This window comes from Lacinutrix sp. MEBiC02404 (assembly GCF_053601575.1).
This window is the reverse complement of record NZ_JBSHNV010000206.1, coordinates 288,358-346,028: the sequence shown is the minus strand read 5'-3', so window position 1 is coordinate 346,028 and position 57,671 is coordinate 288,358. Positions and strand designations below refer to the sequence as shown.

The 57,671-nt window shown below is 32.1% G+C and carries 57 protein-coding genes and 1 other RNA gene (2 of these 58 only partly in view); 34 read left to right on the top strand and 24 right to left on the bottom strand.

Translation table 11 applies throughout. The annotated features are described in order from the left end of the window. Window positions 1-408: the 3' portion of a porin family protein gene (locus ACVCXO_RS13830; protein WP_452230176.1), read on the top strand. The gene continues 120 nt to the left of window position 1, outside the view; only the last 408 of its 528 coding nucleotides appear in the window; its start codon lies off the left edge, out of view; its stop codon occupies window positions 406-408. 55 nt (window positions 409-463) lie between these two features. Here ACVCXO_RS13830 and miaE read toward each other — a convergent pair whose 3' ends face one another. The 8 genes from miaE to ACVCXO_RS13790 form a co-directional block, all read right to left on the bottom strand. Continuing rightward, window positions 464-1,045 carry a tRNA isopentenyl-2-thiomethyl-A-37 hydroxylase MiaE gene (miaE, locus tag ACVCXO_RS13825; protein ID WP_452230175.1) on the bottom strand — a complete coding sequence of 194 codons (582 nt, stop codon included), beginning with the start codon at window positions 1,043-1,045 and terminating at the stop codon, window positions 464-466. Between the two features lie 220 nt (window positions 1,046-1,265). Continuing rightward, on the bottom strand, window positions 1,266-1,946 hold the full coding sequence (locus ACVCXO_RS13820) for an ABC transporter ATP-binding protein (protein WP_452230174.1): 681 nt from the start codon (window positions 1,944-1,946) through the stop codon (window positions 1,266-1,268). Beyond that, window positions 1,939-2,532 (bottom strand): hypothetical protein, encoded by a 594-nt coding sequence (locus ACVCXO_RS13815; protein WP_452230173.1) that lies wholly within the window; start codon window positions 2,530-2,532, stop codon window positions 1,939-1,941. The genes ACVCXO_RS13820 and ACVCXO_RS13815 overlap by 8 nt, the downstream gene beginning before the upstream one ends. Before the next feature lie 948 nt (window positions 2,533-3,480). Next, entirely contained in the window at window positions 3,481-5,892 is a 2,412-nt protein-coding gene (locus ACVCXO_RS13810; RefSeq protein ID WP_452230172.1) for a TonB-dependent receptor, read from the bottom strand. A gap of 85 nt (window positions 5,893-5,977) precedes the next feature. Continuing rightward, window positions 5,978-6,508 (bottom strand): hypothetical protein, encoded by a 531-nt coding sequence (locus ACVCXO_RS13805; protein ID WP_452230171.1) that lies wholly within the window; start codon window positions 6,506-6,508, stop codon window positions 5,978-5,980. A gap of 271 nt (window positions 6,509-6,779) precedes the next feature. Then, window positions 6,780-7,334 carry a hypothetical protein gene (locus ACVCXO_RS13800; protein WP_452230170.1) on the bottom strand — a complete coding sequence of 185 codons (555 nt, stop codon included), beginning with the start codon at window positions 7,332-7,334 and terminating at the stop codon, window positions 6,780-6,782. Continuing rightward, entirely contained in the window at window positions 7,327-9,054 is a 1,728-nt protein-coding gene (dnaX, locus tag ACVCXO_RS13795; RefSeq protein ID WP_452230169.1) for a DNA polymerase III subunit gamma/tau, read from the bottom strand. The genes ACVCXO_RS13800 and dnaX overlap by 8 nt, the downstream gene beginning before the upstream one ends. 459 nt (window positions 9,055-9,513) lie before the next feature. Next, window positions 9,514-9,933 carry a winged helix-turn-helix transcriptional regulator gene (locus ACVCXO_RS13790; protein WP_452230168.1) on the bottom strand — a complete coding sequence of 140 codons (420 nt, stop codon included), beginning with the start codon at window positions 9,931-9,933 and terminating at the stop codon, window positions 9,514-9,516. A gap of 76 nt (window positions 9,934-10,009) precedes the next feature. Between ACVCXO_RS13790 and ACVCXO_RS13785 the strand changes: the two genes are divergently transcribed. The 18 genes from ACVCXO_RS13785 (at window position 10,010) to rnpB (ending at window position 23,413) form a co-directional block, all read left to right on the top strand. Then, window positions 10,010-10,708 (top strand): hypothetical protein, encoded by a 699-nt coding sequence (locus ACVCXO_RS13785; RefSeq protein ID WP_452230167.1) that lies wholly within the window; start codon window positions 10,010-10,012, stop codon window positions 10,706-10,708. A gap of 143 nt (window positions 10,709-10,851) precedes the next feature. Continuing rightward, complete coding sequence (ribB, locus tag ACVCXO_RS13780; RefSeq protein ID WP_452230166.1) at window positions 10,852-11,514, top strand: 3,4-dihydroxy-2-butanone-4-phosphate synthase; 663 nt, start codon at window positions 10,852-10,854, stop codon at window positions 11,512-11,514. Continuing rightward, complete coding sequence (locus ACVCXO_RS13775) at window positions 11,515-12,096, top strand: Crp/Fnr family transcriptional regulator (protein WP_452230165.1); 582 nt, start codon at window positions 11,515-11,517, stop codon at window positions 12,094-12,096. Between the two features lie 12 nt (window positions 12,097-12,108). Further along, a complete protein-coding gene (locus ACVCXO_RS13770; RefSeq protein WP_452230164.1) occupies window positions 12,109-12,852 on the top strand; it encodes a hypothetical protein in 744 nt (247 codons plus the stop codon). Between the two features lie 58 nt (window positions 12,853-12,910). After that, window positions 12,911-13,600, top strand: coding sequence for a metallophosphoesterase family protein (locus ACVCXO_RS13765; protein WP_452230163.1), 690 nt, complete (start codon window positions 12,911-12,913; stop codon window positions 13,598-13,600). Window positions 13,601-13,864: 264 nt separating this feature from the next. Continuing rightward, the gene (locus ACVCXO_RS13760) at window positions 13,865-14,002 is read left to right on the top strand and encodes a hypothetical protein (protein WP_452230162.1); all 138 of its coding nucleotides are present in this window, start codon (window positions 13,865-13,867) and stop codon (window positions 14,000-14,002) included. Continuing rightward, window positions 13,963-14,142 (top strand): antibiotic biosynthesis monooxygenase family protein, encoded by a 180-nt coding sequence (locus tag ACVCXO_RS13755; protein WP_452230187.1) that lies wholly within the window; start codon window positions 13,963-13,965, stop codon window positions 14,140-14,142. The genes ACVCXO_RS13760 and ACVCXO_RS13755 overlap by 40 nt, the downstream gene beginning before the upstream one ends. A gap of 25 nt (window positions 14,143-14,167) precedes the next feature. Further along, the gene (locus tag ACVCXO_RS13750) at window positions 14,168-14,662 is read left to right on the top strand and encodes a PPC domain-containing DNA-binding protein (protein ID WP_452230161.1); all 495 of its coding nucleotides are present in this window, start codon (window positions 14,168-14,170) and stop codon (window positions 14,660-14,662) included. A gap of 146 nt (window positions 14,663-14,808) precedes the next feature. After that, complete coding sequence (locus ACVCXO_RS13745) at window positions 14,809-16,044, top strand: ATP-binding cassette domain-containing protein (protein ID WP_452230160.1); 1,236 nt, start codon at window positions 14,809-14,811, stop codon at window positions 16,042-16,044. Between the two features lie 388 nt (window positions 16,045-16,432). Continuing rightward, window positions 16,433-17,005, top strand: coding sequence for a Crp/Fnr family transcriptional regulator (locus tag ACVCXO_RS13740; protein WP_452230159.1), 573 nt, complete (start codon window positions 16,433-16,435; stop codon window positions 17,003-17,005). Window positions 17,006-17,095: 90 nt separating this feature from the next. Further along, on the top strand, window positions 17,096-18,244 hold the full coding sequence (locus tag ACVCXO_RS13735; protein ID WP_452230158.1) for a hypothetical protein: 1,149 nt from the start codon (window positions 17,096-17,098) through the stop codon (window positions 18,242-18,244). Between the two features lie 126 nt (window positions 18,245-18,370). Continuing rightward, entirely contained in the window at window positions 18,371-19,348 is a 978-nt protein-coding gene (locus ACVCXO_RS13730; RefSeq protein ID WP_452230157.1) for a hypothetical protein, read from the top strand. A gap of 323 nt (window positions 19,349-19,671) precedes the next feature. Next, window positions 19,672-20,139 carry a hypothetical protein gene (locus ACVCXO_RS13725; protein ID WP_452230156.1) on the top strand — a complete coding sequence of 156 codons (468 nt, stop codon included), beginning with the start codon at window positions 19,672-19,674 and terminating at the stop codon, window positions 20,137-20,139. A gap of 91 nt (window positions 20,140-20,230) precedes the next feature. Then, the gene (locus ACVCXO_RS13720; protein ID WP_452230155.1) at window positions 20,231-21,100 is read left to right on the top strand and encodes a LytR/AlgR family response regulator transcription factor; all 870 of its coding nucleotides are present in this window, start codon (window positions 20,231-20,233) and stop codon (window positions 21,098-21,100) included. A gap of 91 nt (window positions 21,101-21,191) precedes the next feature. After that, window positions 21,192-21,854, top strand: a complete 663-nt coding sequence (locus ACVCXO_RS13715) for a CPBP family intramembrane glutamic endopeptidase (RefSeq protein WP_452230154.1) — start codon at window positions 21,192-21,194, stop codon at window positions 21,852-21,854. A gap of 109 nt (window positions 21,855-21,963) precedes the next feature. Then, on the top strand, window positions 21,964-22,230 hold the full coding sequence (locus ACVCXO_RS13710) for a DUF4386 family protein (RefSeq protein ID WP_452230153.1): 267 nt from the start codon (window positions 21,964-21,966) through the stop codon (window positions 22,228-22,230). 434 nt (window positions 22,231-22,664) lie between these two features. Next, window positions 22,665-23,009 (top strand): hypothetical protein, encoded by a 345-nt coding sequence (locus tag ACVCXO_RS13705; protein ID WP_452230152.1) that lies wholly within the window; start codon window positions 22,665-22,667, stop codon window positions 23,007-23,009. 88 nt (window positions 23,010-23,097) lie between these two features. Further along, an RNA gene (rnpB, locus tag ACVCXO_RS13700) (RNase P RNA component class A) lies at window positions 23,098-23,413 on the top strand. Window positions 23,414-23,753: 340 nt separating this feature from the next. Here the strand turns inward: rnpB and rsmD are convergent. Genes rsmD through ACVCXO_RS13685 form a run of 3 tightly spaced genes read right to left on the bottom strand, consistent with a single transcriptional unit; the run spans window position 23,754 to window position 25,829 of the window. Then, on the bottom strand, window positions 23,754-24,302 hold the full coding sequence (gene rsmD, locus ACVCXO_RS13695) for a 16S rRNA (guanine(966)-N(2))-methyltransferase RsmD (RefSeq protein WP_452230151.1): 549 nt from the start codon (window positions 24,300-24,302) through the stop codon (window positions 23,754-23,756). Then, window positions 24,293-25,117 (bottom strand): DUF3822 family protein, encoded by an 825-nt coding sequence (locus tag ACVCXO_RS13690; protein ID WP_452230150.1) that lies wholly within the window; start codon window positions 25,115-25,117, stop codon window positions 24,293-24,295. Before ACVCXO_RS13690 ends, rsmD begins: the two co-directional genes overlap by 10 nt. Continuing rightward, a complete protein-coding gene (locus ACVCXO_RS13685) occupies window positions 25,101-25,829 on the bottom strand; it encodes a hypothetical protein (protein WP_452230149.1) in 729 nt (242 codons plus the stop codon). The genes ACVCXO_RS13690 and ACVCXO_RS13685 overlap by 17 nt, the downstream gene beginning before the upstream one ends. Window positions 25,830-25,954: 125 nt before the next feature. On the opposite strand from ACVCXO_RS13685, the gene ACVCXO_RS13680 reads away from it, so the two are divergent. The 12 genes from ACVCXO_RS13680 to ACVCXO_RS13625 all read left to right on the top strand — a co-directional run bounded on the left by ACVCXO_RS13680 (window position 25,955) and on the right by ACVCXO_RS13625 (window position 38,669). Next, window positions 25,955-27,406 carry an ATP-dependent DNA helicase gene (locus tag ACVCXO_RS13680; RefSeq protein WP_452230148.1) on the top strand — a complete coding sequence of 484 codons (1,452 nt, stop codon included), beginning with the start codon at window positions 25,955-25,957 and terminating at the stop codon, window positions 27,404-27,406. Window positions 27,407-27,552: 146 nt separating this feature from the next. Then, window positions 27,553-28,119 carry a DUF4126 domain-containing protein gene (locus ACVCXO_RS13675; protein WP_452230147.1) on the top strand — a complete coding sequence of 189 codons (567 nt, stop codon included), beginning with the start codon at window positions 27,553-27,555 and terminating at the stop codon, window positions 28,117-28,119. Window positions 28,120-28,164: 45 nt separating this feature from the next. Further along, window positions 28,165-28,893 (top strand): 3-deoxy-manno-octulosonate cytidylyltransferase, encoded by a 729-nt coding sequence (gene kdsB, locus ACVCXO_RS13670; protein ID WP_452230146.1) that lies wholly within the window; start codon window positions 28,165-28,167, stop codon window positions 28,891-28,893. 70 nt (window positions 28,894-28,963) lie between these two features. After that, the gene (locus tag ACVCXO_RS13665) at window positions 28,964-29,665 is read left to right on the top strand and encodes an HAD family hydrolase (protein ID WP_452230145.1); all 702 of its coding nucleotides are present in this window, start codon (window positions 28,964-28,966) and stop codon (window positions 29,663-29,665) included. 4 nt (window positions 29,666-29,669) lie between these two features. Continuing rightward, the gene (locus tag ACVCXO_RS13660) at window positions 29,670-30,287 is read left to right on the top strand and encodes a CatA-like O-acetyltransferase (protein WP_452230144.1); all 618 of its coding nucleotides are present in this window, start codon (window positions 29,670-29,672) and stop codon (window positions 30,285-30,287) included. Between the two features lie 46 nt (window positions 30,288-30,333). Further along, on the top strand, window positions 30,334-31,416 hold the full coding sequence (locus ACVCXO_RS13655) for an iron-containing alcohol dehydrogenase family protein (RefSeq protein WP_452230143.1): 1,083 nt from the start codon (window positions 30,334-30,336) through the stop codon (window positions 31,414-31,416). A gap of 45 nt (window positions 31,417-31,461) precedes the next feature. Continuing rightward, entirely contained in the window at window positions 31,462-31,968 is a 507-nt protein-coding gene (locus tag ACVCXO_RS13650) for a 1-acyl-sn-glycerol-3-phosphate acyltransferase (RefSeq protein ID WP_452230142.1), read from the top strand. Between the two features lie 908 nt (window positions 31,969-32,876). Beyond that, window positions 32,877-35,936, top strand: a complete 3,060-nt coding sequence (locus ACVCXO_RS13645) for a phage tail protein (protein WP_452230141.1) — start codon at window positions 32,877-32,879, stop codon at window positions 35,934-35,936. Beyond that, window positions 35,917-36,861 carry a C25 family cysteine peptidase gene (locus ACVCXO_RS13640; protein WP_452230140.1) on the top strand — a complete coding sequence of 315 codons (945 nt, stop codon included), beginning with the start codon at window positions 35,917-35,919 and terminating at the stop codon, window positions 36,859-36,861. The genes ACVCXO_RS13645 and ACVCXO_RS13640 overlap by 20 nt, the downstream gene beginning before the upstream one ends. Next, a complete protein-coding gene (locus ACVCXO_RS13635; protein WP_452230139.1) occupies window positions 36,858-37,094 on the top strand; it encodes an acyl carrier protein in 237 nt (78 codons plus the stop codon). The genes ACVCXO_RS13640 and ACVCXO_RS13635 overlap by 4 nt, the downstream gene beginning before the upstream one ends. Next, complete coding sequence (locus tag ACVCXO_RS13630) at window positions 37,081-38,229, top strand: beta-ketoacyl-[acyl-carrier-protein] synthase family protein (protein ID WP_452230138.1); 1,149 nt, start codon at window positions 37,081-37,083, stop codon at window positions 38,227-38,229. The genes ACVCXO_RS13635 and ACVCXO_RS13630 overlap by 14 nt, the downstream gene beginning before the upstream one ends. Further along, on the top strand, window positions 38,220-38,669 hold the full coding sequence (locus ACVCXO_RS13625; RefSeq protein WP_452230137.1) for a hypothetical protein: 450 nt from the start codon (window positions 38,220-38,222) through the stop codon (window positions 38,667-38,669). The genes ACVCXO_RS13630 and ACVCXO_RS13625 overlap by 10 nt, the downstream gene beginning before the upstream one ends. A 121-nt stretch (window positions 38,670-38,790) precedes the next feature. Here the strand turns inward: ACVCXO_RS13625 and ACVCXO_RS13620 are convergent, their stop codons facing one another. The 9 genes from ACVCXO_RS13620 to ACVCXO_RS13580 all read right to left on the bottom strand — a co-directional run bounded on the left by ACVCXO_RS13620 (window position 38,791) and on the right by ACVCXO_RS13580 (window position 47,733). Further along, the gene (locus ACVCXO_RS13620; protein ID WP_452230136.1) at window positions 38,791-40,284 is read right to left on the bottom strand and encodes a carboxypeptidase-like regulatory domain-containing protein; all 1,494 of its coding nucleotides are present in this window, start codon (window positions 40,282-40,284) and stop codon (window positions 38,791-38,793) included. Between the two features lie 102 nt (window positions 40,285-40,386). Next, window positions 40,387-41,109, bottom strand: a complete 723-nt coding sequence (locus tag ACVCXO_RS13615; RefSeq protein ID WP_203459004.1) for a YebC/PmpR family DNA-binding transcriptional regulator — start codon at window positions 41,107-41,109, stop codon at window positions 40,387-40,389. Window positions 41,110-41,409: 300 nt separating this feature from the next. Beyond that, entirely contained in the window at window positions 41,410-41,706 is a 297-nt protein-coding gene (locus ACVCXO_RS13610; RefSeq protein WP_452230135.1) for a 4a-hydroxytetrahydrobiopterin dehydratase, read from the bottom strand. A gap of 20 nt (window positions 41,707-41,726) precedes the next feature. Further along, window positions 41,727-42,554, bottom strand: coding sequence for a sugar nucleotide-binding protein (locus ACVCXO_RS13605; protein ID WP_452230134.1), 828 nt, complete (start codon window positions 42,552-42,554; stop codon window positions 41,727-41,729). Between the two features lie 15 nt (window positions 42,555-42,569). Beyond that, window positions 42,570-43,484 (bottom strand): glutaminase, encoded by a 915-nt coding sequence (locus tag ACVCXO_RS13600; protein ID WP_452230133.1) that lies wholly within the window; start codon window positions 43,482-43,484, stop codon window positions 42,570-42,572. Between the two features lie 2 nt (window positions 43,485-43,486). Then, entirely contained in the window at window positions 43,487-44,557 is a 1,071-nt protein-coding gene (gcvT, locus tag ACVCXO_RS13595) for a glycine cleavage system aminomethyltransferase GcvT (RefSeq protein ID WP_452230132.1), read from the bottom strand. Window positions 44,558-44,808: 251 nt separating this feature from the next. Next, window positions 44,809-45,147 (bottom strand): DUF1622 domain-containing protein, encoded by a 339-nt coding sequence (locus ACVCXO_RS13590; protein ID WP_452230131.1) that lies wholly within the window; start codon window positions 45,145-45,147, stop codon window positions 44,809-44,811. A 190-nt stretch (window positions 45,148-45,337) separates the two neighbouring features. Further along, window positions 45,338-46,798, bottom strand: coding sequence for a potassium/proton antiporter (locus tag ACVCXO_RS13585; protein ID WP_452230130.1), 1,461 nt, complete (start codon window positions 46,796-46,798; stop codon window positions 45,338-45,340). A 134-nt stretch (window positions 46,799-46,932) separates the two neighbouring features. Further along, window positions 46,933-47,733, bottom strand: a complete 801-nt coding sequence (locus tag ACVCXO_RS13580; RefSeq protein ID WP_452230129.1) for a DUF1853 family protein — start codon at window positions 47,731-47,733, stop codon at window positions 46,933-46,935. 182 nt (window positions 47,734-47,915) lie between these two features. On the opposite strand from ACVCXO_RS13580, the gene ACVCXO_RS13575 reads away from it, so the two are divergent. Next, window positions 47,916-48,566: an SDR family oxidoreductase gene (locus ACVCXO_RS13575; protein WP_452230128.1), complete on the top strand. Its 651-nt coding sequence runs from the start codon at window positions 47,916-47,918 to the stop codon at window positions 48,564-48,566. Here ACVCXO_RS13575 and thrC read toward each other — a convergent pair whose 3' ends face one another. The 3 genes from thrC to thrA form a co-directional block, all read right to left on the bottom strand. Beyond that, complete coding sequence (gene thrC, locus ACVCXO_RS13570) at window positions 48,567-49,862, bottom strand: threonine synthase (RefSeq protein ID WP_452230127.1); 1,296 nt, start codon at window positions 49,860-49,862, stop codon at window positions 48,567-48,569. Between the two features lie 61 nt (window positions 49,863-49,923). Next, window positions 49,924-50,853: a homoserine kinase gene (locus ACVCXO_RS13565; RefSeq protein ID WP_452230126.1), complete on the bottom strand. Its 930-nt coding sequence runs from the start codon at window positions 50,851-50,853 to the stop codon at window positions 49,924-49,926. 215 nt (window positions 50,854-51,068) lie between these two features. Next, the gene (thrA, locus tag ACVCXO_RS13560; protein WP_452230125.1) at window positions 51,069-53,513 is read right to left on the bottom strand and encodes a bifunctional aspartate kinase/homoserine dehydrogenase I; all 2,445 of its coding nucleotides are present in this window, start codon (window positions 53,511-53,513) and stop codon (window positions 51,069-51,071) included. Between the two features lie 209 nt (window positions 53,514-53,722). Between thrA and ACVCXO_RS13555 the strand changes: the two genes are divergently transcribed. After that, entirely contained in the window at window positions 53,723-55,294 is a 1,572-nt protein-coding gene (locus ACVCXO_RS13555; RefSeq protein ID WP_452230124.1) for an NAD(P)H-hydrate dehydratase, read from the top strand. A 104-nt stretch (window positions 55,295-55,398) separates the two neighbouring features. Here the strand turns inward: ACVCXO_RS13555 and ACVCXO_RS13550 are convergent, their stop codons facing one another. Then, the gene (locus ACVCXO_RS13550; RefSeq protein ID WP_452230123.1) at window positions 55,399-56,448 is read right to left on the bottom strand and encodes a TlpA family protein disulfide reductase; all 1,050 of its coding nucleotides are present in this window, start codon (window positions 56,446-56,448) and stop codon (window positions 55,399-55,401) included. Window positions 56,449-56,568: 120 nt separating this feature from the next. Between ACVCXO_RS13550 and hutH the strand changes: the two genes are divergently transcribed. After that, window positions 56,569-57,671, top strand: the 5' portion of a protein-coding gene (gene hutH, locus ACVCXO_RS13545) for a histidine ammonia-lyase (RefSeq protein WP_452230122.1). Its footprint extends 424 nt past the window's final position; 1,103 of the gene's 1,527 nt are visible here — the first part of the coding sequence; it begins with the start codon at window positions 56,569-56,571; its stop codon lies beyond the right edge, outside the window.

Here is a 57,671-nt window from a genome sequence, read left to right as displayed (position 1 = left end):
CCATCATTTGAAAATGCACACAGAAACGGATTAGCAATTGGAGCTTTTGTAGATTACGCTTTTTCTGAAAAATTATCAATAATGCCAGAATTAATGTATTCTGCTGAAGGAGGAAAAGAGGAAAGCTTAAGAGCAAATTACATACAATTACCTATCACTTTACGTTACCATATTGGTGAATTATCGATAGGTGTTGGACCACAAGCAAATTTAAAGATTTGGGATTATGAAGATGGTTATAAAACTTTTACATTTTCTGGAGTTGCAGGATTACAGTATGATGTATTTGAAAACTTTTTTGTAGATGCAAGATTTAGCTACGGATTTGGAAATATTTTAGATGATAATGCTACTAATTTGGAAGCTAAAACTTCTACGATTCAAATAGGTGTTGGATTAAAAATATAAGTATAATCACATATAAAAAAAAAGCCTTCAAGATAATTCTTGAAGGCTTTTTTATTTAACCATGTATGCTTTCGCTTTTACTTAAATCTTTCATGATTTCTGCTTCGTATTCTAGCAAACCATCCCATTTTTCATCCACTTCTTTTCGGTCTCCATATTGTCTGGCAAAACCTAAAAACATCGTGTAATGATTTGCTTCACTAACCATTAAGTTTTTATAAAATAGGGCTAGTTTTTTGTCTTCTAATGCTTCCGATAGTAACCTAAAACGCTCACAACTTCTTGCTTCAATTAATGCCGCGTAAAGCAATCGGTGTACCAATTGCGTTGTTCTACTTCCGCCTTTAGGAAAGAACTTTAAAAGTGCTATTACATATTCGTCTTTTCGGTCTCTACCAAGTATCCAACCTTTTTCAAGAATGATATCATGTACCATTTTAAAATGGCTAATTTCTTCTTTTACCAAAGCCACCATTTCCTGTACCAAATCCGTATATTCTGGAAAACTTACAATCAGTGAAATTGCAGTACTTGTTGCTTTTTGTTCACAAAAAGCATGATCGGTAAGAATGTCTTCTATATTCTTTTCTACAATATTTACCCAACGTGGATCTGTTGGTAGTTTTAATCCTAGCATGTATTTTAATTAAAAGTTCTGTGCATCATTTTAACGCAAAAAAGGAAGTCCATTCTTTAGAATTTTGATAACCTCCTATTTTTAGCCAAAATTACTAATTAAATTATTGTTCTTTTCCTTTCTGTATTTTTTTATGTTTTTTTTCTGAAGATAGAGGTATTCCGCTATAATAATTTTCCTCAAATACGAAATATATTTAGTCGTATTTTGTTCTTAATATTTATTTCAACTCTAGTTTATCAATTCGATTTCCAATCGTGAAATCCTTCATTTCGGATTCCAGTTTATTAAAATCTTTTTGCTTTACTTTTTTAATTATTTCTCCGTTTTTCATTAAAAATATTGCATCGCAAGTATCGGCTAAAGTGGAAAATATATGGGAAGAAATAATCACTGTTTTTTCTAACTTTTTAAACTGTTTTATAATTTCTGTAATAATTAAATTACTTTGTATATCGACGCCATTAAAAGGTTCATCTAGAATAAATACATCATTTTCTTGTAACAATATTGCGGTGAAAGCTAACTTCTTTTTCATGCCTGTAGAATAGGTAGAAGCATATTGATTTAGTGGTAAATCAAATATATTTTTATCTTCCATATTCGATAATTTTATTTGTCTTGCGTTGGCAAGTAATTGTATGTATTCTCTTCCTGTAATTTTAGGAAAAAAGAAAGGTTCTGTCAGTAAAAGACCTAAATGATCTTTTAGATTTTTAAAGTCGGATGTTATATTTCCTTTGTAATTTTCTAGCCCAGAAATACATCTAAATAACGTTGTTTTTCCTGCGCCATTTTCTCCAACGATTCCATATATTTTCCCTTTTTCAAATTCTAAATCTAGCGTATGCAACACTTGTTTTTTTCCGTAAAACTTAGATAGCTTTTCAATTTTAATCATTTAAAACGGTATTTAATTTTTTAATAGATTGGGAATAGAAATAAGGGATAATTACGATTAGCATGGGTGGAAACATAAAACTCATTGCCATTAAAATCCCTTGTGATAGATTAATTTCATTAGGAAAATCGGAGTATTTCGCTAAAATCATTGTGGCTAAATAGGTATAACACAAAAGGAAAAATATAATTAAAATTTCTATTTCATTAAAGAATGAAATGCTCAAAGCTATTAAAATAGGTAGGCTTAAAATTGTAAAATAAGTAAAGCACGTTTTTATTTTTTTGAGTAAAAATTCTTTAGGAGATACATTAAAATTCCAAACAAAATATTCGTTTTCCATTTTAGAATAATATGAAAAACATACCATTCCAAGGAGCAGCATTGCAAATACACCAAGATTGAAATTACCAACCGATATTGTTATAAAAGTTAGTAAATAAGCGATAGGAAAAACATAAAATGTCTTTCTAAATCCAACAGTAAATTCAAAAGGGTTTTTACCAAATGGTGTCGGAATTGTGATATTAATACTAGTGTTGAATTGGAATAGTGTCATGCCAATTACCAATGCATGTAATAGCATAGAAAAAAGAAATTGCTTTTGATAAAGAAGGTAGATCGTAAAAGGCAAACAACAAATGCTGTTTTCTAAACTTCTTAAAAGTTTATATTTCGTCTTATTAAAGATAGATTTTAAAAAATCATTTCTTTTGGATGCGCTTAATCTAGAAATAAGACTTAAAGCCATTAGACCGTAAATATAATTCGCAAAAGCAGTGTTTTGGAATAGGTAGTTAGAGCATAAAATAAATATAAATACAGGGAGTGCATATCCAATTAAAAGAGGAAGGCCGAAATCGATCATTCTCCTGTTTAGCATTTTAAATTGCAGTTGTAAATATGATTTCATTAGAAGTTAATACTTATTAATTGGTATTGTTGGGAATGGTCTTTATTTTCACGATTGTCCAACTGTTGTTCTGGTTTCTAATGGGATATTATTTTCATTTATTCCTATGGTCCATTTTTCTAATAGCTCCAAACAATATTTCAATAATGGACTAGTCAATTCTTGTGTTTTTAGGAATAGCGTTATTAAACCGATGAACAATATAATCTTTTTCAAGTTATTGTATGGTTAAAGATTCCAGTGGATTGTAATCAAAACCTTCAGTTAAAAATATTTCAGAATTCAATTTGTTTAAGATGGCTATTTTTAGAATCGTATCCGGTTTAATATTTAATTAAATATAGCTGTTATTTTTGAAATTGTTTTCGAGTTTAGAAAGCCGTACTTATATTTTGGATTTTATTTGTACGCTGCTTATGCGACTAGACAAAGTGAATGTTGGCTAATTTAACAATTTAACCAGCATGTCCGTTTTCCTCGTTTCTGTCGTTTGATAAGTTTGATCTTTATTCATTAATTTGTTGAATTTCGCCATATAAAAAAGACTTTATGGGTGTTTTTAGTCCTGCTAAAAATTAAATAGTCAGTCATTTTCAACGGAAAATAACTGACTATTTGATGTTATAAATTGGCTTTTAGTGATAGAATGAAGTTTCTACCAGCACCAGAAATACCGGAACTATATGGACGATAGCGTTGGTCAGTAAGATTTTCAATCCCTGTATTAATGGTAAGAATATCTGACAATGGATACATCGCTTTAATATTTAACGTATACCAAGAAGGTGCATACGTTTCACCATTGGCATCTTTAGCATACAATTCTACCTTTGATTGCTCTCCAAAAGGTAAATCATCATGTTTGCGTTCTGCCATATAGTTTCCATAAAACTGAAGTTGTAATTTATGGACCTCATAATTTAAACGAGCAACCCCAAAAACTGGAGGAGCATGTCTAGAAGGACTTTTGGTTCCATCGTTCAATTCTTCCTCGCCAACTTGATAGTTCACATTAGCAGAAACGGTGAAACCCTCTGGTAGCTTAACTTCTGCACTAGCTTGTATGCCGTAAACTTTTGCAACAGCAGCATTTTGTATTGCTTGCACTTGGCTTAGTTCACCATTATAGATAATTTCATCCATACCATTCAACTGGAAATTTCTTTTAACCATCGCATTTTGCAATATCGTATAGTATCCCGTAAGATCAACTTTAAGGTGATTTCCAAATACTTTTGCAATTCCTAAATCGAAATTATAGGCATATTCTGCTTCCAAATCGGGATTTGGTACAGTCACACCTCCCAATTCTGAGTCAAATACTTTACCAACATCATCTACGTTTGGGGAGCGAAATGCAGTGCCAAAGTTAGCTTTAATCACCCATTTGTCTGTTGGTCGATATACACCACCAAGACTACCCGTAAGTGCAGCGTTGTTTATGCTTGCGGAACTAAATGGTAACGGATAATAAGGTAGATTTTGTGTGAAGTCCGATTTAATAGCGTAATGATTATAACGCAGACCTGCAATTGCAGTAAACTTGTCTGTAATTCTATATTCATCATTTACATAAGCGGCTATAGAAGTCCAAGTGGAAATTGGATAACGAGACGCTCCATCTGTAGTAATACCTGTTGTAATATCTGTAACGCTTCCTTTTGAGGTAACATCATCATAAACGAATTCTGTACCATAATACAAAGTGTTTTTCGCGCCTAAAGATTTTAAAAAATCAAGATTTGCAGAGTAGGCTTTTACATTTTCTACGTTTTCTGATAAATCTTTTTTGTTTAAAGTTCTATCCATTCTGCTCTCCCCAAAGTTTTGCAAGGCTAATCGAATGGTCATCTCATCATAGATTGCATTATTAGCTTTGTTAGTAATGGTTAAGTTATTCATCATCCATTTTTGCGGACCATAATACCAAAGAGCATAGCGAAGTGTTCCGTTTTTATAACGCTGATTCCTGTCATATCTGCCATAAGGAGAAGTTTCTGAATAATGAAAACCATATTGAAAATCCCATTTTTCATTGGGTTTGAACCTGATTTTTTGCATCAGATTTATTTGCGAATAACCAGAGGGACTTTGAATGAGTGGATCGGATTGTGTAACAATTTGATCTAAACTGTCTATGCGTTGTACATGTATTGGTTTTAGGTAGTCGTCCGGACCATGACTTCCCTGTTTCAAGTCATCAAAAGACCAAGAACTAAAACTGGTTACAGAAGACCATTTTTTTAGTCCTATGTTTACATCAAAATGAACTGTATTCTCTTTGTTTGCACTAGAATATCTTGTTATAGCTTTACCAGTTATAAGTGGTTTGTCTGTTAAAGATAATTGTGGCGTAAGCGTCTGAAAACTCATTACGCCACCAATTGCATCACTACCATATATTACAGAACCAGGGCCAAAGAGTACTTCGGTGCTTTCCGTTGCAAAAGGATCTAGGTTGATAACGTTTTGTAAATTTCCAGCTCTAAAAATTGCAGAATTCATACGCACACCATCCACTGTATAAATCAAACGATTAGTGGCAAAACCTCTAATCATTGGACTGCCTCCACCTTGCTGACTTTTTTGAACATAAACTTGGCCAGAAACACTTAATAAATCAGCTGCTGTTTGCGGATTTTGAAATGCAACTTCTTTCGCTGAAATAGTTGCGATTTTAGAAGGAACATTGCCAGATGTTTGCCTCCAACGGGTGGCAGAAACCACTACTTCATCCAGGTTTAAGTTAGATGGCTCGATATGAATCCAGAAATCAAAAGATTTTATTTGGGTGAAGCTAAAAACCTTGGTTTCATAGCCAAGAGCGTGAATTTGAATATTATCGGCCTCTTTAAAAGCCGAAATATCGGCCTGCCCTTTTGCATTAGTTACTATGGATGCTATGGGATTTTCACTGATCAGAAATACGCCTTCAAGTGGTTTTTCGTTTTGCTGATCTAGGATCGTTATTGTTTGCGCATAAGACATACCTATATACCCAAACAATAACCAAAAAAAATATAAATTTTTCATTGTTATTATTTTTAATTGTTTAAATAAATTAAGTGTAGTCCGTCAAGTTTTGATTTGACAGACGGAAAATGGAACTTCTATTTATTTAACTAAAGCGAGGAGGTGGTATAGGTGGTGCGTGATAAAAGGTTGAAAAACCTTCCGTATAGCTGAAATGTTTTTTTTCTTGTTTGGAAGTTATTGCTAAATGATTTTCTTGATTTTCGTGAAAAAGTTTTTTAAAAAAATCAGTCAGTTGATTTTTCTTTTCTTGTCTCTTTTGAATATTTCCAAGTACATTTGTGAGTAATCGGTCAAGTTGTTTGTTGAGTTTTGTTTCTTCATGATCCCACCAGCACCAATAATAGGTATTGTCTCCTTCAACATGCTTTTCTACAATATCATACATCTGACCTTTGAATTCAAATTCTTTAGAATGCTCCCATCTAATTTCCGTTTGGGTTTCTGCTTCTGTGAATTTCAATAAAACAAGTTCGTTCTTGTTAATTCCGGTAATCATTTTCCCTTTTACTTCACGCCTAACGCGCCTTTTCTGAAAGTGTAAAAAAGTAAATGTTGAAACAACTGGTGTAATCAAACAAAACAATAATAATATACCAGTTATTTTTCCTTTCATGAGTTACGATTAATCGGAAAGTTAGTTAAATTTATTGAAGGCATAGTATTACTCTTTTTAAAGCTTGTTTAATAGGTTGGGGTATAAGATTTTAGTAACTCTAAGCAAGGGGTTTTTCCGTTTTTGCCATTGTAATTATTCGTTTTAACGTTTGCCTTTTTTGTATGTAATTGTTTTTTATTGCATTGTGATTTTTTCTTATAATCGCTAACGTCTTTATAAACGGTACTTTTTTCTATTTAATCATTCAGATTCTTTTAAAACAGATGTGTTATTTTACTTCTTCAAATAGAATTCCTTTTTCATGAAAGTTAAATCGAAATAGCCTTTGGTTTTTCGTTTTCGGATGGATATATTTTAAAACAAGAACGGGAAATCCATTTTCATGATCCATGTTATCTAACCAAAAATCAGAAATCAAATACGTTTTTGCATCTTCTTTATTAAAAATTTTATTTTCAATTAGGAAGGCTTTATCAATGGTGTTATTAAATATTTCTTTACTGTCTTTAGATACTTTTATGTCTATTAGAATATCTCTGTAATAGGTCTTTAAATCTGTGCTGTCTTCAATAATAACACCGGTTTTCATACTCGAATAAAACTTAGTATGCATTTGATAGCCATTGCTAAATATGGTATCGGTAACGTTTTCAAAATAGGTTTTAGGAACAGTCTTAATAGGTTCTGTAAAGGTATCTAAGACTTTATTTTCTAATAAATCTTGTTGTGTTGTTCTTCGTGTTTTATCACGACCATCGCAACTAGATAGTATAATCACAACTAGTAAAAAGAGTAGTGGGAGCTTTTTTTTTAAATTAAACATCTAAATCGAAAGTTTTTCTAAGCAATTCAATATTTGGATTTTTCTCCATCAATTTCTCAAACTTATCTTTTGTGCTATACGCATATTTTTTGTCCAACTCTTCATTAACAGTAACGGCTAAAGTAATATCATAATTATTGAGTTGTTTTCTAATAAACCCTAATAAAGGATATTGTTGACGCTCTATTTCAACCTTATTTGTCGCATTCGGGTATTCCACATGTATGGTGGTTCCTTTAACTTTTGGGGTGTCTATAGATAAAATAGAAGCCAGATTATGTTGCCCGTTTTCTTCAATTTTTTTCACAAAAGCATACCAAGCTGCAATAAGATCTTCTTCCGTAAAGGCATCAGAAGGTAAGTCTTCTTCATCCAAAACAACTTCCATTTGCTTTATTTGGTGTTCTTTTTTTAGTCGGATACTTTTTAAGGAAAGTCCAGAAGACGTTTTTTTCTGTGAATTTAAAAGAATGCTTGGTGCTTTTTCAGCGGTTGGTTTTGCCGCAACAGGCTTTGGTGTATTAGCAGTTACCGTTGTATTTTCTTCTTTCTTCGGAAGAATTTTCTCTTCCACTTTAGGTCTTTGAACAGGAATTGGTATTATTCCTTTTTTTGCAAAGTAGGAAGCAGGGATTATGTAATGTTTGCTATTTTTTTTTTCTCCATCAAAAGTGATAGAGGCAAGCTGCATTAAGGTTAGTTCAACGAGTAGCCGTTGATTTTTACTACTTTTATATTTTAAGTCACAATCATTAGCGAGCTCTATTCCTTTTAGTAAAAAGTCTTGAGGTGCTTTTTTACTTTGGGCTAAGTATTTTGCTTTCGTTTGATCTCCAACTTCTAGAAGCTCTATCGTTTGTTCGTTTTTACAAACCATTAAATCCCTAAAGTGACTTGCTAATCCGGCAATATAATGATGCCCATCAAAACCTTTAGATAGCGTAGTGTTAAATTGAATTAATAATTCCGGGATCTTATTTTGTAAAATATAATCGGTACTTGTAAAATAGGTTTCGTAATCTAAAACATTTAAGTTTTCTGTTACCGCTTGACGGGTTAAGTTTTTACCAGAAAAACTAACGACTCTATCAAAAATGGAAAGCGCATCACGCATAGCTCCATCTGCTTTTTGAGCAATGATATGAAGTGCATCATCTTCTGCTTCAACACCTTGTTCTTTAGCAATGTATTTTAAATAATTCTTTGCATCTTTAACGGTAATTCTCTTAAAATCGAATATTTGACAACGCGAAAGAATCGTTGGTATTATCTTATGTTTTTCGGTAGTTGCAAGAATAAAAATACAATGCTTTGGTGGTTCTTCTAAAGTCTTTAAAAAAGCATTAAAAGCTGCTTGAGATAACATGTGTACCTCGTCAATAATATATACTTTGTATTTACCAACTTGCGGCGGAATACGTACTTGATCTGTTAAATTTCTAATATCATCTACAGAATTGTTAGAAGCTGCATCCAATTCAAAAATATTAAAAGCAAAATCTTCATCTGGTTTTTCTGTACCATCACTATTTATCATTTTGGCAAGAATACGTGCACAAGTTGTTTTACCAACACCACGAGGACCTGTAAATAATAATGCTTGCGCTAAGTGATTGTTTTCTATTGCATTTAGTAACGTATTTGTAATAGCTTGCTGACCAACAACATCTTTAAATGTTTGTGGTCTATATTTTCTAGCCGATACTACAAAGTGTTCCAATAGATAATTTTTATTTTAGCATCTTAAAATGCTAATTAATGAATAGAAGAACAAAGTTAAAAATTACAATTGAAATGGACTATTTTAGAATTAAAATTTAATAGGAGTTATTAACAAAAAGGAAGCTGAAATAACGACCTAATAAATTGCCTTTTTCCTACCTTATTGAGTCTTAGATTTGTGAATACCAAATGGAAATCGAACGAACTGTTGTAACTATAAATTTCTTGATTTAATAAATGGTTATATTTACAGTATTAAGAGGGAAGAAGTGGGCAACAATTTGAAAAACAACTATATGAGAAACTATATTTTATTTTTTGCACTTATTGGATTTTTAAAAATAGGAATTGGTTATTCTCAAGATGTTAATGTTAAAATTGGAATTAATAATGGTAATAGATTCTACAATTGATACACTTCCTGTTTTAACTACTTACCCTAATTGGAATGTAGCCTTTATTGGAAATTAAGCAACATAGAATTATAACTATCTTGAACCGATTGAATAATATAAGACTTATCTGAATTCAAACCTTCTATGTCTTTTATTTTATTAAATTCTCGCATATTAGTATCGCCCCATAAACTGAATTCAACGATTATTGGAGTTAAACGAATTCCTTTTTCTGTTAACAAATAAATATTCTCTTTTTTATTTTCAGGTATTTTCGTTTTGGATATTAATTTATAGGATTCTAATAGTTTTAATCTTGCAGACAAAATACTTGGAGCTATCCTTTCGTCCGAATCAGATATTTCTTTAAACGTCTTTTTATGTTTAATTAACATATCTCGGATAATTAATAAAGACCATTTATCACCCACAACATCTAATGCAGAAGAGATTGGACAGCCAGAGCGAAATTCTTTTTTCATTTTTAAACATTATTACTATTAATTCGATAGTAATTATTATTTTTGCTATCGAATTGAAAGCAAAAATACAAAAATTATGTTAGCAGGACATTTTACAACGGCATTAATAGCAAAACAAAAGTTCCCAAAAGGAACATTGCTTTATTTTTTAATTATCTCGCAATTACAGGATTTATTGTGGTTTACCTTCCATTATTTAGGACTTGAACCTACAGACCCAAGCGATGCCTTTGATGCAACTTTAAGCAATATGGCAGTAGATATGCTGTATAGCCATGATTTGTTGCCTCTGTTGTTTTGGTTAGCTATGGTGTTCGTAATTGGAAAATTCATGTTCAAAAGCACACTAATAGGATTAGTAAGTATGGCTTTAGTCTTTGTCCACTTTGTATTAGATTTCTTTTCTGGTCATATGCACCACCTGTTTGGCGCAGATACAATGGAAGCCGGTCTTGGCTTATATGCTTCTAGTACCTATTTAGCCATTTTCATAGAAGCAATATTCAGCGTTGGAGCACTTTGGTATTTCTTTAGACAAGAAACAAAAAAGGGTATTATTCGAACCACCAAAAATAGAGTTGCTATAATTTCTGTTTTCGCTTATGGAATTATTTTTATGTCACTAATTGCAACACGCTCTTTTAGAGAGATTTTAAGTATTCCTGAATTTGATTTAGGATTTAACACCAATATGCCTACACTGATTATCACTTATGGTGCAATGCTTTATTGCTTGAATTATTTTGTGCCGAAATTTAAGACATCGGACCAGTAACAGAATGTCCTTTTTATAAATTACGGCTTATTAGTAAAAGTTCACTGCAGTATGTATTAAATAGATTAATTTATTGACTTAGGTCAAATAGTTTGGTTGGAAACAGTATTAGTTTTGCTAATCGAATACATAAATAAATTAAAATGGAATTAGCAGAATTAGATACGATACAAACAACTAGTACAGAAAGTATAGAACGATTAGAAAAAGCATTAATACATATTCGAAATGGAAATGGTGTTATTTTAACTGACGACAAGAACAGAGAAAATGAAGGGGACTTGATATTTTCGGCGCACAACATGACCAACAATCACATGGCACTTATGATTAGAAAATGTAGTGGTATTGTTTGCCTTTGTTTGACAAATGAAAAAGCTGATGCACTTAATTTACCTTATATGGTAAAGGAGAATACAAGTAGTTTTCAAACCCCTTTTACAATCACTATAGAAGCAAAAGCAGGAGTAACTACAGGAGTTTCTGCTAAAGATAGATTAACAACGATACAAGTTGCTTGCAATGAAAATGCTAAAAGCAATGACTTAGCTAAACCTGGTCATATATTTCCATTGAGAGGAAATAATGAAGGCGTGCTAGGAAGAAAAGGCCATACCGAAGGTAGTATAGATTTAATGAAACTAGCAGGCTTACAACCAGAAGCAGTACTGTGCGAATTAATGAATGATGACGGAACAATGGCAAATTCGGCAACAATCACAGCATTTGGTAAAGAGAATAATTTGATAGTCTTATCCATACAGGATATTATTCATTATCGTAAATTTGTTAGAGACTACAACTAAATGACAAATAATATCGAACTCACTAATTTCATAAAAAAGAATATTACTATTGAAGATGAAGATTTAAAAATCATTTTGTCTTATTTTAAAACCATAAAAAAAAGTAAAAATGAGATTTTACTTCCTGCTGGAAAAATTAGTCAGGTTAGCTATTTTGTGAAAAAAGGTTGTTTAAGGTTGTTTTTTATTGATGATAAAGGGAAAGACGTTACTCGTTATATTGCATTTGAAAATCAATTTGCTACAGCACTTGTTAGTTTTATAACGAATGAACCTGCCCAAGAAACAATTCAAGTTATTGAAGATAGTGAACTTCTATACATTACGCACGATGACTTTAGGCATCTTATGAAAGCTATTCCCAAATGGAAGGATTTTTATAATATATATTTAGAAAAAGCATATGTAAATAATTCAAAGAGACTCATGTCATTTACCACTTTAAATGCTTCAGAAAGATATAATCAGTTATTTAAAATAAACCCAAATATTGTGAAACGGTTACCAAATAAAATAGTAGCTTCTTATATAAATATATCACAAGAAACATTAAGTAGAATAAAATCTAAAGTCTTACAATAAAATTTATAAAATATGAAATACGCTTTATTACTCCCATTATTCTTACTACAAATATTTGTTCATGCGCAGTCCACTGATACTCTTAAAAGCTCTGAAAAAGCGGATGACAAGTTGTTATTGACAATCTTCCTTAAACATGATCAAAGCATGACTTTGAACGAGGTTGAAGAAATAAGAATGGATCAAGGGTTTTATGAAAATCTTCCTCCAGAAGGTGTTTCTGTAGTTAATTGGTTTGTGGTTATGGGGCTTGGTCAAGTGGCTGTATTAGAACTTCCTGCTTCCAAATTATCCGCTGTAAATTTAGCAATTGAAAGAACCGCATGGAAGGCTTTTACAACAGAGATGTATCCAACTTACAATTTGTATCCTATCATAGAACATAAGTTGAAAAATAAGTCAAAGGTAGTGCTGGATACCAAACCCAGCTCTAAAAAAGCGAGTGATAAGTTGTTATTAACAATCTTTCTTAAACATGATCAAAGCATGAATTTAAATGAAATTGAAGAGATAAGAACCAATCAAGGGTTTTATGAAAATCTCCCTCCAGAAGGTGCTTCTGTAGTTAATTGGTTTGTAGTTATGGGACTTGGTCAAGTGGTTGTATTGGAACTCCCTGCTTCCAAATTAGCAGCTGTGAATTTGGCGATTGAGAGAACTGCATGGAAAGCTTTTACAACAGAAATCTATCCAACCTACAATCTATATCCTATCATAGAACATAAATTAAAAAATAAGTCAAAAGTAAATTACTAGAATTTTAATGCTTATCAACATAATATAAGCTTTGGGCTACACGGTATAAAAAAAAATTATGGCTATTTACGCAATTGGAGATATACATGGCAGCATAAACGCATTAAAAACTATTTTTCAACAAGAAATAATAAAGGAAGACGATCAAGTAGTTTTTCTTGGAGATTACGTAGATAAGGGATCTAATAGTAAAGGCGTTATTCATTGGTTAATTGAAAAAAGCAAAACATTCAACTTCCATTTTATTCTTGGCAATCATGAGATCATGATGACACGTGCCAAATCCTCAGCTGAAATAGTTGCGCATTGGCTCGAAAATTATGGAGGATCACTTACATTAAACTCCTATAAAATTAGTGATAACCCAAACTGGATGCATCAGATAGATAAAACGCATTGGAACTTTATTGATTCTTGTTTACCCTATTTAGAAATTGACGAATTTATATTTGTTCATGCAGGACTTGAAGAAAACAAGCGGTTAGAGGAACAGGATGAGCATCATTTATTTCATAAGAAGTTTGAAAAACCCACTGTTTATGACCCTAGTAAAACTGTGATTTGTGGACATACCGCTCGGAAAAATGGAAAAATAGCAGATTTTGGTCACACCATTTGTATTGATACTTTCGCGCATGGTGGCATGTGGTTAACTTGTTTGAACGTGGAAACAGGTGCGTTTTTAAAAGCGAATAACAAAGGACAAATAGAAAAAGGAAAATTAGAAAGAATGCACTTAATCCCTTAAATGAAATGTAGCTAGTTTCCGGAAATGTTAACTCAAACTCTTCATAAAAAGGAAAAATTACTACATCGAAATTTTGAGTAAGTTTATGGGAATTAAAAAAGAGTTGGATTATAACTTAGAAGACATTCTAAGCTAACATCCTACATAATAGGAAAAAGATAAAAAATGCAACGTGAACTTTTCCACCTTAACTAAAAGTTCATATTAAGGATCTAGACTAAAAAAGAAAGTATATCTGAAAAATTAATTTTAAAAGTATTTATTATGAGCAAATTAAAAATTATAGCTACAATTATTGTAAAACCCGAATTTAAGGAAGAGGTTTTAAATATGTTACAAACCGTAACCGATGGGAAGGTAATATCTCGTATGTATTACATGAAGATATTAATAACAGCTTAAAGATCCTGATTTTAGAAGAATGGAAATCTCAGGAAGCGATCGACTTTCATAATCAAACAGAGCATTTTTTAATATTAAAAACCGAACTTGGAAAAAAGGCGGATAGTTTAACGATAGATATAATAAGAGCGTCTTATTAATTTATAATTTAAAATAGTATACAAAATGAAACGTTCCATTTTAATAGTACTGTGTCTTGCAGTATCTTTTCTAGCAAACGCACAATCAAATTCTAAACTGTACACTTACAAGCAGTTTGGTAACAAGTACGTTGTAAGTATTCAAAACCATAATGAGATTACAAAAGCAATAACTGCGTTTGTTGAAGAACAGGATATAAAAGCAGGAACAATTTTAGGTCTTGGTGCTGTAAATGAAGCTACTTTACGATTTTTTGATCCAGCTACTAAAGAATTTGTAGATAAAACTTTTTCCGAACAAATGGAAATCACCAACTTAACAGGCAATATATCTCAACAAAATGATAAGCACTACGTACATATGCATGTAACTCTTGGTCGTAATGATTACACGGCTTTAGCGGGACACTTGCTTACAGCCAAAATTAATGGAGCTGCAGAATTTGTTATAGAAAGTTTTGACGGTACCGTTAATCGCTATTATGATGAAAATATTGGTCTAAACTTGTACAAGTTTTAGAAGCATAGAAAAGAAGACAGGTAATAAACATGGATAAATTACTGTATGCATAGCCTTTGGAAATATGCATCTTCAATTAAAATTTAATAGTAATGCAGGAATGAATATTAGACGAACAAAAGTACCTCCTGAATTCGAAAAAAAACATGAACCAATCCCATAATCATTATACCGTTGAACACGCTAGTCTTTCACAACAAGATAATTGGTTACCACGGTTACTTAGTGGATTCTATAAAATACAAGGATTAAAAGGAAAAACAGGTGTTTTGTTTTCAAATTCTATTTTAGAAAAATTTATTTTAGCGGAAGAAAAACACGATATTTTTGAATTAACTTCGGGAAAAGATAGAAGGCTTAGAACATTTTCTACCGGTGAGCAAAGGAAGGCATTACTTTCTTTTTTACTTCAACAAAACCCGGATTTCATAGTACTATCAAACCCTTACGAAGGCTTAGATATTACTTCTGTATCCATGTTAAAAAAGCAATTAATATCTTTATCTAAAAAAATACCTACCGTATTTATTGTCCATAGACAGGAGGATTTATTACCAATAATTACACATGTAATTGAATTTAATAAAGACGCCCTTAAAGCAGTTATACCTATGGAGGAATATCGTTTTAAAAAGAGTGTTTTCCTTTTTGATAAAGAAATCCCGCCATCCATAACCGCGTATAAAGAGATTCCTGAGGTGTTAGTTGAACTGAAGGATATACAAGTGAGTTATAATGATCATCCCATTCTAAATAGTATTAATTGGACGATTAAAAAAAACGAATTTTGGCAATTAATAGGTCCGAATGGAGCTGGTAAAACCACTCTGTTATCCATGATTTATGGAAATAACTCCAAGGGCTATGGTCAGGAAGTATATCTTTTTGGTAAGAAAAAAGGCACTGGTGAAAGTGTTTGGGATATAAAACAGCGAATTGGGTATATTAGCCCTTCTATGTTAGAATTATTTAAGCTAAACCATACCGTAGAACAAATGATTATTTCGGGATTTTTTGACAGCATAGGTTTGTACAAAAACCCTTCTACTTTACAAAGTAGCACGGCAGCTAAGTGGATGGAAGTACTAAATTTAAGTAAAGAAAAAAGCACCCCTTTTCTAAAATTATCATCAGCTACTCAACTATTGATACTAATAGCAAGAGCTATGATTAAGCATCCGCCTTTGCTAATCTTAGACGAACCATTAATGCATGCAGATGATGAAGGTGCAGCTCAGATTATTGCTTTAATAAATAAAATTGCAAAGGAAAGTGAAACAAGTATTTTATTTGTTTCCCATCGACAGGAGTCCAATATTCAAACCGATTTTACTTATCAGCTTTGTCCCTCACCAGATGGTTCTGTAGGTATCCAGAAATAACATCTGCCATTTTAAATTAAACCTCATAACATGGCTAACTTAGAAAGTTACACATTCAAAACTAGGAGACAAGCGTAATTCAATAAAAATTACATAAAAAAGCTATGGATTAAATTCAATAAAGTTGTAATTACTCAGATAAAACTTTTTTAGAACATAAAACTATCGCTAAAAACTGCTAACAATTTGTATATAGCAAATAGGGCGATTAGGAGTTTACGAAAATTCAGTCCTATATACGAACACTCCAAATTTTTAATTTGGCTTTTAAGATGAATAAGTTAAAAACAAAATATAAAAATGTGGCTCAGAGTAACTCGAAAGTTTATCGCTTTCTACTGCCATGCTTGCCATATACTAACCGTTGGTAATAATTTTTAAAAAAAAAATGAGAAACCTTATAAACCATGGTCTTCAATACGGTCTATCAGAAGATTTAATTCAAGAGATAAATTTGAATGGTAAACAAATTGAAATCAAAAAAAACGAAAATATTCTTAATCTAGGAGAACATAGTAAATATATCTACATAGTAATAAAAGGCGGATTTGTAAGTCAGTATTTTGATGATAATAAATCAAATTTTAGAACAACTGCGTTCCACATTGATAATTATCATCCATTTATGACGCAACCAGAAAGTTATTTTTCAAAAGAGCCTTCAGATACCCAAATAAAAGCATTCAAAAACTCTGAGGTAATTGCATTTCATAGAAATACAATAGAAAGATTGAGTTCAAAACATAACGCTTTTGATAAATTTTGTAATACGCATATTATAGAAGCTCTCATTTTTATAAATCAAATAAAGTCCAAACTAATAGGTCTACCAAAAGATAAATTATACAGCTACCTTCTAGAAAAACACAATCCAATTACTAAAAATGTTCCATCTAAATATATAGCGGAATTTATGGGGGTTACGCCCCAATGGCTAAGTAAAATAAAACGTACTAGTTAAAACATGAAATTAGTTTCATAAAACTCGAATCAGTAATATTTATTTTTGTGGTATACAAGAACTATAAATTACAACTTGATTCAAATGGATATGAAAATCAAAATTAGCCTTACACTTATAACCCTTCTTTTTTCCACTTTTTTATTCAGTCAAAAATTAGCAAAAATTAGTGACGACTATAACAAAAGAAACTTAACAGAAGGTAATATTCCTGAAAAATGGGAAGATGGAATGAGAACAACCGGAGATAAAGGAAGTTACGAATGGTGGTATTTTGATGCTCATTTGCACGATGGAAGTACTGCTGTAATGACGTTTTACACCAAGTTTATGACCGACATAAAAAAACCTTTTAATCCATACTTAACAGTTAGTATAGATAAAGCTGACGGCAGTAAAATATCAGAAAAATTTTACTGTGACCCCGAAGATTTCTTTGCTTCAAAAGATTCGTGCAATGTTAAGATGGGTAATAATTATGTAGTAGGAAACTTAAAGGAATATAAAATTCATATAGAAAATGAAGATATAAACTTAACAGCCGTTATAAAAAGAACTACGCAAAGCTGGAGACCAAAAACAGGACATATGGTATTTGGTGCCGACGAAAGCAAAGAATTCAATTGGGTAGTGCCTGTACCTCAAGGTGAAATGGAAATGGAATACGATTACAAAGGTGTAACAACAAAAACAGCTGGTTCTGCCTACCACGATCATAATTGGGGAAATGTCTCTATGATGGAAATTTTTAACCATTGGTATTGGTCTAGAGCTGAAGTTGGCCCTTATACCGTAATTGCTTCAGAAATGATATCTGAAAAAGAATTTAATAATGACAATATAATTACTTTTAATATTTCTAAGGATGGAGAAACAGTTGTTGATGATGGTGAATTAGTAACCCTATATAGAACGTATGGCAAAGAGCATCCAACATTAAAAAAAGAGGTAAGTGACGATTTAATTTTTATTTATGATGATCCTCAAAGTGAATGCAGGTATGAATATTCACTTTTTAGAAAAAATACTATTGTTGAAGTAGATTTAATTGCGGCATCAGTTGGTCATGGGCTTAAATATAGACTTGCAAAAATGCTTACAAGTATGGATCCTGCATACTTTAGGTTTACTGGAAAAGCAGAAATAAGAGTTTTCAAATCAGGTAATTTAATAGAGAAGTACACCAGTAATAAAGCCGTTTGGGAATTAATGTATTTTGGGAATCCTGTTGGAAAATAATAGACTGCAAACCGTGTATAAAAACCATAGGACTTTTACCTCTATTCAATAACTTAACACAATAAATCTAAAAATTAATATCTTAAACAAGATAAAGCTATAACAACCATTTAAAAGCTAAATATTATGGAAAAAAAAGAAATTAATTACACAAAAGCAGACGCAACACATATTGCTTTTCCAGTAACAAACAGAGAAGAATCTTTTGATTGGTGGTACTTTGATGCACATTTTGACAATGGAGATCATTTTGTAGTTATGTATTCTCTTAACGATACTCGATTAAACCCAAGACAACCGTCTGTTAGATTAAATATATATCCGCACGGGCAACCAGAAATTAGCAAAATAAAATTATACAAAGAGGAGGATGTATCCACTAGTTATGAAAAGTGTGATGTTACACTTGGTGAAGAGTATTGTAAAGATTGTGGCGATCATTATGAGCTTTATACTATGATTGATGGGTATGGTGCTAAATTAAAATTAAAGAAAAAGAATCACCCATTTACAACAGAAGGATACCCGGTTCCAATGGGATGGACAGTAGCTGTTCCTTCCGGACCAATAGAAGGAGAATTATACAAAGGAGGAGACGCTATTAAAGTTAAGGGTATTGGCTATCATGACCATAACTGGGGAGAGAAAAGTTTAGCAGGTGCGTTTAAGAATTGGTATTGGGGAAAAATCCATACGCCAGCCATCTCAATTGATTATTCAATGATGATAGGTTTAGATGGTGAAATTGCTAGTTCTGTGGCCTTAGTTACAGATGAAAAGAGCTTAATAATGACACCTACAGATCCATTTGATGGTCCAAACCATATAAGTAAAACTGAGGGTATTATCAATGCGATTATGACCGAAGAAACAATGGGATATACCTTTGCTAAAGATTTTACATTAAAAGGAACAAAAGGGGATTTTAGTTTTATTGCAAATGTTAAACTAGAAAAGATTGTAATGATAGAGAAATCTGAAATCGCTAAAGGTGAAGATGCTTATAGATATACTGCAAAAGAAGAGTTGATTGTAACAAGAAATGGTGAAACAAAAACGTATCATACAGATGGCCTACACGAAATAGTCTATTTAAATCAATAGAAGTAGATTATTATAATGAAACAATTACGATCATAATCCTTTCATAAAAAATGAAAGGATTATTTTTTTAAATTCTAAAAGAAATAAAAATAAAATCATAAACAAAAGTATATTTGAAAGAAAGGCCTAATAGAAATAATAATTCGAAGAATAGAAACTACGGCCAACACCATATATATTTAATTCCTGGGTTCTCGCCTATTTGGAAAATTCTTTCAGAACTTTTTCTGGCTCATTTTCTTTTGCTATTTTAGTTCTCCAAAACAAAACATAATCATACACAAGACCTTTAGGGCAAATGATGTCAAAAAACACAAAACGGAATGAAAATATTTCCCGAGAAAGACTATTCTATCGAATTAAATAAAGATAGTTCGTTAGCGCTTTCGGAATTAAAAAATCAAACATTATCGAAAGAACAGTTTGTTACTAGTTGGAATAATCAATCATTCATTGGAAAAATTGAAACGAATGAATTTGAAGTAAAACTTTCAAAAAAATTAATGGGAGAATTTTGTGTTCTAAATGGAAAATTAGAAAACGGAAAAGGAACGTTAAAAATTCGGACAGGTAGAATTATTAAAATCATTTTTATTGCGATAGTTCTGTTTGCGATTTATGGAATAATTACAGCAATACTCCGAACGGACTTTGAACTAGTATTCCACCTTGTTATGACACTATTAGTTATGAGGTTTATTCTAGAATTAGGATTTAGATTTGTTTCAAAAAACGCAATAAATAAATTGACTGATATAATCGGAATAAAAACGTTGCAGAACACCGTATAAAATAATGCGTAGTTTAAGCAGTAATGGTAAAAAAAAACATAAAGTATTCTAATTCAAACACCTTCTGATAAAAAAAAAGAGTTTCTAATACATGAGTAATACACAACCAGCTAAGAATATAGTAAAAACAGTATGGCATACATGGATTAGTAGTTCGGCATGGCGTTGGTTTCAGAAAGCAATGGTATTAATAATTTTCTTTTTAATGGTAAATCATTTAGCAACACGCGATAGTTTTCCAGATAGTGAGTCGTATAGATTCCCCATAGAAGGTTTTCTGTCGTCTATTGTTTTATGTATTCTATTTGGAATCATAGCACATCTTAATTTTACATTTTACAAGAAAAAGTATTTCTCTAAAAAAGTAGAAATTGTCACTATCCTATGGTTTATGGCTTCTACTCTAGGATATATTACAATCTTGTATTTTCCGGTAAATATTATTTTCAATATAGTTGCAGGCGGACAGTCAGAGTTTTATTATTTATTAATTGGATTGCTAATTACCTTATTATTGAGTTTTATTCTCATAGGTTTATGGTATGCACAAGACATATACAATTTATATAGGTTATCCATAAAAGATGCTGAAATTACAATTGAAAGTGGCGCAAAAATAACGAAGCTTAACTATCAAAATATTGCGTGCTTTTACAGCGAAAACAAAATTGTGTATGCTGTTCAAAAGGATGGCACAACAATTAACACCGATTTTACATTGAACGAGCTCGAAGAAAAAGTAAACGATCAATTGTTTTTTAGAGCCAATCGACAAATTATCATTCACAAAGATGCTGTAGCCCAAATGGAAAAAATTGAAAATGGAAAGCTGCGTATTCGATTAAAAGTTTCTACTGTAAACGATACGATTGCTGAAATCAATATCAGTCGTTACAAGCGAAAAGCTTTTATAGATTGGTTTCAAAAAAAAACACCAAAACTATCGACTATTCAGTTATAAATTAACTACCACTCAGTAAAAACATAAGTATATTAAAGGGTTTTCAGAGAATTTGTTCATTATTTCGCTTCGAATTTAAAATAAGAAAGCAATGAATAAAATTACCTTAAGACAAATATTAATTCCGTTAATTACTTTTACAATCATCTGTTTTTTATGGTTTGGACCAATACGTATTGGTTACATAGAAAATATCATTATTTCTATATTAATCATTATAGCGAATTTTATAGAATACAAAGAAAAACCATTTTCAGCACTTGGATTTCAACGTGAAAAATTCACATTCAAAAACATCTTCGTACTTGCTCCATTAGTTGCGCTAGGACTCTTTGCTTTTTATGTTTTTGCATTGGTCCCCGGAATTACAAAACTCACAGGAGCTCCCATAGATTATTCAAGTTTTGACCAATTGAGAGGAAATCTCCCAGTCTGTTTAATTGCTTTGTTATTAGTGTGGAGTGCTACAGCGTTTGGAGAAGAAATTATCTTTCGAGGTTATTTTATGCGACAGTTTGTAAAATTCTTTGGAGAAAGCAAAGTCAGCATTGTGCTTAATATTGTCCTATTTGCTTGTTTCTTTGGTTTTATGCATAGTCAACAAGGAATTACAGGACAACTTGTTACAGGGATTGTCGGAGCACTCTTAGCCCTGATATTCTATTTGCGTAAATACGATTTGTGGTTTATTGTTGCTGTACATGGTTTTTTTGACACCATTGCTTTAATTTGCATTTACTTCGGTTTGGCATAACGATTCCAAGTTACTACACCTGCAACTTGAAGTTATCATTTGTCTTTGGACCAAGCGCTTATTTGAAATCCTTTCAACTAATATGGAGTAGTGGAGTAATGCTTTTGGATTGCACCTATTTTTGATTGGAATTTTAATGAGGCTACATCAAATAATTCCGAAAATACTATCGTATCTTGCTTTATTCACTGTCATATCTTATAGTATGATATCTATTCTAAAATGGAGTAATGGGAGTTCCGTATTGGTAACAAAATTAGAAATGGTATTAGCTTTACCAATGGCACTTGGTGAACTCAGATTAGCAATTTGGCTTCTAATGAAAGGAGGAAGGGAAAAACACCAAAATAATGTGCGTAATTCATTTAAAAATTAATCTTTTCTATATTAATGATAAAATTTCTACCCTTATATTTTACGGTACCTGGATTAATATTTTTTTGTCTGATTTTAGCTGTTTTCATCGACTCACTTATTAAAGTAATCAAATTTTGGAGACTAAATAAAATTAAAAATAAGGACTTCCTTCTTGGATTTATTATTTCTCTTCTGCTTTTTGGAATGCTTTATTTAATATATCGAGGAGTGGACCAAAGTTTAAGTCGCATTTTTGTAGCTCCTTTTTTACTGATATTTTTACCTTACTTTTTACACATCGCAACCTATAAAGACAAAAAAGAAAATTACACCTATAGATTATCGGTAATAATTATTGTTTTTTCCGTGGTATTAGGAACCTTAAAATCTATAATTTCTAATCTTCTATAACAGGTATAGGAATAAAAAAAATGCTAGTAAAATGAAAAATATATGAAAAAAATAGACTGGAATCTTCTGAACGAAACAATATTTTGGTGGGAAAAAAAACGAATTATTTTTAATATTGCTGTTGGTCTATCTGGAGTATTATCCTTAATTGTAGTATCTCCTTACTTTTTTGGAATTATAGAAATAATGGGAATTTTAATTTGGGCTATCCTCGCTAATATTCTTTATTCAAGTGGTATTTTAATTGAAATTATTAATTTGTATTATTATAGTAGTACGGTGAAGTTTTTTAAATATAGATTTGGATTTTATGTGTTTGGATTACTTCTTTATTGCGCTGTGACATTCTTTTATCCATTTCTTTACTTCTTTCCAACTTTTGATTAATTAATAAAGGAGTTAATTAGCAGACAAACTTCTTAAATAAAAGTACTTTTCCATTAAAAACATAAAATTGTTTGTTGTAGTTTTGCAGCAAGTAATTCGCCTTATCGCTATTTTAATTTATTAAATTAGAGGAAAGTCCGAACACCATAGTGTAACATAGTGGTTAACAGCCACCAGTCGTGAGATTAGGAAAAGTGCAACAGAAAGTATGTACAGGTAATGCTGTAGTGAAACCAGGTAAACTCTATGTGGTGCAATGTCATGTAAACTAATGTTTGAGCGTACACGCGCGATGTTAGAGGGTAGGCAGCTAAAGTGTATTGGTAACAATGCACGTAGATAAATGATAAGGACTTTTTCTTTTAGAAAAAGCACAAAATTCGGCTTATAGATTTACTTAATCAAACAAGCCCTTTACGTGAGTAAAGGGCTTTGTTTTTTGCTATAAAATCAACTATTCCTTGGAAGGAATTACTTTATTTTTTTAATTTATTAGTGAAAAACCCTTGTAAAAAAAAGAAACCAAATATAATTCTTAGTTCCGCTTTCCTTGTTTTTAATAATTGCTTAGTACAAGATAGTAAATAGATGAATACAAGAAGTGCAAATTGTTGATTTTCAGTATTTATACGTAAGAAAATAAAGACAAAATTTGACGTATAAATTTACTTCATTAAACAAGCCCTTTACGTGAGTAAGGGGCTTTGTTTTTTATATTTTTTATTGACAAGAGTAAGATTTTGCCTAATCTGCCTTAGGCAGTGCAAAAAAACTAAACATGTTTCCACCGTAACTTTTAGAATGCGAGTAATTTTGCAAGTTGGATAAATCGGTATGTTTAGAGTGTTCTATTATTAATAAACCTTCTTCTTCTAATAAGCCGTTTTGAAAAATTAGTTCCGGTATTTTAGAAAATTTTTCTACAGGAAAATCATAAGGAGGATCTGCAAAAATAATAGTATGTTTTGTAGTTGTTTTTGCTAAGTAGGTAAATACATCACTTTTTATAGTTTGTATTTCCATGTTAAAAGCTTCCGCCGTTTCGTTTATAAACTTAATACAACCAAAATGGGCATCTACACTGGTAATGTCTTTTGTTCCTCTAGAGGCAAATTCATAGCTTATGTTTCCGCTTCCGCTAAATAAATCTAATACCGATACATCATCAAAATAATATTGGTTATTTAAGATATTGAATAGAGATTCCTTAGCCATGTCTGTGGTTGGTCTAATCGGTAATTTTTTTGGTGCAGTTATTCTTCTGCCTTTGTATGTTCCTGAAATTATTCGCATGAAAAGCTATGCTTTAAAATATAATTAGAATGTTTTGTTTCTTCTGCTACTAGGTAATTCGTGTTTGGCTTCCCAAATTGTATATGTCTTATATACTTATATACCATGTTGTACAATGTATCCTTTTCAATAATAGTACCCAAAAGTACTAGTGTTAGTGTTTCCGGATTCAATTGTAATTGTTCTGCTGTAAAGAGAATATAGTATATAAAATCTTCTTTCGAAGTATACGTAAAAGTATTGTAAAGTGTTAAATTTCCTTTTGTGGTTACTACAATTTCAAAATGGGTTTTATTTACATGCACATACATTTTTTGGTCTAGTGCATGTTTTTCGGTTTGTAAAATTTCTTCTATTAAAACCGTAGAAAAATGCTTGTATGCAAAGGTGCCAAACCTTTCGTATAAATAATTATTAATATTCATGTAAGGTACATAAACATTTACACTATCATTTATTGCAATAGCATCATGTGCAATAAAATCGGTTTGCAGAATTTTAGAATTAAATTTTAAGTAGTCTGCAATGACATTTTCGTTGAATAGCGGTTTTGGTACAAGTGTAGCCAGTTCGTTTATATAAATAACGTGTATAGTGCTAAAAGGGGTTTGTAGCGCTTCTGTGTTTTTAAATATTTTTTTTAACGCGTCTAATACTTGAAAAGGGGTTTGTTTTTGAGTAACCTCAAAATGCTTTAAATAACCAATGGTATTTGTATCTCTTTGAAGTATACAAAAAGAAAGTCCATTCAAACTTATTTGAATGGACAACTCTTGGTTAATTAGTATGTTTGTTTTATTACTCGCTGTCGCCATAAGTTTTTGGCCAGTTACCACTAGTATTTATTTCATTTAAAGATCCAACTCTAATCGCATCTCCATTAACACCATCTACAGAAATTGTTTCGTTTTCTTGCGCTAATAAATCTTTGTTTTGATCGGCTAAAATTACGTTCTTTAATAATTTTGCTTCAAAAACTGGGATTTTATTTTCTCCTTCTTCACCAAGTAAACCAGCTTTCATTTCAATTTTGGCACCATTAATATTCATCATGGTTTTATATCTATCTGATTTTTTAAATAACGAATCTTTTACAGAAACATAACCTAATGTATCAATAACAGTAATATCTTTCATGGTTTCAACACCACCAAAAGCTTTTGTTCTTTCCACATCTATAACCGTTTCTATTCTTCGTTGTGTAATAGTAAACTTTGCAGTATCTATAAATTTGATTAAGTTTTCAAAGTTAGGAGCAAAATTACCAATAACTTGTCTGTGTGCTAACTGTGCATCTCTAACATCTACCATTTTTTCAATTACGGCAGCGTAACGTTTTTCTTTTACTTTATTAAATTTAATAGGTTCATAGATAGAATTAAAAGTTTGGTAACCTAAAAAGGCTATTAAAGCCCAAAGAGCTATCATTAAAACTGGTCTTAACTTAGATGGAATAAACTTATCTATAAGCCAAACCAATCCAATAGTTACAAGAATTACTGCAATCGCAATTAGTATTAATTTCATAGTATGATTAATTAAATTTTAATAAAGGTCTTTCGCAAATCTACAATTTTTTTTTAATCGTTAAAACCAAAGTGCATAAAAATCATCACTATATTTGAGGAAATTTTATTAGACCGCCATAATTAATGAATGCTTCCCAATTTTATTCCCTTGTAAAACAGCAGTTTCCGTTTAAACCGACTCCAAAACAAGATATTGTTTTATTGCAACTTTCTGAGTTTATTTTTTCGGAAAGACCAAATGCCCTTTATTTACTAAAAGGGTATGCGGGAACCGGTAAAACTACTATAATTGGTACTATTGTGACACATTTAGGGAAAGCAAATAAAAGTGCTGTGCTAATGGCACCAACAGGTCGGGCAGCAAAAGTAATCTCTAATTATTCTAAAAAAGTAGCATTTACCATTCATAAAAAAATCTATTTTCCAAAAAAAGATAAAGGTGGAGGCGTGAAATTTGTTTTGCAACCAAATAAACATAAAAATACCATTTTCATCGTAGATGAAGCTTCTATGATTCCAGATACTCCTGGAGATTCTAAACTTTTTGAAAACGGATCCTTGCTGGACGATTTAATGCAATACGTGTATTCTGGGCAACAATGTAAATTATTACTAATCGGGGATACGGCACAGTTACCACCGGTGAAATTAGATTTAAGTCCCGCTTTAGACGAAAACACATTGAGTCTAAATTATAATAAAGAGGTGACTAGAATGGAATTAGACGAAGTAGTACGTCAAGGACAAGATTCTGGAATATTAGAAAACGCTACCATTTTGCGTGAGGCCATATCTAGTGCTTTCGCGGAAACCTTTAAATTTGATTTAAAAACCTTTACAGACATTGTTCGTTTGGTGGATGGTTATGAAATTATGGACGCTATTAACGATTCTTATAGCAACTTAGGAAACGAAGAAACTGCCATTATTGTTAGAAGTAACAAGCGCGCAAATATGTATAACCAACAAATTAGAGAGCGTATTTTATTTAATGAAAATGAACTTTCTGCAGGGGATTATCTCATGGTTGTTAAAAATAATTATTTTTGGATTAAGCCAACAACCGAAGCTGGTTTTATTGCAAATGGCGATATTATTGAAGTTTTAGAAATATTCTCGATTCAAGAATTATATGGTTTTCGCTTCGCGGAAGTAAAAGTACGTATGGTAGATTATCCTAATATGATTCCTTTTGAAACGGTTTTACTTTTAGATACTATTTCTGCGGAAACACCTTCGTTGGCTTATGAAGATTCCAACCGATTATACCAAGAAGTACAAAAAGATTTTGCCGACGAAACCAGTAACTATAAACGGTTTTTAAAAATTAAAGGAAACAAACATTTTAATGCCTTACAAGTAAAATTCTCGTATGCAATTACTTGTCATAAATCACAAGGTGGACAATGGAATACTGTTTTTGTAGAGCAACCATATTTACCAGATGGTATTAATAGAGATTATCTACGTTGGCTATACACCGCAGTTACAAGAGCTAAAGAAAAATTGTATCTTATCGGTTTTAAAGAGGAGTTTTTTGTAGAAGATGAAAGCTGGAAGACAGATGACAGATAACTAAAGACCAAAGATTGTAGATTTTAGAATAAAATATTTTCTAGTAATAGTAATATAAATAAGACTTCTTCCTTTTGGGAAATCGAAGTTTCAACGATTCAAATAAATAAATATTAACTAAGAGTTAAAATGCCACAAAGGGATAGATGGGAACAGAAGCTATTTTAAGTATATTTTTAGGAGTAGGTCTTGCAGCATCTGTTGGATTTAGGGTCTTTGTTCCATTATTCGCACTAAGTTTAGCGGCACATTTTAATGTTTGGGAATTGAATGAATCTTGGCTTTGGATTGGTAGTTTAACAGCCGTAATAACACTTGGTGTGGCAACTATAGTCGAGATTTTTGCCTATTACATTCCGCTTGTAGATAATCTGTTAGATACTATCGCAGTACCTTTAGCCGCAATTGCAGGAACCGCAGTTATGGTTTCTACGGTTGCAGATTTAAGTCCTGCTATAACTTGGGCTTTAGCAATTATAGCAGGTGGAGGAACCGCTGCCGCAATAGCAGGAACCTCCAGTGTTACAAGATTAGCGTCTACAACCACAACTGCTAGTTTGGCAAATCCTGTAATCTCAACTTTAGAAACAGGAACAGCAATTATTATGTCTATCCTCTCTGTATTTATTCCCGTTTTGGCCTTTATACTTGTTGTTATTGTGCTGTTTATAATTTTTAGAGTTTATAAAAAGTTTAAATCTAGGAAGGCTTAAATCTATTTAAAAAGTTATATTTTTGTAATAAGATTAATAGTATATATGAAAATAATTTCCATGATTCCTGCACGTTATAGTGCTTCTCGTTTTCCAGGTAAGCTCATGCAAGATCTGAATGGTAAAACCGTTATTCTTCGTACCTACGAAGCGACTAAAGCAACCAATCTATTTGATGATGTTTTTGTGGTAACCGATAGCGAAATTATCTTTAAAGAAATTACAAGTCATGGAGGTAAAGCAATCATGAGCATAAAGGAGCATGAATGTGGTAGCGATAGAATTGCCGAAGCGGTAGAGAATCTAGATATAGATATTGTTGTAAATGTGCAAGGTGACGAACCGTTTACGGAAGTCGCTTCCTTAAAAAAACTAATCCAAGTTTTTAAAGAAGATAAAGAGAAACAAGTCGATTTAGCTTCTTTAATGGTGCATATTACAGATGAAGAAGAAATTAAAAATTCGAATACCGTAAAAGTAATCGTAGATCAAAATAATTTTGCTTTGTATTTTTCACGAAGCCCAATTCCGTTTCCTAGAGCAACAGATGTTGGCGCAAAGTATTATAAACATAAAGGTGTTTATGCGTTTAGAAAGGAAGCATTATTAGATTTTTACAGATTACCAATGTTACCATTAGAGGCTTCAGAAAAAATTGAATGTATTCGTTATTTAGAATATGGTAAACGTATTAAAATGGTGGAAACAGATGTCGAAGGTGTTGAAATTGATACGCCTGAAGATTTAGAAAGAGCAAAAAAGCTCTGGAAGTAATTACAAAAGAATACTAGTAGTTGTAACCTGGATCGTATTTGAAATGCCTTCCGCGAAAGCAAAAAAATAATTGAATAAAGAATACCAAAATATAAAAGTAATTGGCTTTGATGCAGATGATACACTTTGGGTGAACGAAACGTATTTTCGGGATGCAGAGTTAGAGTTTGCAAAACTTTTAGGTGGTTTTGAAACTGCTAATAAAGTAGATCAAGAACTTTTTAAAATGGAGATGAAGAATTTACCTTTGTATGGTTACGGAGTGAAAGGTTTTGTTTTATCTATGGTAGAAATGGCTTTAGAATTATCTAATTATACCATTTCGAATAAAACCATAGAAAAGATTTTAAACATTGGTAAACAAATGCTTAAGGAGCCAGTAGAACTTTTGGATGGCGTTGAAGAAACCTTGAAAGGCCTCTCTGGAAAGTATAAATTAATCGTTGCCACCAAAGGAGATTTATTAGATCAAGAACGAAAATTAGAGAAATCAGGATTGCTAGATTATTTTCATCATATTGAAGTGTTAAGTGATAAAAAAGAAGAAAATTATTCTAAACTATTAAAGCATTTAGATATCAATCCGTCCGAATTTTTAATGATTGGAAACTCATTAAAGTCCGATATTTTACCATTAATAAATATCAAAGCAAAGGCTATTCACATTCCGTTTCATACCACTTGGGCACATGAACAAGTAACCGAAAAAGAAACCAATGGTAAAGCATATAGAACCGTGAAAAGTTTAAAAGAAATTTTAAATCTAGTTTAGCAATTTGAAAAAGATCAATTTAGAAACATGGAATAGAGCAGAGCAATTTCAGCATTTTAATAAAATGTTTGATCCTTATTTTGGCGTTACTATTCCGTTTGATGTTACCAAAGCATATCAATTTTCTAAGGATAATGGCATTAGCTTTTTTGGTAAATATGTACACGCTTGCATGCAAGCCATGAATAGTATAGAAAATTTAAAGTATAGAATTATAAATGAAGAGGTAGTTGTGTATGATGTTATTCATGCATCTGCTACCATAATGAGAAAAGATAAAACATTCGGATTTTCTTTTATAGATTTTGATGAAAATTTAGCTGTTTTTTTAAATAATTTAGCTGAAGAAAAATTAAGGATTGAATCCTCTAGTAATTTATTTCCAGAAAGAAATGGATTAGATTGTATTCATTGTTCCGCAATGCCTTGGCTAAATTTTACAGGACATAAAGAACCGTTTTTTGGAGAAAAAGATTCTGTTCCTAAAATAGCATTTAGTAAAGTAAATAAAGATAATAATGCCTTAAGCATGAATGTAGCAATAGCGGTTAATCATGCATTGGTAGATGGTTACCATGTTGGTTTGTTTTCCGAAAAGTTTCAATATTTTTTAAATCAATAGGAATTTTAGTAATAGTATTTCTATTTTTGTTAAACAATTATAATAAATGAGTTATAAAAATTACCCAATGGTGTCCAGAATAGTTTATGGACGTGGAAGTTTTAATCAGTTAAATGACATTTTATCGCCTAAGCGAAACGGCGTTAAAGCACCATTTATATTTTTAGTAGACGATGTATTTAAAGGTAAAACTTGGTTAACCTCAAGAATTCCTTTGTCTTATGATGACAAATTAATTTACATCTCTGCCGAAGAAGAACCAAAAACTTCACAAGTAGATGAATTGGTAGAACAAATAATTTTGGACTATAAAGAAAGACCATCTGGAATTATAGGAATTGGAGGAGGAACCATTTTAGATTTAGCAAAAGCGGTAGCTTTAATGTTAACTAATAAAGGGGAATCTAAAGATTATCAAGGTTGGGATTTAATTAAAAATCCAGCAATTTATCATGTTGGTATTCCTACCATTTCGGGAACTGGAGCAGAAGTTTCTAGAACTACTATTTTAACGGGACCTGTTAGAAAACTAGGAATTAATAGTGATTACACACCATTTGATCAAGTGCTATTAGACCCAGAATTAACTAAAGACGTACCAAAAGACCAATGGTTTTATACCGGAATGGACTGTTTTGTACATTGTATAGAATCTTTAAAAGGAACGTACCTAAATGCATTTAGCCAAACGTATGGCGAAAAAGCTTTGGAGCTTTGTAAAGAGATTTTTCTAGAAGATACGCTAAGTGAGGAAGAAGCTGCAGATAAACTAATGATGGCTTCTTGGCATGGTGGAATGAGTATTGCATACTCTCAAGTAGGTGTAGCACATGCTATGAGTTATGGTTTAGGCTATTTATTAGGTGTAAAACATGGTGTTGGTAATTGTATCGTTTTTGAACATTTAGAAGAATATTATCCAGAAGGTGTTGCCATGTATAAGGAAATGCGAGAAAAACATAATATTACCATTCCTCAAGGTGTTTGTGCAGATTTAAGTGATAAAGAGTTTGATATCATGATAGATGTTGCCTTAAGTTTAGAACCTCTTTGGGAAAACGCTATAGGTAAAAACTGGAAAAAAACAATTACCAGAGAAAAGCTTAGAGCTTTATATCAAAAAATGTAATTTTTTATGCTGACAATTATATACAAATTTATATACTTTAAAATAATGAAATGGAAACTCGTAGGTGAGTTTCCTAAAGAGTTGAAGAAGTACGTGATAATAGCGGTACCGCATACCAGTTGGCATGATTTCTATATTGGATTATTAATCCGAAAAATTGCAAATACAAAAATTAATTTTCTCGGTAAAAAAGAAATATTCATATTCCCTTTTGGTTATTATTTTCGAGCTGTAGGAGGAAGGTCATTAGATAGAACTCCTGGTCAGAATAAAGTGGAAGCTATTGCTAAACTTTTTGAAACTAATGACGAATTACGATTAACATTAGCTCCTGAAGGTACTAGAGATAAAGTATCCGAATGGAAAACAGGTTTTTATCATATAGCAAAAGCGGCAAATGTGCCAATAGTAATGGTTACTTTCGATTTTGGAAAGAAACAAAACAAAATATCAGCACCTTTTTATCCTACAGATAATATGGAAGCAGATTTTGCCTTTATGCATAATTTCTTCAAAGGTGTAAAAGGTAAAGTATCCGATAAATCTTTTTAGCGTTAAAGTGAATTTTGAAGCCGTGATCCCCAAACGGAACTGCTTTTAGCACTACTAAATTTCATATGATATATTAAAATTTTAATATTCAAGTAGCGTCTTTTCAGGAAACAAGAAGTCATAAATATGGAATTAAAGAAGCCGAATCAAGTAATAAACATGGGAGGACCATGGATAGCAGATTTATACGTCGGTATTATATTCGTTTCTAGTATGTGGTTATGGACAACATTGTTTTAAAAAAAGAAAGCAGTATTATTTTCGTTGTAAAGTATCATCAAGTATCTAGATGGTAGAAAAATAACTTCTTTACTATTAACTCGTGGAATAATAAATTAAAGCTAGAAAGTGAGTCGAATGGTAAGCTTGATAGACTAATTTTTTTCTGAAGCAATAAGTAAAGATGAACTTGTTATGGATACCGGATTACATAGCTACACTAAAAAACATCTTCAATTTTCAATATAGATTGAAAACGCAAATTTCTTTACACAAAACCGATAACCGGCACTAAGGCTTTATTTTAAGTAGTAAAGAATCGTATTTAAACTAGAAATGAAACCTAAAGTAAAGCATACATGGGGTCCATTAAAAGGAACAGGTATCAAGTAATACATACTCATTTATATAATTTAAATAACTTTTTTTTATTAAACGGCAGTTTATCAGTGGTTTAGTTTATCCAATTTACACTTTAACAATATAACTTTAAACCGCTGACTTATAGCGCATTAAACAATGTTTAAGTGATCAATTCATTGATTATCAGCATATTATATTTGTATTGTTCGTAAGTTTTATTACATTTGTGCTTTCTTCCTAACTTTTTTAGCTGTATTTCCTAAAATACACATACTGACAATTACTAATACCTCTTTTAGTGGCATTAATTTTTAAAACCATAAACAATGGGAAAGAAAAAATCCACACCTGAAAAATCTGCTCCGAAAAAAAAGACAGTTTCAAAAAAGGTTACTAAAGCAGCATTAGAAAAAGTTAAAATGCGTAAAGAAAACCTTAGTAAAACCAAGTTCGTAACTGGTAAAAACGCCATTTTAACCGCATTAGAATCTGCTTCCTTTAGAAGTAAAAAATCGGTAACAGATGCCGTTAAAAAATGTAAGTATAAAGCGGTAGAACTTGCTCCAGCAGTACGGATGCTATTTAAAGAAAGCGAAAATAAAGCGGTTAAATTATCCGAATCCTACGCAAAAACCATTAAAGACCCAAAAGAGAATAGAGAATTCTTTCAAGGGGTTGCACAAATGGAAAGAAAAGAGCGATGTGCTGTTATTAAAGGCTATCGCAATGCAAACCAAGCAAGAGGTGTTGTACATGCCATGAGTCAATTGCCAAGACAACAATGCAGAACTATAATGCAAGATTTTGTGTTTGATAACAAAGGCAAAAAAGACGAAAAAGGTGTTAAAGAAGTTCTTTTTTGGCTTCGAGATGCTGGAGCACAAATGCGAAAGATAGAAGGGCAAACACCTGTTTTTCCAGATGGTGAAACCGATGATGCCGTTGTCGAGTTTTTTGAAGATGTAGCAGATGCAATATCAGATGCTGTCACTACCATTGTAGATGGTCTTACAGAGTTTTTTGAGGATTTGGTAGAGGCTATTTCAGATGCTGTTAATTGGGTGGTTGAAGAAGTTGCCAGTCTGGCAAGAGCATTAGTGGAAGCTGGAAAACAACTTTGGGAAATCTTAAAAGCTGCAGCAGAACTTGCTGTCAACCAAGTAAAAAAGTTTGTAGAAGCAATAAAACTTATCGGAAAATCATTTATTGAAATATTAGAAGATGTTTTTGCCTTTGCAAAAGAAATAATCGCATCTGTAATAGATGCCATAGATAAACTTGGCGAAATTTTTGCAGATTTATTAAGTTGGTTAGCAACAAAAACATACGAGTTTATTAAAGCGGGTATAGAAGCATTAATAAGCATTGGTAAAAAAATCGGTAATATTTTGGAACAAGCACTCCAGGCTAGTGTGGCACTAGTTAGAAACGTGGTTAGAGCGCTGATAGAAATTGGTGAAACCATAGGCTCTATATTAGTAACATTAATTACGCGTCCTAGAGATTTATTGAATGAAGTGGTTAGAGCTTTTGGAGAACTAGGAAATACTTTAGCAGATATTATTCAAGAAACAGTAAATGTAGCAGCAGATTTTGTTAGAGATGTTGTTAGAGCAGCGGCAGCAATTGGTACCGCATTAGTTGAGTTTACAGACTTTGTCATTCAAACTACAAAAGAACTGGCAACCAAAGTAGTAGATGGTTTATTAGCTGCTGGTCGAACTTTAGTCGAATTAATCGCCACTATAGCAAACAAAAGTATTGTTGCAATTAAAAAAATTGTTGAGGCTGCTTTCGAGCTAGGTAAAACTATGGTAAACTTTCTAAAAGATGTGTTTGATTTAGCTGTAGATTTATTAAAGGAGACCATAAAAGCTATGCTAGAAATAGGTAGAAAAATTGCCGAATTCACAAAAGCAATGGTAGAATTTACATACAGAAATGCTGCTAGATTTATTGAAGCTGCACTTGCTGCAGGAGCTACTATTGCCGATATTTTAGAATCTGTAATGGAAGAAACGTATTTCGTATTTAGAAAAATAGTGAATGGTGTATTACAAGCTTTAGGTCCTGTTGCAGATATATTTGAATGGCTAATTGCTAGAGGAGAAGATCTAGCTTCCGAAATTTGGAGACAAGCCGTTTTAGCAATTCGTTTTGTAAAAGAATCAATTACAGAAGTTATGGATTGGGCTTTAGAACAAGCAGATGCTATTTTTGATAGACTTTTAGAGTTAGTGGAAGATATTGGAAGTAGAATTTCTGAAGTGATAGATTGGGCAATCGCTGTTGGAGACGCTGCTTTAGAATTTTTAGGCGAAGCTACAGAACGAATAGGGAACTCCATTGGTTATGTCCTTAATTATTTAGAAAATGATTTTATTCCAGGTATTCGAAAGTTTGTGGAAGGTGCATTAAGAGCAGCAAGCGCAATAGCTGGTTTAATTGCTTGGGTTGCTAATAAAACCTTTGAAGTCATGCGAGAAGTTGTTATTGGTGCTTTGGCGGCAGGAATTGCTTTAGCTACTTTATTAACCGAAATTATGTTACATCCAGATCAAACACTCGATCTCTTTATTGCAGCAGCTAGAGATATAGGAAATTCTATTCAAGATATTTATCAATCCGTTTTAGATACAGGCGAAGAATTTTTAGAAGAAGTAACACAAACACTTAGAGAATTAGGGGAATCTGTTGAAGATATGCTTTCCGCAGCCTTTGAGGTAAGTGCCGGAATGCTAGGAGCTACAATTTCTATACTTTTTGAAATGCTAGGTACGTATAGAAGTTTAACAGCGGCAGAAGAAGCAGATGGTCGCTTTGTATTTGGAGATTCTATTGATTGGAATAATACTTTCATTGCAAAAGAAGGAGCATTAAATGATATTGTTTTTGGTGTGCAAGATTTTGTTACTGGAAATCCAAATTCACGAGCTTTTGTAACTGGAAACTTAATTAATTTTGATGTAGATGATGACTTTAGTAGAGGCACATTAATTCACGAATTAACACACGTTTGGCAAAACCAAAATGTAGGTCCTGTGTATTTAGCACATGCAATTGCAGCTCAAATACCAATAATAGGTACTGGTTATAACTATGGTTATAATGAAGATCCTAGCGATGTCAATATTAATATTCCTAATGCATTTCTTACGCCAGTTGGCACACCACCTTCTGTAAATATGAATAATGTTTCTCAAGGATTTTGGACTGGAGAAGGAGGAGAAACTGTTTTAGAAAACACCAATTCTATTACCGATTTTAATGAAGAGCAACAAGGTCAAGTTTTAATGCAATTCTTTGTTAGAGCACGGTTATTAGGACAAACAGGAGATGCTATTAATAGATTTCAACCTTTTGTAGATGAAGTTAAAGCAGCATAAAACCATTTTAATTGTAAAACCACAATTTTCTTCTGGTTCTAAATCGGAAGAAAATTTTACGTTGCTTAAAAACACATACATTAAGCATGATATAGAGGTGCATGTAATAGATTACGACATCAGACCAAGTTATAAGGAAATGCAAAGTCAAGTGCAAACAGAAGATGCCGTATTATTAATAGGTGATGCTACATGTTTTCCAAAAAACGCATTAAAGTTTCCATTTATTAAAACGATGGAAAACAAAAAAATACCGATTGCTTGGTTACCCATTAGAAATAGTAAGGATCTATTCACATTTTCTAAAACGATTCATGAAGTGCATGGTAGAAAACAAGAACAATGTGCTGTCGCATTACTTTCACAAAAACATCCTAGATTTGTAAGAATTGTAGATCGAATGGCTACTATTTTAGAAACACCAAATTTATTACCATACAAATGGAGTAGTGATTTGCTCTTTAGAGAAAGTATGATTGAAGGTCTGGAAAGCGGATTGGGTTTAGCAACTTATTTTGGTCATGGAAGACCAATTGGTTGGGTTGGTTATTATGGTTTGCGTTCGCATCATTTTGAAAATAAAAATTCAAAACCTATTGGTGCATTACTATCGCTATGTTGTAAAACAGCAAGTAGGAAAAACACAGAAATCTCTTTTTGTGAGCAATTGGTTTTAGATGGAAAAACAGCAGTAAGCTTTGGAGCAGTAGATAGTACTTTACACACAGATAATACCAGATGGTCTGTTGGTATTACAAAAGCTTTATTAAGTGGGGCAAGTACTATTGCTGAATTAATTATACAAGCAACACCAAAAAATCTTTCGTCGTATACACACTATCGGTTAATTGGCGATCCGTTAGCACCAATTTATTCTTCTAATGAAACCACATTATTCGCTAATAATATTAAAACATATCCATGAAAAATATAATAATAAATACGATTCTATCTCATTTTAGAGATGTGAAACCTAAGTTAGAAGTCGATTCTAATGATTCTAACTTTAAAGAAGAATTGGGTGTAGATTCTTTAGATATGGCAGAATTTGTTGCCAGAATAGAACAGGAATACAGAATTGAAATTCCAGATACAGATTGGTCGCAAATTGCTACGGTAAATTTAATGGCAGAATACATTCATAATGTCCATCACTAACAAAATAGCGGTTTCCGGATTAGGTGTTATTTGTTCCTTAGGAAATAATATAACCGATTTTTGGAAAGCTTTAATTAACGATTCCTGCGGCATTAAAAACTGGGAAGATTTAAAGAACTTAGATTTTAAATATACACATGCTAGTCGTGTAGGAAATATGGAATGTGATCCTTTGCAAAGAGGATTTCATTTTTCTATTTCAGCAATAGAGCAAGCCGTAAAGCAAGCGAATTGTTCCAACACCGAAAATTGGGGCTTGTTTTTAGGAACGACTATGGGAGAAAGCGCTGCTTTTGAAGCTATAGCAGAAAAAAATACAACGCTTAATCCGGAAGCATATACAGGTTTCGGAATTTGTAAACGTTTAATGAAAAAGTATCCAGAAATCACTAATTTTCAATGTTTTGCTACCGCTTGTGCGGCAGGGAATTATGCGCTTAAAGCAGGAATGGATGCGTTGCAAAAAGAAGAAGTTTCTATTGCAATAGTCGGTGGCGTAGATCCTTTTTCAAAAATAGCAATGACTGGATTTAGTAGGAGCAGAGCGATGAGCCCTTCCGGAGTTTGTAAACCTTTTGATATCCATCGAGATGGCATGATTTTAGGCGAAGGAGCAGGTTTTCTAGTTTTGGAAAAAGTAGAAAATGCGACAAAAAGAAACGCGAATGTTCTTGCTGTTTTAGATGATTGTGCTTTGTCTTGTGATGCCTATCATCCTACAGCACCAAAACCGGATTCTTCCGGAATTATAGATTGTTTTCAGCAACTTTTAAAAACAAATAATTTGAAGCCTTCGGAAATAGATTGGATTTCTGCTCATGGAACAGGAACCAAACTTTCCGATCAATCGGAAGCGCATGCAATTGCAAAAGTATTTGGTACTCATAAACCGTATGTTTCTAGTATTAAACCTAAAATCGGACATACTTTGGGTGCTTCTACAGCTATTGAAGCCATCGTTTCTGTACTTTCCATGCAGCATCAAACCATTCCACATACCTTAAATTATAACCATGCCGAATTTGATATTCTTATTCCGAAGAAACCCGTTTTAACCACAGTAAATAAAGTGTTGAATTGTGGTTATGCTTTTGGAGGACTGAATTCAATTACCTTATTTTCATCATGGAATTAAATTGGAACACATACGAAGCGCTAGGAGAATCGGAAGCAGATTTAGCAACGCAATTTGTAGATGCTATTTGTGCAAAACAGGATTTTGAGTTCTACGGAAATCAATCTGCTGTATATTTTATATCGTCTAATGCTGGAACTTTTTCTTCTATTGCTTTTTGGGAAAACGCTCTAGAACATAGTCCGCGTTTTGCTAATCCTGGAATCTTTCCTTGGACACTCGCCAATGCAACTTCTGGATATATTGCGAGAAGATTTTCTATCACCGGACCTAACTATACGATTATAGATAATACCATTAACGAAGCACAATTGATTTCTAGTTTTAAAATGGATGCATTAAAATATTCCTTAAAAAATGCCATTTGTGTGCATTGGGAATTAAAAGTAGAAAAGGAACTACTTGCAGTAATTGCTAAGTGCTGTATTATTTTGGCATAATATTTGAAAATATAGAAATGTAGTACACTAGTGAAACATAAAGTAAACGATACGTCCCTAAAAAGAAACATTAGCTAGCTACTTACAAAAGCTACTTGAATAGAAATTCAAGTAGCTTTTTTTAATTCGTTTCTTCTGGTGCTACCTTAAAATTTTTCATATCATTTAAAGGTTCTAGAACATTATATTCTGCCCAGATAGATGCATCGTACGTTTTAGAATCTTCAAAATCGATTCTCGTTTTTTCGGTATAACCATTATAATTACTAGCTTCCATATCTTCTCTTGAAATGACTAAAAGCTCGGATTTTCCTTTAAAGGTTCCTTCAATTTTAAAGTTAAAAGAAACTTTATTTCTGGAGTTATCATTTTCAATAAACTTAATTGGTCGATTTACATAAAAGTAGCGATCTACTTGGTTATTTATATAATTAGGATAGTAATAATTGTCCGCATCTTTTTTATACACGACAATTCCTCTTCGATTTTTTTCAACGTATTTTACGCCAAATAACAATCTTAAATTAAGTTTGTCTCCAATTCTATTTTCATAGAAGGTATAATCGGTTCGAATAACAGCAAAGGTTTCATTAGAAACATACATGGTTCCTGTATATAAAGCAGAAGATCTTTTAGGTTTAAATTCTATAATATAAACCATTTCGCTGTCTAAAAAAGTGACATCTTTAAGAGAATACTTGTACTTTCTAGTGTTGGTAACAAAATCTAATTTGGCATCCGGGTTCGAAAAACTACTATTCTTTATCATGTTAAACGTTTCGTTTTTTGCATATCGAAGCGTATTCACGGTATCTTGTCTTTTCTTAATTTCTTCTTTATTTACTGTAGCAGAATCGGTTATTTTAAAAAAACCAGATTTAACGGTATACATTTTGTCTTTATCTAAATGTTTCATAACGATATTTTGTCCGCGTTCTGCTATACTTTCCATCGATTGATCGTTCTTTTCATCCCGTAAGCTAATTGCTTTTTCTACATCTAGTTTGGCATTATCTTTATCCAAAATCTTTAGGGAGCCTACAAAATCTGTGTATTGTTTTGATTTATTATTTACTAAAGAAGTTTCTAATTTATCAAAATCATCATTGAATGCTTGCAGTTGCTTTTTCTTAAAACCAGTAGATTTTTTAATTTCAAAATCTGCTAAATCACCTATTACATAATCTGTTTTCCTGCTAAAAACTTTAAATTCATTGCGGTCTAATCTGTAATTGCTTTTTAAGTTAGCATTCACATAAAATAGTATAGAATCTGCAGATAGTGCGGTATGGTTTAAAAATACTTCGGAAAGTTCATTCATCTTTTCCTCTAATATATATGCTTTAGAAGTGAAGTTTTCAAGGAGCAATCCATTTTTTTTAAAACCTAAACAGGAAATTTTAACGGAATCTGTTGCTGCAAACCCTTTGGTGTCAATAGAAAAACTTCCTTCTTCATTAGAGATAACGCCATAATGTTCGCCAATTTGAATGGTTGCAAAAGGGATTTCCTCGTTGGTAGAAGATAGAACTTTTCCAGAAACGGTTTGTCCTTGTATATTATAAAAACTGAAAATACTAAGTGAAAGAAAGAAAAGGATATTTTTAAATTTCATAGACTTGCTTTTTATTAAAACGATTTACGATATATAATGTTACAAAAAAAACCTAAACAATTTGCTTAGGTTTTAAAAAAAAATCGAAAATTTTCTATATTTTTATTCTTCCGTAGATTCTTCCATGGTATGATATACGTTTTGCACATCATCATTATCATCTAATTTCTCTAGAAGCTTTTCTACATCTGCAGCTTCTTCTGGAGTCAATTTTTTAGTTACTTGTGGTATACGTTCAAAACCAGAAGAAAGAATTTCAATACCTCGAGATTCTAATTCTGCTTGAATAGCACCAAAACTTTCAAAAGGAGCATAGATTAAAATACCATCATCATCTGCAAAAACTTCTTCTGCACCAAAGTCAATAAATTCTAATTCTAGTTCTTCCGGATCTAATCCTTCCGCTTCAATTCTAAAGTTACAAGTATGATCAAACATAAACACTACAGAACCTGAAGTACCTAAACTACCATCACATTTATTAAAATAGCTTCTTACATCGGCAACGGTACGCGTATTATTATCTGTTGCAGTTTCTACTAAAACAGCAATTCCGTGCGGTGCATACCCTTCAAAAATCACTTCTTTATAATCGCCAAGACTTTTATCACTTGCTTTCTTAATAGCGCGTTCTACATTATCTTTAGGCATGTTCACGGCCTTTGCATTTTGAATAACCGCTCTTAAACGCGAATTACTTGCCGGATCAGGACCACCTTCTTTAACAGCCATAACAATGTCTTTACCAATACGTGTAAAGGCTTTGCTCATAGCAGACCAACGTTTCATTTTACGTGCTTTACGAAATTCAAAAGCTCTTCCCATTAAAAATATATGTTTTTAGTTTCCACGATTCCCGATAACTACAGGAAGGAAACTTATTAATTAAATTGTTTGAATTACAAATATAAAAATTACAATCGCAAACTGCAACAACTGTGGTTTAGATATTTTAATATGATTGGTTTTATAAGGAGTTATTTCACAACGTTTTCCAAAGTACCGCATAGATGTACCATAAAACAAGACTAGTTTGCATGCTTTACTCTAGAGAAGTGGATTGCTAAATGTATACTATTTTTAAAGTTGAAGTGCGCACTGCTAACTGCGATTGAAAACGGTTAATTAATCTTCGTCTTCGGGAACAACAATGGCATCAATAGCCTTAACAAGTTTGAAATCTTTTTTTGTTACGCCGTTTACATCATGTGTAGATACCGTTATTTTTAAAATATTATACACATTACTCCAATCTGGATGGTGATTTTGGGCTTCGCACTCAAAAGCGATTCTACTCATGGCACTAAAGCAATCTTTAAAGTTATCGAATTCAAATTCTGCATGAAGTGCATTGTCAAAATAGTCCCAATCTGGAAAATGTAATAATCGTTTTTCTATATCTTCTGCTGAAATTTTTTCCATTTTTATTGTTTTATAATGCACTACAAAATACTCATTTTTAAAACATCCTTACTCTGTATTTGTAAGTTTTTTGGTAAAAGGTTATCCTTTGGTAAAACAGCCAAATATCTATCGTCATTAGTAGTGTACACTTGTTTGTAAACGGGTTGATATAATACGAGAGAAGCTACAATTTCTTTTATAAACTCATCATGATGTATTAAATCGGTGCTTCCTAGATGGAAAATCCCGGACTTACTTCTGTTAATGATATAATGTATTTGCTGTGAAAGTTTATAGTCTGTAGTTACGTTTATTATTAAGTTAGGAAAAACCTCTATCGGTAATTTCTCTTTTAATTGCATTTTAATCTCTTCGACTCTAGGAGAGCCTTGTCCAAAAACCATTGGAACTCTTAAAATTGCCCATTTTTTTTTGGGTAAACGCATGAGCATATTTTCAATTTTAATTTTAAAATGCCCATAAATACTAGAGCTTAATGTTTTGTCTAGCTCGTAACTAGGATAGTTTTTATACGCATCAAATACGTTTGCAGACGATAAGAAAATGATTTTGCAATCGTGATGTTGTACATATTCTGTAATGTGTCCATGTGCTATTGTTTGCGTTGCAAAGTTTCCGCGAAGCGCTGAAATAATAATACTAGGTTTTGTAGCTTCTAATATTTCTACCACGTCATCTTCTTCGTGATTATAGTGAAAAAATTGTTTGTTTTTTTCGGAAGCTGTATTGGATGTGACATAAGTGCCAAAAACTCTAAAATAGGCGTAGAGCTCTTTGTAAACAGCATTACCAATAAAGCCATTAACACCAAGAACTAGTATTTTATGTTTTTTTTTATCCAACATTATTGGGGCAATTCTTTAAAAAATTGAAAGTTTAGTTTTGGTCGTAAAAGCTTCTAAAGCTTGCATACCAATTTTAGAATTTCCTTTTGGATTTAGTCCAGGAGACCAAGTGGATATAATGAAATTATTTGGGAGCAAGGCTACAATGCCACCTCCAACGCCACTTTTTCCTGGCAAACCAACCTCGAATGCAAATTCACCAGCTTCATCATAAAATCCGCAAGTAAGCATAATAGCATTGATACGTTTTATTTGGCTAGCCGTTAGCCATTCTTTATTTTGCAGGCATACGCCATGATTAGCGAATAAAAAGAAAGCATTTGTTAATTGCTCACAAGTCATTTCTAAAGCACATTGATGAAAATAAAAATCTAAGACATCTTCAACGTTATTTTTTAAATTTCCAAACGATTTTAAAAGATTAGCAGCAGCATAGTTATTAAAACCTGTTGCTTTTTCTGAAGCTGTAACGGCCTCATTATAATCGATAGTTGGATCGTTTGCTAAAGCGCGAACAAAGTGTAAGAAATCCTCTTTTGGGTTTTCTAATTGTGACACCAAAATGTCTGCAATAACAATCGCTCCAGAATTTATAAATGGATTTCTAGGAATTCCATTTTCAAGTTCTAGTAACGATAATTGATTAAAAGGATCGCCAGAAGGCTCCACGTCCATACGTTCCCATAGCGCATCTCCTTGTAGTTGAAAAGCCTTAGAAAGCGCAAATGCTTTAGAAATACTTTGAATAGAAAAAGGCGTTTTAGCTTCACCAACCGAAAAACTTTCTCCAGAGATTAGTTGTAAATGGATACCAAAATTATTGGCATTTATATGCGATAATTCAGGGATGTAATTTGCGACCAATCCACGATCTATTTCTTGTTTTAAATCGTTGTGGATGGTATTAATTACCTCTTGAAAATCTATCATATTTAACCTTTATAAAATGGTAATTTTACAACCGTTGCTGGAATCGCATTTTTACGAATCTGTATGTTTATCTTACTGTTTACATCTGCAAAAATAGTTGGTACATAACCCAGGCCAATTCCTTTACCAAGCATCGGACTCATAGTTCCAGAAGTAACATTACCAATCTTTTTACCTTGACCATCTACAATATCATAGCCTTGACGAGGAATTCCTCTTTCGTCTAATTGGAAAGCAATAAGTTTACGTTCTGAACCTCTTCGTTTTTCATCTGCTAAAGCTTCGGAATTTGTAAATTCTTTAGTGAATTTTGTAACCCATCCTAAACCAGCTTCAATAGGAGAAGTAGTATCATCGATATCATTTCCGTAAAGACAATATCCCATTTCCAAACGCAGTGTATCTCTTGCAGCAAGACCAATTGGCGTAGCTCCAGCTTCGGTAACTTTATCCCAAATTTGTTTTACTTCTGTATTTTTACAATAAATTTCAAATCCGCCACTTCCGGTATAACCAGTAGCAGAGATAATCACGTTTTCAATACCTGCAAAATCGCCAACAACAAAATTGTAAAATTTAATAGCAGCCAAATCATGACTAGTAAGGCTTTGCATCGCTTCTACAGCTTGAGGTCCTTGAATTGCTAGTAAAGAATAGTCTTCACTTATGTCACGCATTTCTGCATCGACTGTATTTTTAGAGGAAATCCAATTCCAATCTTTTTCAATATTACTAGCATTAACCACTAATAAATATTGTTCTTCTTTCAGTTTGTAGATAATTAAATCGTCTACAATTCCGCCATCATCATTAGGGATACAACTGTATTGCGCTTTGCCAATAGTAAGTTTGCTTGCATCATTACTACATGCTTTTTGAATTAACGCAAGTGCATTAGGACCAGAAATTAAAAATTCTCCCATGTGACTTACATCAAAAACACCAACACTTTTTCTAACCGTTTCGTGTTCTATGTTTACGCCTTCGTATTGTACAGGCATATTGTAACCAGCAAAAGGAACCATTTTTGCTCCTAGAGCTTCGTGTGTAGCAGATAATGCAGTGTTTTTCATAAAGAATATATTTTTTCATTTCCGTTGGGACGGAAATCTTGATTATTTAATTATTGAATAACAAAAGTATTGAAAAATTTTGAGTTGGTTTTAGGAATAGCAATAATATGGAGTTAAAGTTTTTTTGAAGTAAAGTTTTGAGTTTTTGAAATTAAAGGAATGAATACGATGCTATAAAATCGTTTTAATGTTTTCTTTCAACAGTTCCTTTAAAATGGAAATTCTGTAGTTTTTTCGAGAAAGTTAAACCACTATTTTTTTTGCCAAGGAAATTTACCTTCTAATTCTACTTGTAGCGAAAGACTTAAAAATGTTCTAATAAGAACAATTAGCCCTAAAATAGAAACAGATTTTAATGATGGCTCTGTAACCACTGTTGCCATAATATCTGCTGCAATTAATATTTCTAATCCTAAAAGAATGGATTTCCCAACAGATTGTCTAAGTGCTATATAACTGACCGCTTTTTTACTTTTGATTAAAAAAATAAATTTTCCAATGGCGAATATGGAACCAAAAAAAATGGTTAGCACTCCAATTGCTTCCATTATTGTTGCAACATAATCGATGTATGTTTTAATATTTTCCATCTAATTGTTAAGGTTCTGTTTTATTATGTATCTCTTTTTAGACGCTATAATATCGCTTTTATAATTTAGAATTGCAATTTATTTAATCTCCAATTCTTTCTGTTTTTACTTGCATAAACTTTGTTTGATATTAGCAGTCGGAGGTAAGTCTGTAAATGCTTTTTAATACATAAGAGACTTCTAAAACTTTCTATTTGGTCAGTGTTTTGTATACTTCATCAAAAATTTCTGGTTTATCTGCTAATACAATTAGTGTGTCATCAGCTTCCACTTTGGTTAAACCATTTGGAATAATATAACTTTCGCCTCTTTTAATCATTGCTATAATTGCATTTTTAGGAAAGCCTAATTCTATGATTTTCTTATCTACCGCAAAGCAGTCTTTAGATATGATAAGCTCTTTCATTTCTGCTTTAGGGTTTTCCGTTAGAAGCAAATCGGTATCGGTAAATTTCTTTTGTGTTTCTGGTAATCCCACACCTAACCATTTTGCAACAATAGAAAGTGTGGTTCCCTGAATTAAAATAGAAGTAACCGAAATGAAAAATACAATATTAAAAATCATGTGTGCTTTATCTATTCCTGCTAAAAGCGGATAGGTAGCAAACACAATAGGAACGGCACCACGTAAACCAACCCAAGAAATATAAAACCTTCTTTTCATTTTCATCTTAAAAAACATAAGACTTATAAATACGCCAATAGGTCTAGCAACAAGGATTAAGAATACGGAGATAAGTAATCCGATACCCATATATGGAATTATTTGAGAAGGGAAAACGAGTAAACCAAGCGTAAGGAATAATACAATTTGCATTAGCCAAGCTAAACCATCAAACATTTTTAAGATAGTTTTTTTGTGTATTAGGTCTTGATTTCCTAAATAAACGGCACAAATATAAATGGAAAGAAATCCGTTACCTCCTACAAAGTTGGTAGCAGAAAATGTGATAAACATCAAGGCTATTACTAAAACAGGGTAAAGCCCTTCAAAATCTAATTTTATTTTATTGATTATATATTTACTAGTAACGCCAAAAGTTATACCCAAAATACCACCAAAAATCATTTGTTGTAAAAACAATGGGATAATAGATAGAAAACTTTTGTCTTGATTAATAACTAAGGTTAGAAAGGCTATTGTAAGTACATAGGCCATTGGGTCATTACTTCCGCTTTCTAACTCTAAAGTGGGTCTTAAGTTGGTTTTAAGTGCAAGACTTTTAGAACGTAGAATGGAAAATACGGCAGCAGCATCTGTAGAAGACACAATAGAACCTAATAATAGGCTTTCATAAATAGTGAAATCGGTAACAAACCATACAAAAGTACCGAGAGAAACTGCTGTAAATAATACACCTAATGTGGATAACGCAATTCCTTCTCGAAGAATGGGTTTTACAGATTTCCAATTGGTATCGAGTCCTCCTGAAAACAATATAAAATTTAGCGATACAATACCAATAAATTGGGCAAGTTTTGGATCGTCAAAACGAATACCTCCAATACCGTCAGATCCTGCTAGCATTCCTATTCCTAAAAACAGTAATAAGGTAGGAACACCAAACTTATAGGAAGTCTTACCTGCAAAAATGCTGATAAGAAGTAAAAAAGAGCCAACTAATAGTATATTTTCAATCGTTAAATTCATGCATTTTTCTTTTTGAAATCAAAAGATAAAGATACTGCTAGTTCTCTAAAAATCCATAAAAAAGGAGCACTTAACTTATGCGATTTTTCGACGTAATTGGAATTTGTTTAACCTACGAGTTGCATACTATAACTTTACCACCAAACCACAAAAAATTTTAGGGTTTCCCCATTTGTTTTTTTTAACCAACATAAAGGGGCTTTTTCTTGATTTAAAAGCGGTTTTAATTCCTTAGAAAAAGTATTGTACGATTGCCAGGAATCATGTGTTGGAATATCGATTAGCCAATCTCGTTTATCGGGAATAAAGAAGGTGCAATCTTTAAATTCTTGAAGCTCTTTTTGGGTAATATAAAAGCCTTTAACACAAGAAGCATTTATCGCTTTAAAAGGAATATTCTGGTTGTGAAAAGGAACAAATAGTTGTGCTTTAAAACTGACGCGTTGTTGGATTTCTTCCACTTGTAAACCTAGTTTTTCTAGTACAGGTTTTGTGCAAGTATGATAGAGTAGTGGTAATTGCTTTTCTTCTAGCTTGGCTAATTTTTGTACAAGGCTATCTTTTCTATTCGGACCAATCCAGTGGTCTATTTCTTTAGTCCCAACAGTTTCATCATACAAGTAAAATTTATAGATAATTTCTAAATGAATGATTTGTTCGTCCTTTTTAAGAAGACAATCTATTTCTCCAATAGTAAGCTTCCCGTTTTGTATCTGAATGTTTTCGATTAAAATAGAAACGGTTTCGTCTTGTTTTAATTGCCGACTAACAAAACGTTCGACTAATTTGCCAAGTCTTAATTTAGGTGTTTCTGAAGCATTTAAAATAGCGATTGTATTAGAGATTTCTAATTGTTGCATTTCAAAATCCGAAGTATTTAACCACAAATTTGGTGTGTTTAGAAAACCTAAATATTGTAATGTTATGTCTTTCATCTATATTAAAATCGCTTTGTGAATTTTATTTGTCGTCTAGCAAAAGTATTGAAAAAGAAGGAGATGTTTGTGAGAAATATAAGCGTATAGCAGAAGTATTAATTTTTTATTAGAGGATATTAAACTTAAGTTAAAGGGCTCATATTTTTTGGTTTTGGGCATTTTTATAGATAAGTTAAAGTATGGAAAATATTTTAGTAGCAGGTGCAAATGGCACTACAGGAAAAAAAATAGTTAATCTTTTAAAGGAATCTCTATATTTTAACCCAATAGCAATGGTTAGAAAAGAGGAACAACAAGCTTATTTTAAAGCAAAAAATATAGATACCGTTTTAGGAGATTTAGAAACAGATGTTTCTCATGTATTTAATAATTCTAAAAGCATCGATAAAGTAGTATTTGCTGCCGGTTCTGGTGGAAAAAAAGTAGTCGAAGTAGATCAAGAAGGCGCCAAGCGATTAATAGATGCTTCTAATAAAAATGCTGTAAAAAAGTTTGTAATGCTAAGTTCTATGGGAGCAGATCAACCAGAAAAAGCAGAACAATTACAAGACTATTTAAAAGCAAAACATAATGCGGATGTATACTTGAAATCTAGCGGATTAAATTATGCTATTGTTAGACCAGGTGCATTAACAAATGGCGAATTAACGAATGCCATAGATTTGGAAGAAAAATTGAATACCAGAGGAGAAATAAGTAGAAATGATGTTGCGCAAACATTAGTGCGTACGCTTAATGATGACGTTGCAAATAATGTCACTTTCGAAATCATAAAAGGCAACACATTAATTGGTGATGCCTTAAATAAAGTATCTTCTGTTAAAGCGTGATTAGCCTTTTAATAAAAAGGACTTTAAACCATCGTAGCTGCCAATTTTGGTGGCTACTTTTGTTTTTCCCATTACCGCTTGAATTTGTTTTGGTAATGCTTGTTTTTCTAGGATAACTTCTTCTACAACATCTAAAAACTTAGTTGGATGTGCTGTTTCTAAAAACACGGTATGTGCATTTGGGTTTTCCTTTAAATATGCTTTGCAACCTAAATAACCAACAGCGCCATGCGGATCTGCAACATAGTTATAGTTGTTGTAAATTTCTAACATGGCTTCTTTCGTTTCTATATCTGAAAAACTATAAGAAGAAAGGTTGTTTTTTAGGCTATCGAAATTGTTTTTATAAATTTCTTGAATACGAATGAAATTACTCGGATTACCAACATCCATGGCATTACTTATCGTTTGTACCGATGCTTTCGGGTTGTATTCTTCGGTTTGTAGATAATTAGTAACCACATTATTTTGGTTATTGGAAGCTATAAAATGTTTAATTGGTAAACCTAATTTTTGTGCCATCATTCCTGCGCAAACATTTCCAAAATTCCCACTAGGTACAGAAAAAACAATGTCTTTGTGTGTTTTATGTAATTGCTTGTATGCAAACATAAAGTAGAAAAGTTGTGGTAACCAACGTGCAACATTAATAGAGTTAGCAGAAGTTAATTGCATTTTACTGGTTAGTTCTTCATCTAAAAAAGCACGTTTTACCATGTCTTGACAATCATCAAAAACACCATCTACTTCTAAAGCTCTAATGTTTTGCCCAAGCGTGGTAAGTTGCATTTCTTGTATATCACTTACTTTTCCGGAAGGATATAATATCACTACGTTTACACCTTTAACGCCAAGAAAACCGTTTGCAACAGCGCCTCCAGTATCTCCAGAAGTTGCCACCAAAACAGTAACTTCGTTGGTGTTATCTTTATTAAAATAGCCTAAACATCTTGCCATAAATCGAGCACCAACATCTTTAAAAGCCATAGTCGGACCATGAAAAAGTTCTAAAATCGAAATATGATCGTTTAGCTGTACCACAGGAAAATCGAAAGAAAGTGTTTCTTCAACTATTGTTTTTAAAACGTCCTCCGGAATTTCTGGATAAACAAATTGTTTAATGGCTGTAAAAGCTATTTCCGAATAGGATAAGTTATCTATATTATCAAAAAAAGCTTTTGGTAAAGGTGTAATATTCTCAGGGAAATATAATCCTCTATCGGGAGCTAATCCTTTTATTACTGCATCTTTAAAAGATGTATTTGGTGCTTTTTTATTTAAACTATAGTAATTCATTTCCTTTTAATTTTACTTTTAATACAGTTGTCAGTCTGAGCTTGTCGAAGACTAATCTTTTTTATACAATTTCTATTGTTTTAATCCCTTCCGCATTAATTTTAGAAGTGAATGTATAAAATTCAATTCCTGTTGTGCCATATATTTCTTGTATCGCTTTTTCTACTTTTTTCGCAGTTTCTATGCCTTCCGATAAGGAGAAAATAGAAGGTCCAGAACCAGAAATCCCACAACCTAAAGCGCCATTTGAAATAGCGGTTTCTTTTACTTCGTTGTAATGGGGAATTAACTTACTTCGGTGCGGTTCTACAATAACATCATGTAAAGAATCTCCTAATAAATTATAGTCGTTCGTGTGCAAAGCATGCACCAAACTACCAACATTAGACCATTGTGTAATGGCGTCTTGCATGGGTACGTTTTTTGGTAAAATACTTCTAGCTTCTGCAGTTTTAACTTCGATTTGCGGATGAATTATAGTTGCATATAAATTGGATGGAGTAGGTAGCTGTAGTATTTGTAAAGGTGTATTACTTTTTACTAAAGTAAAACCACCAAAAATTCCGGGAGCAATATTATCTGCATGTTCGCTACCACTTGCAACTGCTTCGCCTTTCATAGCAAAGTTAGAAAGTTGCGTTTTGTTATATGGTTTTCCTAATAATTCATTGATGGCAAAAACAGCACCCGAAGCACTAGCCGAACTACTACCAATTCCGCTTCCAGGTTTAATCTTTTTATATATTTCAATTTCAAATCCGCAATCTGGATTCGCGTCATTATAAATTGCTAGAGCAGCAACGCCAGCTACGTTTTTTTTTGTTTCTAATGGTAAATCAAAACCTTCAATTTTTGTTATTTTAATTCCCTTTTCGATTGTCTTTTTAATAACCATTTCATCACCAACGGTATCTAAACAAAAACCAAGTACGTCAAATCCGCAAGAAACGTTTGCTACAGTTGCTGGTGAAAATATTTTTATTTGATCCATTGAAATCTATTTTTTTCATTTCCGCGAAGGCGGAAATCTTATATTTATACTTGCAAGATTTTAAAAACCTTGCAGGAAACAGTTGTTTTTTATTTCCGCGAAAGCGATATTTTTTTAATTATACCTGTCAGGTTTTTAAAACCTTCAAGGAAATCATTTGTTTTACGTTTGAGTAAGCACTGCCTACTGTGACTGAATACTGCTTACTTATATACCTATTTATTAGCAATTTGAATAATATTAGCAAACAAACCAGAAGCAGTTACATCTGCTCCAGCTCCAGCTCCTTTTACTATTAATGGTTGTTCTGGATAGCGTTGCGTGTAAAACATGACAATATTATCTTTTCCTTCTAGGTTGTAAAAAGGGTGTCCTACCGGAATTTCCTTTAAACCAACTTTCGCTTTTCCGTTTTTAAATTCTGCAACATATTTTAACTGACAGTTATTTGCTTTTGCCGAAGCGTATAGTTTTTGAAAATGAGCTTCGTCTGTTTTTAGCGTTTCGTAAAAATCATCTACAGAATCGCTTTCTAAATTCGCTTTGGTTAAAAAGGAATCGTTTATAATATCTCCAATTTCCATCTTTTCGCCATTCTCACGAGCAAGAATTAATATTTTTCTTGCAACATCAATTCCGCTTAAATCTATTCTAGGATCTGGTTCTGTATAGCCTTCAAATTGTGCTTGTTTTACCGTATCATGAAAGTTTCTTTTATCGCTAAAATTATTAAACACAAAATTTAAACTTCCAGATAAAACTGCTTGTATGCTGGTTACTTTATCTCCAGATGCTACTAAATTTTTTAAGGTGTTTATTATTGGTAATCCTGCGCCAACGTTAGTCTCGTATAAAAATGGTGCGTTATATTTTAGAGATAAATCTTGTAAGTTTTTGTATTTTTCGTAGGTGTTAGAACATGCGATTTTGTTACATGCAACTACCGCAATACTATTTTTAAGATAGTCTGCATATAGATTAGAAACCGCTTCATTTGCAGTAATATCCACAAAAATACTGTTACGTAAATTCAGTGCGATTACTTTATTTAGAAAGCCTTGTAAACTAGATGTATCCGAATGATGAAATTGGGATGTCCAGTTATTTAAATCGATTCCTTTTTCATTAAAAATCATTTTTCGGGAATTAGCCATTCCAACAATTCTTACATCAATTTTAAGATTCTTTTTTAAATACGCATGTTGCTGTTGTATTTGGTCTATTAGCTTTTCACCAACATTACCAACACCAGTAATAAATATATTAAGCTGTTTTGTGTTCTCTTCAAAAAAGCGTTCGTGTAAGGTATTTAATGCTTTTTTTACATCCTTATCTGCAATTACCGCAGAGATGTTTTTCTCTGAAGCACCTTGCGCAATAGCTCTAATGTTAATATTATTTTTACCAAGTGTACTAAACATTTTTCCACTAATACCTTGATGATTTTTCATGTTATCACCAACAAGAGCGATTATAGATAAATCTTTTTCTACAATTAATGGCTCTATTTTATGCAGCGATATTTCGTTTTCAAAAGCAGTATCTATAGCTTCTTTAGCAAATTCTGCATCTTTAGATTCAATTCCTAAACAGATGGAATGTTCTGAGGATGCTTGCGTAATTAGTACAATATTTATTTTTTCTTGTGCTAAGGTTTCAAATAAACGCTTAGAAAAACCAGGAATACCAATCATTCCGCTTCCTTCTAAAGTAAGTAGAGCAATATTACTAATATGGCTTATTCCTTTCACAGGAGATTTTCCGGTAGAAGCAGCTTTAGAAATAATAGTTCCGACTTCTTCGGGCTTTAAAGTGTTTTTAATATGAATAGGAATCTCTAAATTTAAAACCGGTTGCACTGTTGGAGGATATAGAACTTTTGCACCAAAATGCGATAATTCCATGGCCTCTTGGTAAGAAATACTATCTATTGGATAGGCTTGTTTTACCAGTTTCGGGTTTGCAGTGAACATACCACTAACGTCTGTCCAAATTTCTAATTGTTTCACTTGTAAAGCTGCAGCAATAATAGCAGCAGTAAAGTCGGAACCGCCACGGCCAAGTGTGGTGATTTCTCCTAGTTTAGATTTAGAAACAAATCCAGGAAGCATCGTTATTTTTTGATTCGCTTTATTAAAGTAGTCTTTAATATTTTGGTTTGTAATTTTATATTCTACTTCCGCTTTTGTGAAATTAGAATTGGTAACCACTAACTCCTGACTATTTTTTAATTCTGCATTAATACTTCTACTTTTTAAAGTTTCTGCAATAATATAAGAAGACAATAATTCCCCAAAACTTACAAGTTTGTCGGATGTTTTAGGTGATAATTCATTTATCAAATAAACACCGTCTAAAAGGCTCTTTAAATCTTGTAGCATTTTTTCTACGTGATCTAAAGTTTCCTTGTTTTTAGTCGGAATTAATTCAGAAATAATACTAAAATGTTTTTTCTGAATGGCTTCAAATTCCTTTATATAATCTTGATCTTTATTGTTGGCTAATGCACCAGCTTTTAGCAATCTATCTGTAATACCACCAACAGCAGAAACTACACATATTATAGCATCGGTTTTAGAATAGTCTTCTAATATGCTAATCACTTTGTTTATGTTTTTTGAGCTTCCTACAGAAGTTCCTCCAAATTTTAGTACTTTCATTAGATTTTACTTAATTATATAAGTTTTAATATACGTCTCAAAAGTATTACATTTACTTCTAAAAAAATATTAAAACGCTATTTTTGAGGAATTAGTAATATAAGATGCAGATACTGATTAAAATGAAACAATCCTGATAAAATCATTTGTTCCATTGAAAATTATTAAATGAATTTAGAAGACAATTAAAAAGCAATACGAATTAACAAATGAAGATATTTTCGAAAGAACAAATTTACGAAGGCGACAAATTAACTGCTGAAAAACAAGGCATAACATCTACAGATTTGATGGAGCGTGCTGCAACCCAAATTTTTAATTGGATGCATATGCGAATGCAAGGAGCACAAGTTCCAATTCATGTTTTTTGCGGAATTGGTAATAATGGAGGAGATGGTTTGGTGTTAGCAAGACATTTAATTACGCATGGTTATAACGTGAAAATGTATGTTATTAATTATAGTGATACACGATCTAAAGATTTTTTAATCAATTACGATAGAATTAAAAACATTTCGAAAGTTTGGCCTTTATTAATGACAGATGCCGAAGAATTTCCAGAGATTCATCCAGATGATATTATTGTCGATGCTATTTTCGGAATTGGTTTAAATAGGCCAGTTGTAAGTTGGGTGAAAGCTTTATTTCAACATTTCAAAGCATCCAAAGCTTTTACTTTAGCTATCGATTTACCTTCAGGTATGTATCCAGATCAAGTACCAGCAAATGAAAAGGATGTTGTTTGGTCTCATTATACATTGAGTTTTCAAACGCCAAAATTGATTTTCTTTTTACCAGAAACGGAAAAATATACGGTGCAATGGGAAGTTTTAGATATAGGAATAGATCCCGAATATTTAAATGCAACAGACACAGCATATGAATTGATTGGAAAAAACGAAATGCTTCCTATTTATAAACCAAGAGAAAAATTTTCGAATAAAGGAACGTATGGTCATGCGCTTATAATAGGAGGAAGCTATGGTAAAATGGGATCGGTTACTTTGGCAAGCAGAGCAGCATTATCTTCTGGTGCAGGTTTAGTTACTGCATATATTCCAAAATGTGGGTATACTGCTTTACAGTCTTCATTTCCAGAAGCAATGGTACTTACAGATACAAATGAAGAAATACTGACTAATATTTCCTTTGATATAGAACCAAATGTAATTGCTTTTGGAGTTGGAGTAGGAACCGCAACAAAAACCATTAACGCTTTTGAAAACTTTTTAAAAACGAATAAAATACCTTTGGTTATTGATGCCGACGGAATAAATATTCTTGCTAAAAAGAAGGCCTTATTAAAGTTATTACCAGAACAAACTGTTTTAACGCCACATCCAAAAGAGTTGGAACGCTTGGTTGGTAAATGGAACGACGATTTTGATAAATTAAAGAAGGTGAAAGCCTTATCTAAAAAATACAAGCTTATCATTGTAATTAAAGGAGCAAATAGCCTTACTGTTTTTAAAGATAAAGGTTATGTGAATACGACTGGGAATCCAGGGCTAGCAACGGCAGGAACTGGTGACGTACTTACTGGAATTATAACCGGATTAATAGCGCAAGGTTATGAGCCGCTTTCTGCAACGCTTTTCGGAATTTATTTACACGGAAAATCTGCAGATATTGCGATCGAAACTTTAGGCTACCAAAGTTTAATTGCTAGTCATGTTATTGAAACTTTGGGTCAAGCATATATCGACTTATTTAAGCAACCAGAACAACCTCAAGTAGAGGAAGAGGAAACAGAAGGAAAAAACCAAAGACGTAAGAAATAGTAAAGAGGAAAAATAAAGAGGAAATAGTAAAGTATAGAAATAAAAAAAAGCCACTCTAAAGAATGACTCAACTACGTTATTTATAGTGTGGCTTTTTTTTTATATTATAAGCTTAAAGAAGCGAATAATGTATCAAATTTTGGGCTAGAAGGTCTTGGTGCATCTGCATCTACAACAACGCCATTTGGATCTATTAAAATAAATCTAGGAATACTATTTACTTTAAAAGCAGCAATGAAATCAGATTTCCAGTTTTTATCGGAAAACAATTGAATACCACCCATTTCTTTTTCGATAATCATTTTGTTCCAACCTTCTTTTGAAGCTTCAAAAGATTTGTCTTTATAACCTCTTCCTTCATCTACAGAAATACTTACAAATTTCACTTTTTTATCTTCATATTTTTTCTCTGCTATTTTTAATGCAGGAAGTTCCGCTAAACATGGTCCGCACCAAGTTGCCCAGATATCTATGTACACATAGTTTCCTTTTAAATCTGCTAAAGAAGTAGTTCCTCCTTTTTGGTTTTCATAGTTATCAAAACTTGCGGAAGGTTGACCAATATAACTCGCAAATTGTTCTGCTCTTGCTTTTGCTCTTTCTTTACCTTCAGCAAAATAACCTAACATTTTCTTTTCAAAACCATCCACCTCTTCTTTTTCTGTTGCATAAAAAACAGGATCAATATCTTTGTTTTCTTCTAAAAAGGTAGCTCGCTTTTCGTTTATTTCAGAAATACTCTTTGTGAAATCTTCTTCTTCAAAATCAAAAAGGCTAGGAGGGAAAAGGGTTTCTTCAAATAATGCTTTTTTAGCTAAATAGTTATTTGTTTTATCTCCAATTCCGGTATAACTAATGGTTTCATCAAACATCTTGGTGTCTAATGTCATATTTAAATCATAGCCATTTTGTAGGTATACATTAGAGCTTTCACCACCATCATAAAAATTATATATTCCTGTAGCTACTTTTAATGTATCGCTAAATGTACCATCTTCATTCACCTTAATTGTTTTAGAATATGTTTGGGTTCTTAAAATAATAGAGTCGCTATTTTTATCTGTAATCGTTCCAGAAAAGGTAACATAATCTTTAGCTTCTTCTTTACAAGCAACAATGCTTAATGCGCATAAGGCAATTAATAGTTTTTTCATTTTTTGTGTTTTAGTTTCTCAAAAATAGGAATAATAAATTAGTATTTCCTGTATTTAATTATTAACAATAGTTGCATAACTAGTTTTGAATTGTCATTTTTGAATTACTTAAAATAAAACATGAGCACATACCATTATATATCTTCCGAAAAACTAGACATTGTAACCATTTACAATATTTTTAAAGACAATAAAAAATTAAAACTATCGGAAGAATCTGTAGGAAAAATAAAAGCCTGTAAAAAATATTTAGACAAAAAATTAAGTGAAGCAGAAAAGCCTTTTTACGGAATTAATACTGGTTTTGGTTCTTTATATAATGTCGAAATTTCTAAAAAGGATTTAACGAAATTACAGGAAAACTTAGTGATGTCACATGCTTGCGGAACCGGAGACCGTGTTCCAGAAAGTGTGGTAAAAGTGATGTTACTTTTAAAAATACAATCTTTAAGTTATGGACATAGTGGTGTACAATTAGAAACTGTAAATCGATTAATAGACTTTTTTAATAATGATGTTTTTCCGTTTGTATTTACACAAGGATCTCTTGGTGCTTCTGGTGATTTAGCGCCTTTGGCACATTTGGCTTTACCATTAATTGGAAAAGGAAAAGTAGTACATGATAAAAAAGAAATGAAGGCAAGTACCATTCTTAAAAAGTTTGGATGGGAACCAATAAAATTAGAAGCTAAAGAAGGTTTAGCACTCTTAAACGGAACGCAATTTATGAGCGCTTATGGCGTGTATCTTTTATTAATGTCACACAAAACATCCTATTTAGCAGATGTTATTGCTAGTATTTCATTGGATGCTTTTGATGGAAGAATTGAACCTTTTCATGATTTAGTACATCAGGTTCGTCCACATCCTGGACAGTTAAAAGTAGCACGACGTTTTAATGAATTTTTAAAAGGAAGTGAAATTATTACAAGAGAAAAACAACATGTGCAAGATCCGTATTCCTTTCGTTGTATTCCACAAGTTCATGGGGCAACAAAAGATACTTTAGATTTTGTGGAACGCGTTATTTTAACGGAAATCAATTCGGTTACCGATAATCCTAATATTTTTCCAGAAGAAGATTTAATTATTTCTGGCGGAAATTTTCACGGACAACCATTAGCATTAGCGTTGGATTATTTAAAAATTGCAATGGCAGAAATAGGAAATATTTCGGAAAGACGTGTGTTTCAATTAGTATCTGGATTGCGAGGATTACCCGC

Excerpts from the sequence above, each read along its gene's own strand:
- ACVCXO_RS13565 (WP_452230126.1), bottom strand. The coding sequence starts at position 50,853 with ATGGATCAAATAAAAATATTTTCACCAGCAACTGTAGCAAACGTTTCT.
- ACVCXO_RS13640 (WP_452230140.1), top strand. The coding sequence starts at position 35,917 with ATGAAGTTAAAGCAGCATAAAACCATTTTAATTGTAAAACCACAATTT.
- miaE (WP_452230175.1), bottom strand. The coding sequence starts at position 1,045 with ATGCTAGGATTAAAACTACCAACAGATCCACGTTGGGTAAATATTGTA.
- ACVCXO_RS13575 (WP_452230128.1), top strand. The coding sequence starts at position 47,916 with ATGGAAAATATTTTAGTAGCAGGTGCAAATGGCACTACAGGAAAAAAA.
- thrA (WP_452230125.1), bottom strand. The coding sequence starts at position 53,513 with ATGAAAGTACTAAAATTTGGAGGAACTTCTGTAGGAAGCTCAAAAAAC.
- ACVCXO_RS13725 (WP_452230156.1), top strand. The coding sequence starts at position 19,672 with ATGAAAATATTTCCCGAGAAAGACTATTCTATCGAATTAAATAAAGAT.
- ACVCXO_RS13680 (WP_452230148.1), top strand. The coding sequence starts at position 25,955 with ATGAATGCTTCCCAATTTTATTCCCTTGTAAAACAGCAGTTTCCGTTT.
- ACVCXO_RS13580 (WP_452230129.1), bottom strand. The coding sequence starts at position 47,733 with ATGAAAGACATAACATTACAATATTTAGGTTTTCTAAACACACCAAAT.
- ACVCXO_RS13625 (WP_452230137.1), top strand. The coding sequence starts at position 38,220 with ATGGAATTAAATTGGAACACATACGAAGCGCTAGGAGAATCGGAAGCA.
- ACVCXO_RS13690 (WP_452230150.1), bottom strand. The coding sequence starts at position 25,117 with ATGGCGACAGCGAGTAATAAAACAAACATACTAATTAACCAAGAGTTG.
- ACVCXO_RS13705 (WP_452230152.1), top strand. The coding sequence starts at position 22,665 with ATGAAAAAAATAGACTGGAATCTTCTGAACGAAACAATATTTTGGTGG.
- ACVCXO_RS13715 (WP_452230154.1), top strand. The coding sequence starts at position 21,192 with ATGAATAAAATTACCTTAAGACAAATATTAATTCCGTTAATTACTTTT.
- ACVCXO_RS13600 (WP_452230133.1), bottom strand. The coding sequence starts at position 43,484 with ATGATAGATTTTCAAGAGGTAATTAATACCATCCACAACGATTTAAAA.
- kdsB (WP_452230146.1), top strand. The coding sequence starts at position 28,165 with ATGAAAATAATTTCCATGATTCCTGCACGTTATAGTGCTTCTCGTTTT.
- thrC (WP_452230127.1), bottom strand. The coding sequence starts at position 49,862 with ATGAATTACTATAGTTTAAATAAAAAAGCACCAAATACATCTTTTAAA.
- ACVCXO_RS13610 (WP_452230135.1), bottom strand. The coding sequence starts at position 41,706 with ATGGAAAAAATTTCAGCAGAAGATATAGAAAAACGATTATTACATTTT.
- ACVCXO_RS13720 (WP_452230155.1), top strand. The coding sequence starts at position 20,231 with ATGAGTAATACACAACCAGCTAAGAATATAGTAAAAACAGTATGGCAT.
- rsmD (WP_452230151.1), bottom strand. The coding sequence starts at position 24,302 with ATGCGAATAATTTCAGGAACATACAAAGGCAGAAGAATAACTGCACCA.
- ACVCXO_RS13730 (WP_452230157.1), top strand. The coding sequence starts at position 18,371 with ATGGAAAAAAAAGAAATTAATTACACAAAAGCAGACGCAACACATATT.
- ACVCXO_RS13790 (WP_452230168.1), bottom strand. The coding sequence starts at position 9,933 with ATGAAAAAAGAATTTCGCTCTGGCTGTCCAATCTCTTCTGCATTAGAT.
- ACVCXO_RS13635 (WP_452230139.1), top strand. The coding sequence starts at position 36,858 with ATGAAAAATATAATAATAAATACGATTCTATCTCATTTTAGAGATGTG.
- ACVCXO_RS13645 (WP_452230141.1), top strand. The coding sequence starts at position 32,877 with ATGGGAAAGAAAAAATCCACACCTGAAAAATCTGCTCCGAAAAAAAAG.
- ACVCXO_RS13765 (WP_452230163.1), top strand. The coding sequence starts at position 12,911 with ATGGCTATTTACGCAATTGGAGATATACATGGCAGCATAAACGCATTA.
- ACVCXO_RS13805 (WP_452230171.1), bottom strand. The coding sequence starts at position 6,508 with ATGAAAGGAAAAATAACTGGTATATTATTATTGTTTTGTTTGATTACA.
- ACVCXO_RS13740 (WP_452230159.1), top strand. The coding sequence starts at position 16,433 with ATGAGAAACCTTATAAACCATGGTCTTCAATACGGTCTATCAGAAGAT.
- ACVCXO_RS13685 (WP_452230149.1), bottom strand. The coding sequence starts at position 25,829 with ATGAAATTAATACTAATTGCGATTGCAGTAATTCTTGTAACTATTGGA.
- ACVCXO_RS13775 (WP_452230165.1), top strand. The coding sequence starts at position 11,515 with ATGACAAATAATATCGAACTCACTAATTTCATAAAAAAGAATATTACT.
- ACVCXO_RS13750 (WP_452230161.1), top strand. The coding sequence starts at position 14,168 with ATGAAACGTTCCATTTTAATAGTACTGTGTCTTGCAGTATCTTTTCTA.
- ACVCXO_RS13785 (WP_452230167.1), top strand. The coding sequence starts at position 10,010 with ATGTTAGCAGGACATTTTACAACGGCATTAATAGCAAAACAAAAGTTC.
- ACVCXO_RS13760 (WP_452230162.1), top strand. The coding sequence starts at position 13,865 with ATGAGCAAATTAAAAATTATAGCTACAATTATTGTAAAACCCGAATTT.
- ACVCXO_RS13810 (WP_452230172.1), bottom strand. The coding sequence starts at position 5,892 with ATGAAAAATTTATATTTTTTTTGGTTATTGTTTGGGTATATAGGTATG.
- gcvT (WP_452230132.1), bottom strand. The coding sequence starts at position 44,557 with ATGAAAAACACTGCATTATCTGCTACACACGAAGCTCTAGGAGCAAAA.
- ACVCXO_RS13675 (WP_452230147.1), top strand. The coding sequence starts at position 27,553 with ATGGGAACAGAAGCTATTTTAAGTATATTTTTAGGAGTAGGTCTTGCA.
- ACVCXO_RS13745 (WP_452230160.1), top strand. The coding sequence starts at position 14,809 with ATGAACCAATCCCATAATCATTATACCGTTGAACACGCTAGTCTTTCA.
- ribB (WP_452230166.1), top strand. The coding sequence starts at position 10,852 with ATGGAATTAGCAGAATTAGATACGATACAAACAACTAGTACAGAAAGT.
- ACVCXO_RS13770 (WP_452230164.1), top strand. The coding sequence starts at position 12,109 with ATGAAATACGCTTTATTACTCCCATTATTCTTACTACAAATATTTGTT.
- ACVCXO_RS13555 (WP_452230124.1), top strand. The coding sequence starts at position 53,723 with ATGAAGATATTTTCGAAAGAACAAATTTACGAAGGCGACAAATTAACT.
- ACVCXO_RS13800 (WP_452230170.1), bottom strand. The coding sequence starts at position 7,334 with ATGTTTAATTTAAAAAAAAAGCTCCCACTACTCTTTTTACTAGTTGTG.
- ACVCXO_RS13590 (WP_452230131.1), bottom strand. The coding sequence starts at position 45,147 with ATGGAAAATATTAAAACATACATCGATTATGTTGCAACAATAATGGAA.
- ACVCXO_RS13655 (WP_452230143.1), top strand. The coding sequence starts at position 30,334 with ATGAGTTATAAAAATTACCCAATGGTGTCCAGAATAGTTTATGGACGT.
- ACVCXO_RS13620 (WP_452230136.1), bottom strand. The coding sequence starts at position 40,284 with ATGAAATTTAAAAATATCCTTTTCTTTCTTTCACTTAGTATTTTCAGT.
- ACVCXO_RS13550 (WP_452230123.1), bottom strand. The coding sequence starts at position 56,448 with ATGAAAAAACTATTAATTGCCTTATGCGCATTAAGCATTGTTGCTTGT.
- ACVCXO_RS13615 (WP_203459004.1), bottom strand. The coding sequence starts at position 41,109 with ATGGGAAGAGCTTTTGAATTTCGTAAAGCACGTAAAATGAAACGTTGG.
- ACVCXO_RS13585 (WP_452230130.1), bottom strand. The coding sequence starts at position 46,798 with ATGAATTTAACGATTGAAAATATACTATTAGTTGGCTCTTTTTTACTT.
- ACVCXO_RS13735 (WP_452230158.1), top strand. The coding sequence starts at position 17,096 with ATGAAAATCAAAATTAGCCTTACACTTATAACCCTTCTTTTTTCCACT.
- ACVCXO_RS13630 (WP_452230138.1), top strand. The coding sequence starts at position 37,081 with ATGTCCATCACTAACAAAATAGCGGTTTCCGGATTAGGTGTTATTTGT.
- ACVCXO_RS13815 (WP_452230173.1), bottom strand. The coding sequence starts at position 2,532 with ATGCTATTACATGCATTGGTAATTGGCATGACACTATTCCAATTCAAC.
- ACVCXO_RS13605 (WP_452230134.1), bottom strand. The coding sequence starts at position 42,554 with ATGTTGGATAAAAAAAAACATAAAATACTAGTTCTTGGTGTTAATGGC.
- ACVCXO_RS13650 (WP_452230142.1), top strand. The coding sequence starts at position 31,462 with ATGAAATGGAAACTCGTAGGTGAGTTTCCTAAAGAGTTGAAGAAGTAC.
- ACVCXO_RS13820 (WP_452230174.1), bottom strand. The coding sequence starts at position 1,946 with ATGATTAAAATTGAAAAGCTATCTAAGTTTTACGGAAAAAAACAAGTG.